Annotated in this window: 55 protein-coding genes (2 of these 55 only partly in view); 35 read left to right on the top strand and 20 right to left on the bottom strand. The window is 71.8% G+C overall.

Annotation, left to right across the window (positions count from 1 at the left end; translation table 11 throughout):
- A protein-coding gene (locus ACZ7LU_RS25220; RefSeq protein ID WP_471918086.1) for a bifunctional 3'-5' exonuclease/DNA polymerase crosses the window boundary here: on the bottom strand, window positions 1-1,704 show its 5' portion. 45 nt of this gene lie to the left of the window's left edge; 1,704 of the gene's 1,749 nt are visible here — the first part of the coding sequence; its start codon is at window positions 1,702-1,704; the stop codon falls past the left edge of the window.
- Window positions 1,705-2,495: 791 nt separating this feature from the next.
- Here ACZ7LU_RS25220 and ACZ7LU_RS25225 point away from each other — a divergent pair.
- Window positions 2,496-3,236 carry an ABC transporter ATP-binding protein gene (locus ACZ7LU_RS25225; RefSeq protein ID WP_471918087.1) on the top strand — a complete coding sequence of 247 codons (741 nt, stop codon included), beginning with the start codon at window positions 2,496-2,498 and terminating at the stop codon, window positions 3,234-3,236.
- Entirely contained in the window at window positions 3,236-5,389 is a 2,154-nt protein-coding gene (locus tag ACZ7LU_RS25230) for an ABC transporter permease (RefSeq protein WP_471918142.1), read from the top strand. Before ACZ7LU_RS25225 ends, ACZ7LU_RS25230 begins: the two co-directional genes overlap by 1 nt.
- Window positions 5,390-5,426: 37 nt before the next feature.
- Here the strand turns inward: ACZ7LU_RS25230 and ACZ7LU_RS25235 are convergent, their stop codons facing one another.
- A complete protein-coding gene (locus tag ACZ7LU_RS25235) occupies window positions 5,427-6,269 on the bottom strand; it encodes a nitrilase-related carbon-nitrogen hydrolase (protein WP_398302413.1) in 843 nt (280 codons plus the stop codon).
- Window positions 6,270-6,731: 462 nt separating this feature from the next.
- Here ACZ7LU_RS25235 and ACZ7LU_RS25240 point away from each other — a divergent pair, with 462 nt between their 5' ends.
- Both ACZ7LU_RS25240 and ACZ7LU_RS25245 read left to right on the top strand, forming a co-directional pair.
- Entirely contained in the window at window positions 6,732-7,949 is a 1,218-nt protein-coding gene (locus ACZ7LU_RS25240) for a DUF2786 domain-containing protein (protein WP_471918088.1), read from the top strand.
- Window positions 7,950-8,042: 93 nt separating this feature from the next.
- Window positions 8,043-8,507, top strand: a complete 465-nt coding sequence (locus tag ACZ7LU_RS25245) for a hypothetical protein (RefSeq protein WP_471918089.1) — start codon at window positions 8,043-8,045, stop codon at window positions 8,505-8,507.
- 51 nt (window positions 8,508-8,558) lie between these two features.
- Here the strand turns inward: ACZ7LU_RS25245 and ACZ7LU_RS25250 are convergent, their stop codons facing one another.
- The 3 genes from ACZ7LU_RS25250 to ACZ7LU_RS25260 all read right to left on the bottom strand — a co-directional run bounded on the left by ACZ7LU_RS25250 (window position 8,559) and on the right by ACZ7LU_RS25260 (window position 11,515).
- Complete coding sequence (locus ACZ7LU_RS25250) at window positions 8,559-9,053, bottom strand: GerMN domain-containing protein (protein ID WP_471918090.1); 495 nt, start codon at window positions 9,051-9,053, stop codon at window positions 8,559-8,561.
- A 74-nt stretch (window positions 9,054-9,127) separates the two neighbouring features.
- Window positions 9,128-10,663 (bottom strand): ATP-binding protein, encoded by a 1,536-nt coding sequence (locus ACZ7LU_RS25255; RefSeq protein ID WP_471918143.1) that lies wholly within the window; start codon window positions 10,661-10,663, stop codon window positions 9,128-9,130.
- Between the two features lie 150 nt (window positions 10,664-10,813).
- Entirely contained in the window at window positions 10,814-11,515 is a 702-nt protein-coding gene (locus ACZ7LU_RS25260; RefSeq protein ID WP_398302420.1) for a response regulator transcription factor, read from the bottom strand.
- Window positions 11,516-11,669: 154 nt separating this feature from the next.
- Here ACZ7LU_RS25260 and ACZ7LU_RS25265 point away from each other — a divergent pair, with 154 nt between their 5' ends.
- From ACZ7LU_RS25265 to ACZ7LU_RS25285, 5 genes are read left to right on the top strand one after another with little or no spacing between them, the layout of a single operon-like run.
- Window positions 11,670-12,374, top strand: a complete 705-nt coding sequence (locus tag ACZ7LU_RS25265) for a hypothetical protein (protein ID WP_471918091.1) — start codon at window positions 11,670-11,672, stop codon at window positions 12,372-12,374.
- A gap of 23 nt (window positions 12,375-12,397) precedes the next feature.
- A complete protein-coding gene (locus tag ACZ7LU_RS25270; protein ID WP_471918144.1) occupies window positions 12,398-13,483 on the top strand; it encodes a peptidoglycan-binding protein in 1,086 nt (361 codons plus the stop codon).
- Window positions 13,480-14,337, top strand: coding sequence for an ABC transporter ATP-binding protein (locus tag ACZ7LU_RS25275; protein WP_471918092.1), 858 nt, complete (start codon window positions 13,480-13,482; stop codon window positions 14,335-14,337). The genes ACZ7LU_RS25270 and ACZ7LU_RS25275 overlap by 4 nt, the downstream gene beginning before the upstream one ends.
- Before the next feature lies 1 nt (window position 14,338).
- Window positions 14,339-15,505, top strand: coding sequence for an ABC transporter permease (locus ACZ7LU_RS25280; RefSeq protein ID WP_470974193.1), 1,167 nt, complete (start codon window positions 14,339-14,341; stop codon window positions 15,503-15,505).
- A 60-nt stretch (window positions 15,506-15,565) separates the two neighbouring features.
- Window positions 15,566-18,421 (top strand): FUSC family protein, encoded by a 2,856-nt coding sequence (locus tag ACZ7LU_RS25285; RefSeq protein WP_471918093.1) that lies wholly within the window; start codon window positions 15,566-15,568, stop codon window positions 18,419-18,421.
- A 51-nt stretch (window positions 18,422-18,472) separates the two neighbouring features.
- Here ACZ7LU_RS25285 and ACZ7LU_RS25290 read toward each other — a convergent pair whose 3' ends face one another.
- From ACZ7LU_RS25290 to rpmB, 3 genes are all read right to left on the bottom strand, one after another.
- Entirely contained in the window at window positions 18,473-19,003 is a 531-nt protein-coding gene (locus ACZ7LU_RS25290) for a hypothetical protein (protein ID WP_471918094.1), read from the bottom strand.
- Between the two features lie 96 nt (window positions 19,004-19,099).
- Entirely contained in the window at window positions 19,100-19,405 is a 306-nt protein-coding gene (gene rpsN / locus ACZ7LU_RS25295; RefSeq protein ID WP_468301083.1) for a 30S ribosomal protein S14, read from the bottom strand.
- Window positions 19,405-19,641, bottom strand: a complete 237-nt coding sequence (gene rpmB, locus ACZ7LU_RS25300; protein ID WP_055568530.1) for a 50S ribosomal protein L28 — start codon at window positions 19,639-19,641, stop codon at window positions 19,405-19,407. The genes rpsN and rpmB overlap by 1 nt, the downstream gene beginning before the upstream one ends.
- Window positions 19,642-19,795: 154 nt before the next feature.
- Here rpmB and rpmG point away from each other — a divergent pair, with 154 nt between their 5' ends.
- The 5 genes from rpmG (at window position 19,796) to ACZ7LU_RS25325 (ending at window position 22,175) form a co-directional block, all read left to right on the top strand.
- Window positions 19,796-19,960 (top strand): 50S ribosomal protein L33, encoded by a 165-nt coding sequence (gene rpmG, locus ACZ7LU_RS25305; protein ID WP_362997281.1) that lies wholly within the window; start codon window positions 19,796-19,798, stop codon window positions 19,958-19,960.
- A gap of 5 nt (window positions 19,961-19,965) precedes the next feature.
- A complete protein-coding gene (locus tag ACZ7LU_RS25310) occupies window positions 19,966-20,211 on the top strand; it encodes a type B 50S ribosomal protein L31 (RefSeq protein ID WP_471918095.1) in 246 nt (81 codons plus the stop codon).
- 47 nt (window positions 20,212-20,258) lie between these two features.
- Window positions 20,259-21,410: a CobW family GTP-binding protein gene (locus tag ACZ7LU_RS25315; protein ID WP_471918096.1), complete on the top strand. Its 1,152-nt coding sequence runs from the start codon at window positions 20,259-20,261 to the stop codon at window positions 21,408-21,410.
- Window positions 21,411-21,413: 3 nt separating this feature from the next.
- Entirely contained in the window at window positions 21,414-21,650 is a 237-nt protein-coding gene (gene rpsR / locus ACZ7LU_RS25320; RefSeq protein ID WP_471918097.1) for a 30S ribosomal protein S18, read from the top strand.
- A 285-nt stretch (window positions 21,651-21,935) separates the two neighbouring features.
- Window positions 21,936-22,175, top strand: a complete 240-nt coding sequence (locus tag ACZ7LU_RS25325; RefSeq protein WP_223775964.1) for a DUF397 domain-containing protein — start codon at window positions 21,936-21,938, stop codon at window positions 22,173-22,175.
- 37 nt (window positions 22,176-22,212) lie between these two features.
- Here ACZ7LU_RS25325 and ACZ7LU_RS25330 read toward each other — a convergent pair whose 3' ends face one another.
- Window positions 22,213-22,701: an ATP-binding protein gene (locus tag ACZ7LU_RS25330; RefSeq protein ID WP_398302443.1), complete on the bottom strand. Its 489-nt coding sequence runs from the start codon at window positions 22,699-22,701 to the stop codon at window positions 22,213-22,215.
- 313 nt (window positions 22,702-23,014) lie between these two features.
- Here ACZ7LU_RS25330 and ACZ7LU_RS25335 point away from each other — a divergent pair, with 313 nt between their 5' ends.
- The 8 genes from ACZ7LU_RS25335 to ACZ7LU_RS25370 all read left to right on the top strand — a co-directional run bounded on the left by ACZ7LU_RS25335 (window position 23,015) and on the right by ACZ7LU_RS25370 (window position 30,305).
- Window positions 23,015-23,878 carry a helix-turn-helix domain-containing protein gene (locus ACZ7LU_RS25335; RefSeq protein ID WP_468090928.1) on the top strand — a complete coding sequence of 288 codons (864 nt, stop codon included), beginning with the start codon at window positions 23,015-23,017 and terminating at the stop codon, window positions 23,876-23,878.
- A 78-nt stretch (window positions 23,879-23,956) separates the two neighbouring features.
- The gene (locus tag ACZ7LU_RS25340) at window positions 23,957-25,414 is read left to right on the top strand and encodes an aldehyde dehydrogenase family protein (protein WP_398302445.1); all 1,458 of its coding nucleotides are present in this window, start codon (window positions 23,957-23,959) and stop codon (window positions 25,412-25,414) included.
- Between the two features lie 149 nt (window positions 25,415-25,563).
- The gene (locus tag ACZ7LU_RS25345) at window positions 25,564-26,115 is read left to right on the top strand and encodes a DinB family protein (protein WP_468090932.1); all 552 of its coding nucleotides are present in this window, start codon (window positions 25,564-25,566) and stop codon (window positions 26,113-26,115) included.
- Between the two features lie 32 nt (window positions 26,116-26,147).
- The gene (locus ACZ7LU_RS25350) at window positions 26,148-26,789 is read left to right on the top strand and encodes a PadR family transcriptional regulator (protein WP_471918098.1); all 642 of its coding nucleotides are present in this window, start codon (window positions 26,148-26,150) and stop codon (window positions 26,787-26,789) included.
- Between the two features lie 80 nt (window positions 26,790-26,869).
- Window positions 26,870-27,805: an ATP-binding cassette domain-containing protein gene (locus tag ACZ7LU_RS25355; RefSeq protein WP_471149207.1), complete on the top strand. Its 936-nt coding sequence runs from the start codon at window positions 26,870-26,872 to the stop codon at window positions 27,803-27,805.
- Between the two features lie 8 nt (window positions 27,806-27,813).
- Entirely contained in the window at window positions 27,814-28,629 is an 816-nt protein-coding gene (locus ACZ7LU_RS25360; RefSeq protein WP_471918145.1) for an ABC transporter permease, read from the top strand.
- Between the two features lie 87 nt (window positions 28,630-28,716).
- The gene (locus ACZ7LU_RS25365; RefSeq protein WP_470974216.1) at window positions 28,717-29,478 is read left to right on the top strand and encodes a MerR family transcriptional regulator; all 762 of its coding nucleotides are present in this window, start codon (window positions 28,717-28,719) and stop codon (window positions 29,476-29,478) included.
- A gap of 143 nt (window positions 29,479-29,621) precedes the next feature.
- A complete protein-coding gene (locus tag ACZ7LU_RS25370; protein ID WP_398302455.1) occupies window positions 29,622-30,305 on the top strand; it encodes a DedA family protein in 684 nt (227 codons plus the stop codon).
- Window positions 30,306-30,345: 40 nt separating this feature from the next.
- Here ACZ7LU_RS25370 and ACZ7LU_RS25375 read toward each other — a convergent pair whose 3' ends face one another.
- Window positions 30,346-32,019 (bottom strand): threonine/serine exporter family protein, encoded by a 1,674-nt coding sequence (locus ACZ7LU_RS25375; RefSeq protein ID WP_468301067.1) that lies wholly within the window; start codon window positions 32,017-32,019, stop codon window positions 30,346-30,348.
- Between the two features lie 117 nt (window positions 32,020-32,136).
- Window positions 32,137-32,628 carry an inorganic diphosphatase gene (locus ACZ7LU_RS25380; protein ID WP_055568469.1) on the bottom strand — a complete coding sequence of 164 codons (492 nt, stop codon included), beginning with the start codon at window positions 32,626-32,628 and terminating at the stop codon, window positions 32,137-32,139.
- 85 nt (window positions 32,629-32,713) lie between these two features.
- On the opposite strand from ACZ7LU_RS25380, the gene dacB reads away from it, so the two are divergent.
- The 7 genes from dacB to ACZ7LU_RS25415 all read left to right on the top strand — a co-directional run bounded on the left by dacB (window position 32,714) and on the right by ACZ7LU_RS25415 (window position 41,760).
- Entirely contained in the window at window positions 32,714-34,252 is a 1,539-nt protein-coding gene (gene dacB, locus ACZ7LU_RS25385; protein ID WP_471918099.1) for a D-alanyl-D-alanine carboxypeptidase/D-alanyl-D-alanine endopeptidase, read from the top strand.
- A 444-nt stretch (window positions 34,253-34,696) separates the two neighbouring features.
- Complete coding sequence (locus ACZ7LU_RS25390) at window positions 34,697-35,824, top strand: zinc-dependent metalloprotease (RefSeq protein ID WP_468090942.1); 1,128 nt, start codon at window positions 34,697-34,699, stop codon at window positions 35,822-35,824.
- Between the two features lie 233 nt (window positions 35,825-36,057).
- Window positions 36,058-37,104, top strand: a complete 1,047-nt coding sequence (gene tilS, locus ACZ7LU_RS25395; RefSeq protein WP_471918100.1) for a tRNA lysidine(34) synthetase TilS — start codon at window positions 36,058-36,060, stop codon at window positions 37,102-37,104.
- Window positions 37,105-37,158: 54 nt separating this feature from the next.
- Window positions 37,159-37,719: a hypoxanthine phosphoribosyltransferase gene (gene hpt / locus ACZ7LU_RS25400; RefSeq protein WP_030785774.1), complete on the top strand. Its 561-nt coding sequence runs from the start codon at window positions 37,159-37,161 to the stop codon at window positions 37,717-37,719.
- Window positions 37,720-37,916: 197 nt separating this feature from the next.
- Window positions 37,917-39,938: an ATP-dependent zinc metalloprotease FtsH gene (gene ftsH, locus ACZ7LU_RS25405; RefSeq protein ID WP_398302465.1), complete on the top strand. Its 2,022-nt coding sequence runs from the start codon at window positions 37,917-37,919 to the stop codon at window positions 39,936-39,938.
- Window positions 39,939-40,048: 110 nt separating this feature from the next.
- Window positions 40,049-40,654, top strand: coding sequence for a GTP cyclohydrolase I FolE (folE, locus tag ACZ7LU_RS25410; protein WP_398302467.1), 606 nt, complete (start codon window positions 40,049-40,051; stop codon window positions 40,652-40,654).
- Between the two features lie 101 nt (window positions 40,655-40,755).
- Window positions 40,756-41,760 carry an aldo/keto reductase gene (locus ACZ7LU_RS25415; RefSeq protein WP_471918101.1) on the top strand — a complete coding sequence of 335 codons (1,005 nt, stop codon included), beginning with the start codon at window positions 40,756-40,758 and terminating at the stop codon, window positions 41,758-41,760.
- A 23-nt stretch (window positions 41,761-41,783) separates the two neighbouring features.
- Here ACZ7LU_RS25415 and ACZ7LU_RS25420 read toward each other — a convergent pair whose 3' ends face one another.
- The 6 genes from ACZ7LU_RS25420 to ACZ7LU_RS25445 form a co-directional block, all read right to left on the bottom strand.
- On the bottom strand, window positions 41,784-42,269 hold the full coding sequence (locus tag ACZ7LU_RS25420) for a DUF3180 domain-containing protein (RefSeq protein ID WP_398302471.1): 486 nt from the start codon (window positions 42,267-42,269) through the stop codon (window positions 41,784-41,786).
- Window positions 42,270-42,331: 62 nt separating this feature from the next.
- Entirely contained in the window at window positions 42,332-42,943 is a 612-nt protein-coding gene (gene folK, locus ACZ7LU_RS25425; protein ID WP_398302473.1) for a 2-amino-4-hydroxy-6-hydroxymethyldihydropteridine diphosphokinase, read from the bottom strand.
- Entirely contained in the window at window positions 42,940-43,299 is a 360-nt protein-coding gene (gene folB, locus ACZ7LU_RS25430) for a dihydroneopterin aldolase (protein ID WP_062771561.1), read from the bottom strand. The genes folK and folB overlap by 4 nt, the downstream gene beginning before the upstream one ends.
- Window positions 43,300-43,454: 155 nt before the next feature.
- A complete protein-coding gene (locus ACZ7LU_RS25435) occupies window positions 43,455-43,985 on the bottom strand; it encodes a nuclear transport factor 2 family protein (RefSeq protein ID WP_471918102.1) in 531 nt (176 codons plus the stop codon).
- On the bottom strand, window positions 43,982-44,854 hold the full coding sequence (gene folP / locus ACZ7LU_RS25440; RefSeq protein ID WP_398302477.1) for a dihydropteroate synthase: 873 nt from the start codon (window positions 44,852-44,854) through the stop codon (window positions 43,982-43,984). Before folP ends, ACZ7LU_RS25435 begins: the two co-directional genes overlap by 4 nt.
- A gap of 30 nt (window positions 44,855-44,884) precedes the next feature.
- Entirely contained in the window at window positions 44,885-46,705 is a 1,821-nt protein-coding gene (locus ACZ7LU_RS25445) for a phosphatidylglycerol lysyltransferase domain-containing protein (RefSeq protein WP_398302479.1), read from the bottom strand.
- A 249-nt stretch (window positions 46,706-46,954) separates the two neighbouring features.
- Here ACZ7LU_RS25445 and ACZ7LU_RS25450 point away from each other — a divergent pair, with 249 nt between their 5' ends.
- Entirely contained in the window at window positions 46,955-48,073 is a 1,119-nt protein-coding gene (locus ACZ7LU_RS25450; RefSeq protein WP_398302481.1) for an alpha/beta hydrolase, read from the top strand.
- 80 nt (window positions 48,074-48,153) lie between these two features.
- Here ACZ7LU_RS25450 and ACZ7LU_RS25455 read toward each other — a convergent pair whose 3' ends face one another.
- Window positions 48,154-49,311, bottom strand: a complete 1,158-nt coding sequence (locus tag ACZ7LU_RS25455; protein WP_398302483.1) for an ABC transporter ATP-binding protein — start codon at window positions 49,309-49,311, stop codon at window positions 48,154-48,156.
- 158 nt (window positions 49,312-49,469) lie between these two features.
- Between ACZ7LU_RS25455 and ACZ7LU_RS25460 the strand changes: the two genes are divergently transcribed.
- The 4 genes from ACZ7LU_RS25460 (at window position 49,470) to ACZ7LU_RS25475 (ending at window position 53,177) form a co-directional block, all read left to right on the top strand.
- Window positions 49,470-50,204 carry an ABC transporter permease gene (locus tag ACZ7LU_RS25460; protein ID WP_468090956.1) on the top strand — a complete coding sequence of 245 codons (735 nt, stop codon included), beginning with the start codon at window positions 49,470-49,472 and terminating at the stop codon, window positions 50,202-50,204.
- On the top strand, window positions 50,201-50,863 hold the full coding sequence (locus ACZ7LU_RS25465) for an ABC transporter permease (RefSeq protein WP_471918103.1): 663 nt from the start codon (window positions 50,201-50,203) through the stop codon (window positions 50,861-50,863). The genes ACZ7LU_RS25460 and ACZ7LU_RS25465 overlap by 4 nt, the downstream gene beginning before the upstream one ends.
- A 100-nt stretch (window positions 50,864-50,963) precedes the next feature.
- Window positions 50,964-51,935, top strand: coding sequence for an ABC transporter substrate-binding protein (locus ACZ7LU_RS25470; protein ID WP_468301048.1), 972 nt, complete (start codon window positions 50,964-50,966; stop codon window positions 51,933-51,935).
- Between the two features lie 108 nt (window positions 51,936-52,043).
- Entirely contained in the window at window positions 52,044-53,177 is a 1,134-nt protein-coding gene (locus ACZ7LU_RS25475) for a hypothetical protein (protein ID WP_471918104.1), read from the top strand.
- 37 nt (window positions 53,178-53,214) lie between these two features.
- Here the strand turns inward: ACZ7LU_RS25475 and ACZ7LU_RS25480 are convergent, their stop codons facing one another.
- Window positions 53,215-54,528, bottom strand: a complete 1,314-nt coding sequence (locus ACZ7LU_RS25480) for a PH domain-containing protein (protein WP_471918146.1) — start codon at window positions 54,526-54,528, stop codon at window positions 53,215-53,217.
- A gap of 68 nt (window positions 54,529-54,596) precedes the next feature.
- Window positions 54,597-55,106 (bottom strand): PH domain-containing protein, encoded by a 510-nt coding sequence (locus tag ACZ7LU_RS25485; RefSeq protein ID WP_398302493.1) that lies wholly within the window; start codon window positions 55,104-55,106, stop codon window positions 54,597-54,599.
- Window positions 55,107-55,192: 86 nt separating this feature from the next.
- Here ACZ7LU_RS25485 and ACZ7LU_RS25490 point away from each other — a divergent pair, with 86 nt between their 5' ends.
- Window positions 55,193-55,437 carry the start of an NADH-quinone oxidoreductase subunit D gene (locus ACZ7LU_RS25490; RefSeq protein ID WP_398302495.1) on the top strand. Its footprint extends 919 nt past the window's final position, so only the first 245 of its 1,164 coding nucleotides appear in the window; its start codon is at window positions 55,193-55,195; its stop codon lies off the right edge, out of view.

A 55,437-nucleotide genomic window follows, 5' to 3' on the forward strand; every position in this document is an offset into this window, starting at 1 on the left:
GAATCGGACCGGCGTCTCCCCGAACGCGATCCGGCCCGCGAGATCCCCCGCCTCGCGCACCGCGCGAACCACCGTTTCCGCCTCCTCGGCAGGGCAGTGCACGATGACCTCGTCGTGCTGGAAGAACACGAGCCGGGCCCGCAGGCCGCCCTCCGCGATCGACCGCCGCAGGGCGGCCAGCATCAGCAGCGCCCAGTCCGCCGCGCTGCCCTGCACCACGAAGTTGCGGGTGAAGCGGCCGCGGGCGCGGGCGTCGGACGAGGCGTAGCCCGGAGTGAACTCGCCCTCGGAGGGCGGGCCCCCGTCACCGCCGGCCGGGACGGCCACGGAGCCCGTCCGGCCCGTTCGGCCCGTCGGGTCCTCTTGGGGGATGCCCGCCTCGTCGTCCTCCCCGGCGCCCGCCGCGGGCGGACTCGTCCGTCCCAGCCACGTCCGTACGAGCCGGCCCTCCTCGCCCGCCTTCGCCGCGTCGTCGACGTACGCGACGGCCAGCGGGAAGCGGCGGCGCAGCGCCGCCAGGTTCTTCAGGCCGTCGCCCGACGTCTGTCCGTACACCGCGCCGAGCAGGGCGATCTTCGCGTGCTCGCGGTCGCCGGAGAACGCGCGGTCCGAGAGGCGGGTGTACAGGTCCTCCTCGCTGCCCGCCACCTCCATCAGGCCCGGGTCGCGCGAGATCGCGGCGAGGACCCTCGGCTCCATCTGGTCGGCGTCGGCGACGACGAGCCGCCAGCCGGGGTCGGCGACGACGGCCCTGCGGATCACCTTCGGGATCTGCAGCGCGCCGCCGCCGTTGGTCGTCCAGCGGCCGCTGACCGAGCCGCCCGGGGTGTACTCCGGACGGAAACGGCCGTCGTGCACCCAGTCCTGGAGCCAGCTCCAGCCGTGGGCGGTCCAGATCCGGTACAGCTTCTTGTACTCGATGAGGGGCTTCACTGCGGGGTGGTCGATCCCCTCGAGCTCCCAGCGCCGCGTCGACTTCACCCTGATGCCCGCCTGCGCGAAGGCCTTGACGACGTCCGCGGCCAGATCCGGGCGGACGCGGCGGCCGAACGCGGTGGACACCTCGTCGGCGAGCTCGGTGAGACGGCGGGGCTCGCCGCGCCCCGCGTACCGCTCGCCGAGCAGTTCGGTCAGGAGCGCGCGGTGGACGTCGGCACGCCAGGGCAGGCCCGCGTCGTTCATCTCGGCGGCCACGAGCATGCCGGCGGACTCGGACGCGGTGAGCAGGCGCATGCGGCCGGGGTGGGCGGTCGCGTCGTGTCTTCGCTGCTGCTCGGCGTGCACCTCCACGAGCTCGGCGAGGGACAGGTCGATGCCGCCGGGGCGGGGCTCGAAGAGGGAGTCCTGGGTGCCGGGCTCGGCGGCGCGGGGCGGGGGGTCGGGGGGCACGGGGGTGTTGCGGATGCGGGCGAGGGCCGCGGCGGCGGAGCGGGGCTCGCCGAGGCGGCCCTCGTGGCCTAGGAGGAGGAGCTCGGCGGCCTCGATGTCGTAGCAGCGGGGGACGCGGAGGCCGGCTGCGAGGAGGCGGGGATAGACGGCGGCGGTGGACCGCCAGACCCAGCGGTCCACGTCGGGGCGCTTGCGGACGGCTTCGGCGAGGTCGGGCTCGCGGATCTCGGCCCCTGCGGGCAGGCCGTCGTCCCCGAGCCGGACGAGCTCCGCGGCTCCTCCCTCGACAACACGAACAACCCACCTCTCACCCACACCCCCACCATCGCACCCGGCACTGACATCGCCCTCTGCTCGCTGCGCGCGGGCTGCGCCTCATGCCCGTCGATGGGGCGTGGGCGGGTTTTGGCGGGGGTGCCTTGTGCGGGTTTGCGCCTTCTGCCCGTCTGTGGGGCGGGCGGGTTGTGGCGTCGTTCGCCTTGTGGGGGGTTCGCCTTTGCTTCGTCTGTGGGGCGGGGCCGCGGGGGTATGTGCGTACTCGCCATCCCTGCGCCGCGCCTCAAGTCCAAAGGCGCCAGAGTGTGCTCGGTGCTCCGTTCGCACATACCCCCACGTCCCCTCGCGAGCGCGTGCGGCTGCGCCCCGGTGGGGGTCCTCGGGCGTACCTCGTCCTCGCCTTTGCTCCCCTGCGCGGCAGCTGCGCCGCGGGGCAATCCCCACCCACCCGCCCTACTCCCACAGAACGCCGTGGGGCGATCCCCCACTCACCCGCCCTTACTCCCGCTGGACGACGCAGGGCAGCCCCCACCCGCCCGCCTCCACACCCCCAGGGCGTCGCGGGAACACCCGCCCACCCGCCCCTACTCCCGCCGGACATCGCGGGGGAACACCCACCCACCCGCCCTACCCCCACAGGACGTCGCGGGGTAAACGGGTGGGTGGGTGGGAGACATCCGCCGCGGAGCGGCGGGCTCGGTGCTCCTACCCCGGCAGGACGTCGCAGGGCAGGCCATACCCCCCGCCCCCCGGAGGGTATGGCCCGCCCTACCCCCGGGACGCCCTCCAGGGGGCGTGTTCCGGGGAGGGCGCGCCGGTTGGGTGGAGGCATGAGTGAAACCGTTGTGCGTCTCGCCGGAGTCCGCCGACTCCACGGCGAAGTAACCGCCCTCGACGGCGTCGACCTCGACGTCCGCACCGGCACCTTCGTCGCCGTGATGGGCCCCTCCGGCTCCGGCAAGTCCACACTGCTGCAGTGCGCCGCCGGACTCGACCGCCCGACGTCCGGGCTTGTCGAGGTGGGCGGGACCGTGCTGACGGGACTGAGCGAGCGCCGGCTGACGCTGCTGCGCCGGCAGCGGATCGGCTTCGTCTTCCAGGCCTACAACCTGCTGCCCGCCCTGAGCGCCGCCCAGAACGTCGCGCTCCCGCAGCGCCTCGCGGGCCGCAGGGTCTCGCGTACGGAGATCCGTGACGCGCTCGGGCGCGTGGGCCTCGCCGACCGTGCCGGGCACCGGCCCGGTGAGCTGTCGGGCGGGCAGCAGCAGCGGGTGGCGCTCGCGCGGGCGCTGGTCACCCGGCCCGCGGTGCTCTTCGGCGACGAGCCGACGGGAGCGCTCGACACGGGGACGAGCCGTCAAGTGCTCGCGCTGTTGCGCGGGTTGGTGGACGAGGAGGGGCAGACCGTCGTGATGGTCACCCACGACCCGGTGGCGGCCTCGTACGCGGACCGGGTGGTGTTCCTCGTCGACGGGCGGGTGGCGAGCGAGCTGCGGGCGCCGGACGCCGGTGAGGTCGCGGCGGCGATGGCGGGCCTCGAAGCGGTCGCAGCGGCGGAGGTGCGCGCGTGATGATCTTCCTCGCCTCGCTCCGGGCCCGGTGGAGCAGCCTCGTGGGAGCCTTCGTGGCCGTCGCCCTGGGCGTCGGGCTCACCGCCGCCATGGCGCTGGGGCTGGCCGCGAGCCTCTCGGCGCCCGAGCGGGCCCCGGAGCGGTTCGCCGGGTGGCCCGTCGTCGTCATGGGGCAGGACACACTGACGGTTCCGGTCCGGCGGGGCCCGGACGTCACCCACGTAACCAAGCCGCTCATTCATCCACAGCCTGTGGATATCGAACTGCTGCGCGAGCTTCGGCGGCTCGGGCCCGTACGGCTCGACGGGGACAAACGGGACGCCGTCGGCGTCGACGCCCCCGCCCCGGCCGTACGCGAGGTCGTCGGCGGACGAGCCCGCGTCCTCACCGGCGACGACCGCCGCCACGCGGACCCCGGCACCGCGCGGGACGCCGAGGCGCTGGTGGCCGTCAACTCCTTCCTCGGCACGGCGGGCGGTGTGGCCGCCTTCGTGTCGGTGTTCGTCACGGCGTCGACGTTCGCCTTCGTGGTCGCGCTGCGGCGGCGGGAGTTCGGGCTGCTGCGGATGGCGGGAGCCACGCCGGGGCAGGTGCGCAGACAACTCCTCGGCGAGGCGCTCGCGGTGGGCGTGCTGGCGTCCTTCGCCGGGTGTGTGCTCGGGGCGTGGGGGGCGCGGCCGCAGGCCGAGGCGCTGGTGCGGGCGGGGATCGCGCCGGACTGGTTCGCGGTGGGAGGCGAGGAGATCGGCTGGTTCTCCTGGCCCCTCCAACTCGCCTTCTGGACCGGCCTGTTCGTCTCCTTCTCCGGGTCCTGGGCCGCGTCGCGGCGGGCCGGGCGCGTCGGCCCGGTCGAGGCGCTGCGCGACGCGTCCGTGGACAGCGGTGTCATGCCGTGGAGCCGGCGCATCGTGGGGGCGCTGCTGCTCGCCTGCGGGCTCGGGCTGCTCGTACGGACCCTGGGCACGGACCCGTCCGCGCTCCTGAAGCGCAAGACGTACACGACCCAGCCGATGATCCTGATCACCGCGGCCGCCGCGCTCGCGCCCCTTCTCGTACGTCCCGTCGTCCGCGCCTTCCGGCTGCCCGGCGCCGTCGGGCTCCTCGTCCGCGAGAACTCCACCGCCGCCGTGCGCCGCACCGCCGCCGTCGCGGCACCGGTCCTGGTCAGCGTCGCCCTCGCGGGCAGCCTGCTCGGCTCGGCGCAGACCGTGAGCGCGGCGAAGGCGACGGAGGCGGAGCGGCGGACGTCGGCCCAACTGGTGGCCACCGGGGATTCGTTGAGGCCGATCCGCCCTCAGGACGTACCAGGCGCCTCCGCCGTCTCCCCCTCCGCCGCCACCGGCGTGTTCGTACGCGAGGAAGGCAGCGCCCTCGTCCGGACCGACGCGCGCGCGGTGGGCGACCCGGTGGCACTGGCGGCGACCTCGCGGCTGCCGGTGGTCGCCGGTGACGTACGCGACCTGGACGACGGCTCGATCGTCGTCAACGAGGAGTGGGAGAAGCACCGGGTCGGCGACCACGTCGCCGTGTGGCTCGGGGACGGACGGCCCGCGCGGCTGCGGATCGTGGCGGTCCTCGCACGCGGGACCGGGGACAACGGCGCGTACGTCACCAGGGCGAACGCACCGTCCGCCCCGGTCGACCGGATCGACGTCCGGCTGGCGGCGGGCGCGGACCGCAGCGCCGCGGCGGCCGCGCTGCGGGCCCGCAGCGGAGGTGAGGTGCGCACGGCCGAGGAGTGGCTGGCCGCGACGCACCCGCGGACCAAGGCACAGACGCGCCTCGGCCTCCTCATGCTCCTCGGCATCTCCCTCGTCTACACGGGCATCTCGCTGGCGAGCACCCTGCTGATGGCGACCTCCGTGCGCCGCGCGGAACTGCGCTCGCTGCGCCTCGCGGGCGCCACGCACGGCCAGGTGCGGCTGGTCGTCGCCGGAGAGGCGCTGGTGGCCGTGGCGGCGGGCACGCTCCTCGGCCTGGCCGTCACCGCGGTCAACCTGACCGGCCTGTCCGCGGGCCTCGCCCTCCTCTCCATGCCGGCGGGAGTGGCGGTGCCGTGGGGCGAGCTCGGGGTGAGCGTGGGGGTGTGCGCGGTGGTGGCGGTGTCGGCGGGGGTGGTGGGTGCGCGGAGAAGACCCGGAGGATCACCCTGAACACATCCCGGAGCAGCCCACGGGCTCCGGCAGCTCCTCAGCTGTCGCCGCCCTCGTCGATGAGGCGCCGCACCTCGCGGTCGACCAGGCCGAGCCGCGCCTCGGCGACGAGCGGCACGGCGCGGCGCTGCCGGCGCGCCTCGTGCACGTCGATGTCGACCGTCACCAGCCCCGGCTCCCACTTCGGCGCCTGCGCGACGACCGTGCCGCGCGGGTCGACGACGCGTGAACCGCCCCAGAACGAGGCGCCGTTCTCATTGCCGACCCGGTTCACGAAGACGACCCAGCACTGCAGCATGCGGGCGGTGTACGACAGCAGCGTGTCCCAGTACAGGCCGGTGTCCATGGCCTCCGGGTCCAGGCTGGCCGCGCTGTTCGTCGGTACGAAGATGACCTCGGCGCCGTCCTGCACGGCGAGCCAGGGGAGCGCGGGCTGCCACGCGTCGTTGCAGATGAGGGTGGCGGCGCGGCCCTGCCCGTGCGGCAGGTCGTACGCGCGCAGGTGCTGGCCCGGACTCACGTGCTTGCGCTCCTCCCACGCCAGGTAGTTCGGGAGGTACAGCTTCCGGTGTACGTGCAGGAGCCGGCCCTCCGAGACGTACGCCGCCGTGTTGTACGCCCGGAGGCTCGTGTGCTCGTGGAGGCCGACCAGGACGTCGGGGCCACCGGGTTCCGTCAGGCCGAGCAGCCCCGGGTCGTCCGTCGTGATCGACGTGTCCCTCTTGAGCCCGCCCAGGTGATAGCCGTGCAGGCTCAGCTCGGGGAAGACGACGAGGTCGGCGCCCTGGGCCGCGGCCTGGGCCGCCTGGTCCCGCGCGGTCTCCAGGTTCTGCTCGACCTCACCCAGCGCGCAGTCCGTCTGTGCCAGCGCGACTCGCATGCGCCGAGCCTTCCAGCCCCGCCCGCCTCCCGCACCCGGGAGCCCCCCGGACGGGCCCCCGGGCCCGCGGCGCCCCCGGTCCACCCGCGCCGCCCCGCCAGCCCACAACCACCAAGCCCGCCGCTCCGCGGCGGATGTTCCCACCCACCCACCCGTTTGCCCCGCAACGACCTGCGGGAGTAGGGGCAAGGCCCCCCACCGGGCCGCAGGCGCGCACGCGCCCGAGGGGACGTGGGGGTATGTGCGAACGGAGCACCGAGCGCACTGTGGCGTCTTTGGACTTGAGGCGCGGCGCAGGGATGGCGAGTACGCACATACCCCCGCGGCCCCGCCCCACAGACGAAGCAAAGGCGAACCCCGCACAAGGCGAACGACGCCAGAACCAGCCCGCCCCACAGACGGGCAGAAGGCGCAAACCTGCACAAGGCGCCCCCGCCAGAACCCGCCCCATACCCTTGCCCCATGGACTCGGTGATCGACAGGGCGTTCGCGGCTGCGCTGTACGGCGACGGTGACGAAGGCCTGGACGCCGGGGCGTCACTCCTCGCGGCCGCCCCCGAGGCGGACGCCGACCTGCGCCGCCGAGGCGAAGAGTACCTGCACCGCGCCTGGCAGCGAGGCTGGCAGCCCGCCGACATCATCCGCCTCGTCCGCCGCGACCTGGACGACCCCCACGTACGCCTGACCGCCACCCTGATCCGCGCCGAGACCAGCCGCTACGCCCACCTGCCGCCCCGCTGGGCAGCCCAGCTGGCGGACCTCGGGCCGGCCGACGCGGACGGGCCCGCCCAGGACCGTTTCACCCGGGCCACCACCCACCTCCAGCTCTACCGCCTCCTCCTCCGCCTCCCCCCACTCGAACCGGCAGGACCGCCACCCGGCGACACCCTCCCCGGCCCGGTCCAGGGCGAGCCCCGCACCCTCACCCGTATCCGCGCCCTGCTCGCCAAGGCGGAGGCGACCGGCTTCCCGGAGGAGGCCGAGGCGCTGACCGCCAAGGCGCAGGAGCTGATGGCCCGGCACTCGCTCGACGAGGCGCTGCTCGCGGCCCGTACGCACGCGAAGGACGTCCCTGGCGCGTGCCGCGTCGGCGTGGACGCCCCGTACGAGACGGCGAAGGCGATCCTGCTCGACGCCGTCGCCGCCGCGAACCACTGCAAGGCGGTGTGGAACGAGGCGTACGGCTTCTCGACCGTGGTCGGCTTCGAGCCCGACCTGGAGTCGGTCGAGCTCCTCTACACCTCCCTGCTGGTGCAGGGCACCACGGCGATGACCAAGGCGGAGGCCGGCCAGCGTGCGGCGGGCCGCAAGCGCACGAAGACGTTCCGGCAGGCCTTCCTGATGGCGTACGCGCACCGCATAGGCGGCCGCCTGGCCGCGGCGGGCGAACACGCGGTGACGGAAGCGGCACGGGAGGCCGCCGGGCCCACCGGCTCGGGCGGGGGCGCGGAAACCGACCCGGCTGCCCTGCTCCCCGTACTGGCCGCACGCGACGTCGCCGTCACCGAACACACCGAGCGGATGTTCCCCGAGACGACCACGACGCGGGTGCGGGGCGTGACGGACGCCGAGGGCTGGAACCACGGAACGGCGGCAGCGGACCGCGCCCATGTCGCGCACCGTGGCCGCAGCCACGGTCAGGGCCAGGGCAGCCAGGGCCGGGGCCCGGCGCTGCCGTGAGCGGACGCCGACCAACACCCCCACACCACACGGCAGTTCGCCCTACCCTGGACACCACTCCGCACTGACTGTTCGGAACCTCGGGGGCACCGGATGGATCCGTATCTGCTCACTCTGGCCGGCACCGCCGGCACATCCGTCGTCACCCTCCTGGTGACGGACGGCTGGCAGCAGGCCAAGGACGGTGTGGTGGCGTTCTGGCGCCGCTTCCAGCCCGAGGCGGCCGACGACGTGGAGCGGGAACTCGAAGCGTCGCGCCGCACGGCGCTGGACGCGACGGAAAGCGCCGCCACCCCCGCCACCGGCCGCCTGGAGGGCCACTGGTGCGCCAGGGTGGTCACGCTGCTGAGCGAACACCCGGAGGCGGCCCCCGAGTTGGAGGCCCTGCTCGACCGCCTCACGCGCGGGGCCGACGGTCAGGAAGTCACCGGCAGCATCCACATGGAGGCCCACGCAGAGGGCAACGGCCGCGTCTACCAAGCGGGACGCGACCAGCACATCACCGAGCACGCCGAACGCACCGGACACACCGAGCACGCCGAGCACACCGAACGCTGACGCCCCGAGGCGAGGGGCGACCCCGCCACCCCCGCCACCCAGCCCCCCCACCTACTTCAAGAAGTCCGAGCAGACATACGGCCCCAACGCGGCCCCCTCCTCCGGACGCACGGACACCCGCACATCGTCAGGTCGTGTCCGCCCCCGCTTGTCGAGGACGGCCCGCGCCCGCGCCAGACTGCACACCAGCTGCCCGGTGAGATTGCGGTCGCCGACGGAGGTCGGGTCGAGAGTGGCGGCGGGCACCCGGACCGAGAGCCGGTCGCCGTCGCCGGTGACCTCGAACGACCCGCTGTCGACCAACGAGGTCAGCCCCGACCGCTGCTCCGCCTCCGTGGGGCCGGACATCAACAGCTTGATGACGGCGGCCGGTTCACGGATGGGCATGGTCCGTGTCACCCCTTCGAGCCGTCCCGTCTCGGAGACGAAGTAGATCCGCAGCCCCTTCGTGAGCCCGCCCGCCGCCTCGCCCGCGTCCACCACACCGGTGGGCCGCACCCCGCACCCCGTGAGGGTGAGCGCGACCACGACCACGGCCACTACCATGACCGCGACCGACGAGGCTCCCGTCACCCCCCTGGCAGCACGTCCACACCCCCACACGACATCGCGTACGAGACTCACCGCGCGCCACCCTCTTCACCCCGCCGCCACGGCAGCCGCAGCGTGAACACCGCCCCGCCGTCCGGCCTGTTGTCCACGTCGATCGTCCCTCCGTGCAGCCGTGCGTTCTCCAGTGCGATGGCCGTGCCGAGCCCGCTGCCTTCCGAGCGCGTCCGCGCGCTGTCGGCCTTGTAGAAGCGGTCGAAGACGTGGGGGAGGACCTCGGGGGCGATGCCCGGCCCGCGGTCGGCGACCTCGACCGTCACCCAGTCGCCCGCGGCGCGCAGGGTGAGGGTCACCGGCTCGGCACCGTGCCGCAGGGCGTTGCCGACGAGGTTGGCGACGACGACATCGAGGCGCCGCGGATCGGCTACGACCCGCACCCCACCCGAGAGCCCGCCCCGCACCCCTTCCCCCACCTCCACCCCCGCGTCCGCCTCCGCCTCCACTTCGACCCGGACCCGCGTCGTCCAGCCCCGCAGCGCCAGCGTGTTCCGCACGGTCTCGGCGAGGTCGAGCTCGCCGAGGTTGAGACGCGCGGCGCCCGAGTCGAAGCGGGACATCTCCATCAGGTCGTCGACGAGCCGCGCGAGGCGCGCCGTCTCCGCGCTGACCGTGCGTGCGGCGCGCGCCGCGTCCGGCGGCAGCTGTCCGGCGTCCTCGTCGAGGACGGTGGCGACCATCGTCATCGCGGCGAGCGGCGTACGCAGCTCGTGCGAGACGTCGGCCACGAACCGCCGCGCCTTCGCCTCCTGCTCGCGCAGCTCGGCGACGGATGTTTCGAGGGCCGCCGCGGTCCGGTTGAAGTCCCGGGCCAGGTCGGCGAGTTCGTCGCGCCCCTTCGGCACCACGACCCGCGACGTGAGGTCACCGGCCGCGTGCCGGCGCGTGGCCCGCCCCAGCTCCCGCACGGGCCGCAGCACCGTACGGGCGGCAAGCAGCGCGAGCACGACGGTGAGCAGCAGGACGGGCACCAAGCCGTCCCGCACGGCGGCGAGTATGGCCTCCGTGTCGTCCTGCTCGGCGCGCAGCGAGCTGACGGCGAAGACGTCGAGCCCGGACGGCGACCCGGAGTCGAAGGTGACGGGCGTGCCCACGACCAGGTAGGGGCTGCCGTCCCGGTCGACACGCTGGAGGCTCATCCGGTTCCGGGTGCGTACGGCGTCGCGCAGGGAGGCGGAGATCAGCGACCGGTCGGCGGACGCCTCGGCGGAGGCGTCGGAGGATGCCGTCAGGGACCGGTACTCGGCGACGACCACGGTGTCCCCGAGCCCGTCGGCGACCCCGGCCGCGAACCGCGTGAGGGACACCTCGTCGGGCGGCATGGCGAGGTCGGCGGACGCCTGGTCGACGCGGTTCTTGAAGTCGGTGCGCACCGCGTCCTGCTTGCGGTCCAGGACGGCGTTGCGGGACTCGCGGTAGGCGAGCCCGGTGGCGGTGACCGCGCTGACGAGCGCGACGAGCACGAAGGCGACGACGAGGCGCGTGCGCAGCCCGCCCCACACCCTCCACCGCGTCCGTTCCCGCGACACATCGCGGCGGTCGCCCCCCATCCCGCGCCGCACTTCCCGCACTTCCCGAACCTTTTGCACTTCCCGAGCCTCTTGCACTTCCCGAGCCTCTTGCGCCTCCAGAACCCCCCGCACGCCCCGCCCCGCCCTCCACCGCGGCTGCCCCGCGCCGGCCCCGTCCTCCCCGGCCCCTCACACCGGCCCGAACCGGTACCCGAACCCCCGCACCGTCTGCACGAACACCGGCTTGGCGGGCACGTCCTCGATCTTGGCCCGCAGCCGCCCGACCGCCGCGTCCACGAGCCGCGAGTCCCCGAGGAAGTCGTGCTCCCACACCGACCGCAGCAGCTGCTCGCGGCTGAACACCTGCCCCGGCGACGCGGAGAGCTCCAGCAGGACCCGCAGCTCGGTCGGCGGCAGGGCGATGGGTGTGCCGCACTTGGTGACGGTGAGCCCGGCGCGGTCGATGACGAGACCGGCGTACGTGTCCTCGCCGGGCCGCCGCCGCACCGGTTCGGCCCGCCGCAGCGCAGCCCGGATGCGGGCCTCGAGGACCGGCGCGGTCACGGGTTTGACCACGTAGTCGTCGGCGCCCGCCTCCAGGCCGCGCACGATGTCGCTGTCGTCGCCGCGCGCGGTGAGCATGACGACGGGGATCGTCGACCCGGTGGCACGGATCCGCCGGCAGACCTCGAAGCCGTCCATGCCGGGCAGCATCAGGTCGAGAACGGCGAGTTCGACGTCGTGCCCGGCGGGCCTCGCGAGGAGGGCGAGGGCGTCCTCACCGGTGGCGGCGGTGTCGACGGCGTACCCGTGGCGGCGCAGCACGAGCTCCATGCCGTCGCGCACGGACGCGTCGTCCTCGATCAGCAGCACGTGGGGTACTCGGGCCATGCGGACGATTATGGGCGAGGGTTTGCGCAGTTCAGGGGCTGTCGGGGCAGTGACCGCGGCTCCGCGGGGCATTGTTACGTGCTCATCATGTGGCGTTACGTGTTCATCATGCGGTCGTGGAACGACCACCATGTGGCGGCGGCAGATTGCCGCCATGAGCATCCACACCACACCCGGAGCGACCGCCCGGCGCCGCCTCGCCGGCCTCCTCGCCCTGCCCGTCCTGGTGATCACGGCGGCCTGCGGGGCCGACGGGGACGGCGACGCCGGGGCGAAGGACGCGGGCGTAGCCTCCGCCCCTGAGGCGGCCGACGGCAACAGCAAGGGGGCAGCCAGGGACACGGGAAAGCAGGGGTCCGAGGGGTCCGACGGGTCCGATGGATCCGATGGATCCAAGGGAACCGGCGCGAACAAGGCCAGAAGCGCCTTCTACGACGCCCAGCTGAAGTACGTCCAGTGCATGCGCGGCAAGGCCGGCGTCAAGGACTTCCCCGATCCGAAGCTGAGCGGCTACCTCGACTGGGCGAAGATCGACGAGGTCGTCGACCCAAAGGGGAACGGCGAGGAGTACAAGGGCGGCAAGGACGGCGTCTGCGTCTCCGAGCTGCGGGCCGCCATGAACCTCGAGCCCGAGCGCGACGCCCAGAAGGACTACGAGTCGATGCTCGCGCACGCCAAATGCATGCGGGAGAACGGCCTGTCGAAGTTCACCAACCCCACGATGTCGGGCGGCAACGTCATGCCCGGCGGCGAGCCGAACCCGACGGACCCGACGATGGACCGCGACTCACCCGCGTACAAGAAAGCCCGCGAGGCCTGCAAGGGAAAGCTGCTCGAGGGCCTGGACGGCATGCAGTGACGAGACGCCGCCGTACGAGACTTCTGACAGCCAGGAGCGGAGCCGTGTCGGCCGCCGCAGTGGTCACGGCCATCACGGCAGGCGTCCTCGTCCTCTCCGGCCCGGGAGACGACACGGGCGCCGCGAGCGGCGAGGGCGAGCTGCCCCCGGCCACCGCCACCGTCACCCGCACCGATCTCGTGAAGTCCGAGACCGTCGACGGGAAGATCGACTTCGCGGGGCGCCGAGCGGTGAAGTCGCCCGTCGACGGCACGGTCACGGTCGCCGCTCGGGAGGGGGCCACCGTGACGCGCGGGCAGGCCCTCTACGAGCGGGACGACAAGCCGGTGACGCTCCTGTACGGCCCGGTGCCCGCCTTCCGCGAGATGAGGGCGGGGAGCCGCGGCAGCGACGTGCTCCAGCTGGAACGCAACCTCGTCGCCCTCGGCTATGGCGCGGACCTCTACGTGGACCCGCGCTTCGACCGGGCGACCGAGGCGGCCGTCGAACGGTGGCAGAAGTCCCTCAACCGCACGCCGACAGGCCGGGTCGGCAAAGGGGACGTGGTCTTCCAGCCCGAGCAGGTCAAGATCGTCTCGGCGGACGCGGCCCTCGCCGATTCCGTCGGACCGGACCAGGCGGTCCTCACCGTCGCCTCGACGAAGCCCGTCGTCCGGGCCGAACTCGACCAGTCCGACGCGTCGCTGACCGCGCGCGGCACGAAGGTCGAGGTCACCCTGCCCAGCGGCAGGACGGAACCGGGCCGGGTCACCGGCACGGTGCGGCCGGAGGACCCGGCGGCGTCCGAAGGCGGCGGCTCCGGACCCTCCGGCGACGGCATCACGGTCGAAGTGACCCTGGACGGCGGCAGGTCGGCGGCGTCGGGCGAGGACACCAGGGCCACGGCGAGCGTGAAGTTCGTCAGCGAGTCCCGCGAGAACGTCCTCACGGTCCCCGTCGAGGCGGTCGTCGCCCTGCGCGGTGAGAACGGCGGCTACGGCCTCCAGACGGTCCGGGGCCGTACGTCGCGCATGGTGCGGGTCAGGACGGGCATGACGGCCGACGGCAGAATCGAGGTGAGCGCCCCCGGACTGGAGGAGGGCACGAAGGTAGGCGTGGCGGCCCCATGAAACCCACACCCACACCCAAACCCAAGCCCACGCCGGCCGCTACCTCCACCCCGTCGCCCGCCTGCACCCCGCCGCCCACCCCCGCCCCCATCCCAACCCCCGCCCCCGACCCCGTCATCGAACTACGCGACGTCACCAAGTCGTACGCCGGCGGCGTGCACGCCCTGCGCGGCGTCTCCCTCACCGTCCGCGCCGGGGAGCTCCTCGCGATCGTCGGTCCTTCGGGCTCCGGCAAGTCGACGATGCTGAACGTCATCGGCACGCTCGACAAGCCCACCTCGGGCACGGTCCGCGTCGCGGGCCACGACGTGAGCGCACTCGGCGACGCCCGCCTGTCGGCCCTCCGCGCCCGCCACATCGGCTTCGTCTTCCAGCACTTCCACCTCGCGGCAGGCCGTGACGCGGTCGACAACGTCGCGGACGGACTGCTGTACGCCGGCGTGCGCAGCAAGGAGCGCCGCGCCCGTGCCCGCACCGCCCTGGAACGCGTCCGCCTCGGCCACCGCCTGGACCACCGGCCGAGCGAGCTCTCCGGCGGCGAGAAGCAGCGCGTGGCGATCGCCCGCGCGCTCGTGGGCGACCCGTCCCTCCTCCTCGCGGATGAGCCGACGGGAGCCCTGGACACGGCGTCGGGTCAGGTCGTCATGGAACTGCTCCGCGAGCTCAACGAGACGGGCACGACGATCTGCGTGATCACCCATGACGACGAGATAGCCGACTCCCTGCCCCGCAGAGTCCGCTTCCGGGACGGCACCATCACGTCCGACTCCGACTCCGACTCCGTATCTGCATCCGTATCCGAGGTATCCGTATCCGAGGTATCCGTATCCGACTCCGTATCCGGGGGGAGTTGAGATGCTCCTGACCGACATCCTCAGAGTCGGCGCCGTCGGCCTGCGCACCCGCCGCGCGCGGGTCGTTCTCTCCGCGCTGGGCATCGCGATCGGCATCGCCACGATGGTCGCGGTCGTCGGCCTCTCCCAGTCCAGCAAGTCGGACCTGATGGCGAAGCTCGACCGGCTCGGTACGAACCTCCTCACCGCGGAGGCGGGCAAGGACGCCATGGGCAACGACGTGCCGCTCCCCAAGTCGGCGGTGGCGATGGTGGAACGCATCGGTCCGGTCCAGCACGCCACGGCGACCGGCGACGTCGATGCCCGGATCCGGCGCAGCGACGTCGTCCCCGAGGAGCGGACGGCGGGCGTGACGGCACAGGCCGCCCGCCCGGACCTTCTGGAGGCCCTCAACGCCCGAGTACGGGAGGGCAGATGGCTGGACGAGGTGAGCGAGAAGCTCCCCGTCACCGTCCTCGGCTCGGTGGCGGCGGACCGGCTCGGCGTCACGTCCCCCGGCGAGAAGATCATGATGGGCGACGAGTACGTGGTCGTCATCGGCGTCCTGGCACCCGTGGAGCTCGTCCCGAACCTGGACCGCGTGGCGATGGTCGGCTTCCCCGCGGCCGAGAAGTACTTCCGCTTCGACGGCCACCCCTCCATGGTCTTCGAGCGTTCGCCCGACCACACGGTCGAGGACGTACGAGAGGTACTCGCCCGCACGGTCAGCCCGGGCGACGAGGGCTCGGTGAAGGTCTCCCGGCCGTCCGACGCCCTGGCCGCGAAGGCGGCGACGGACGAGGGCCTGACGACGCTCATGCTGGGCCTCGGCGCGGTGGCGCTTTTGGTCGGCGGGGTCGGGGTCGCCAACACGATGGTGATCTCGGTCCTGGAACGCCGCGCGGAGATCGGCCTGCGCCGCGCGCTGGGCGCCACGAAGGGTGCGATACGTCTCCAGTTCCTGGCGGAGTCCCTGCTCCTTTCGGCGCTGGGCGGGGCGACGGGGGCGCTCCTGGGCGCGACGGCGACGTACGCCTTCGCCCTGAGCCAGGACTGGACCCCGGTCGTCCCGCCCTGGTCCCTGACGGCGGGCTTCACCGCCACCCTGCTCATCGGCATGGCGGCGGGCCTCTACCCCGCCGTCCGGGCAGCCCGCCTGGACCCGACGGCAGCACTGAACGCGACGTGACCGTGCTGCTCCCGGCCCCCTCACTCCATCTCTGTCCAATATGCCCCGTATCATCACAGAGTGACCTGGCTCCGCGCGCTGAAAGAGACAGCTTGCTCGGGTCTGACCGTCGAGCGCAAACGCCTTGAGCCGCTGGTCGCCCTGCGTGGCGCGGCCGGTCTGGCGATCATCATCGGCGTCAGCCTCACGCTGTTCGGTCCCGCGGTGGCCGCGAGCTCCGCGTTCGGGGCGTTCCAGGCGGCCATCGCCACGTTCCAGCGCAGCTGGCGCCCCCGGCCGGAGCTCGCCCTCGCCTCCGGGACCAGCCTCGCCGTCTCGACCTTCCTCGGCTATCTCACCGGCTCCCACCTGCTCCTCTTCCTCGGGCTCCTCTGCCTGTGGACCTTCCTGGCCGGGCTGAGCTGGGCGGCGGGCCCCACGGTCGGCATCATCGCGTCGTCCAACGTCGCGATCATGCTGGTGACGGTCACGATTCCCACCTCGGTCGCCGCGGCGGCGGGCCACGCGGCGATGATGATCGTCGGCGGCTGTGTGCAGGCGGCGCTGGTGATCCTCTTTCCGGTACGCAGATGGGGCGCCCACAGGGACGCGCTGGCGGACGCGCTGGCCGCCGAGGCGGACTACGCGCGCAGGCTCCGCCACGACCCGGTGGCCGCGTTCGACCCGGAACCCCTGATGGCGGCGCGCGACGCGGCGACGATCACTCCGCGCCAGGCGCGCACCCGTCCCGCGGAGCTGCACGGCGCGCGAGGCGTCGCCGAACGCATCCGCCCGGTCCTGGCCTCCCTCGCGGACCCGGCGGTCGGCGTACCGCCGGAGGGCAAGGAGCGGGACAGGGTCCGCGAACTCCTCGGCGCGGCGGGCGCGGTCCTTGACGCGGCGGCCCGGGCGATCCGCCACGGCGCCCCGGTCCAGATCCCCCCGGCGGCCCTGGCCGCCCTCAAGACCCCCGACACCGGCGCGATCCTCACGGGCCCGGCCTACCGAGCCGCAACCCGCCTGGGCGCGCTCCTAAAAGACGTCCTGGAAACAGCCGGCACCCCCCAACCCCCACCAACCACCCCCACCGGTCCCGCCGACCCTGCCCCTTCCGCGACCCCGACAGGGCCGCCCACGTCCGCCGCTCCGGGCGACGCCCCCACCGCCTCCGCCACCCCGGCTGGGCCGGCCACTCCTACTGCCCCAGGCGCCCCCACTACCGCGGGCGCCCCCACCGAACCGGGCGCCCTCGCCGGTCCCGGCGAGCCCGCCGACCCCGCCACCCGCACCGGGCCGCCCACGTCCGCCGCTCCGGGCGACACCCCCACCGCCCCCACAACCTCCACCACCCCGACTGGGCCGGCCACTCCCACTGCCCCGGGCGCCCCTACCGAACCGGGCGCCCTCGCCGGGCCCGGAGAGCCTGGCAACTCCGCCACCCGCACCGGGCCGGCCACGCCCGCCGCTCCGGGCGGCGCCTCCGCTGCCGCCGCAGCCTCTGCCACACCGACTGCTCCGGACGCGCCCACCGCCCCGGCTGCCCCCACCGGTCCGGCCGAGCCTGCCCCCTCCGCGACCCCGACCGGGTCGCCCACGCCTGCCGCTCCGGACGGCACCCCCACCACCCCCACAACCTCCACCACCCCGGCTTGGCCGGACACTCCGCCTGCCCCAGGCGCTCCCACCACCTCGGGCGCCCCGCCCAGGTCGGACGCGCCCACGGACCCTGGCGCCCCCGCCGACCCCACCCCTCACCCCACCACCGACCCCACCCCCCAAGCCAAGCCCCATCTCCACCTCCACAAATCTCGCCCCAACAACCCCCACCCCGCCCCCCTCCTCCGTCCCAGCCTCCTGGCCCTCGTGCCTGCTGCCATCCGGGCCGTTCGGGCCGACTTCAGGCACGATTCGCCGGTGACGCGGCATGCGGTGCGGGTCACGGCGGTGGCTGCTGCGGGGTATCTGCTCGGGCACTGGCTGCCCCTCGGGCACGGGTACTGGGCCCCCATGGCGTCCGTCATGGTGATGCGACCGGACTTCTCCCAGACGTACTCCCGCGCCGTGGCCCGGTTCGGCGGCACCCTCGTCGGGGTCGCCCTCGCCACGGGCCTCGTCCAGCTGGCCCACCCCGGCACGGGACTGTCCGCCGCGCTCGCCGTGCTCTGCGCCGGGCTGATGTACCTGCTGATGCGCACCGGCCAGGTGGCGGCGCAGGCCTGCGTGGCCGCGTACGTCGTGTTCCTGCTCGGCATGGGCGGCCAGCAGTGGACGCAGACCGTCCCGGAGCGCGTGGTCCTGACGCTGCTCGGCGGCGTCCTCGCGATGATCGCGTACGCGGTCTACCCCGCCTGGGAGACCCCGCGCCTGCGCACCCGCCTCGCCGACTGGCTGATCGCGGACGGCCGGTACGCCGCCGCGGTCGTCGACCACTACGCCCACCCGGCGGGCAAGGCCTGTCCGGACGTGCGTGAGGCCCTGCTCGCGGCCCGCGACGCCCGCGTCGCCTGGCAGGAGGCCGTGAACCGGGCCAAGAACGAGCCCGTACGCCACCGCGGCCTGTCCCGCGCCGCGGCCGCCGACGCGGAGGCGACGCTGGCCCAACTGGGCCGCGTGGCCATGCTGATGGAGGCGCACCTGCCGGAACGCGGCGACACCCCCGTGCCCGCGGCGGCGCGCCTGGCCGACGCGTTGCGCAAGTCGACGGAGCAGGGCGCGAAGGCGGTGCGCGAACGCCGCGTACCGAAGTGGGACGCGGTCCGTACGGCTCTGGAGGAGTGGGACGGCGAGGGCGTCCCCGACCGGGTGGTCCGCAGAGGGGCGGGCCTGCTCCTGGAGACCCTGGACGAGCTCTCCGACGCCCTGGACACGGCGCCCCCGCCGATGCTGGTGGACGGCTCCACCACCCCTGACCCCCCTCCGGGGTCCACGGCTCGTTGAGGGAGCCCCCCCCCCCGCAATCGCCTGCCCCCCCCCGGAGGGGGAGAGGCCTCAGGGCTGGGGTGCGCCCGCCGTGGGCAGGCCCTCCGGCAGCTTGCCGCCCCGCGTCTTCAGGAACTCGTCCCTGCGCGCGCCTTCCCAGACGACCTTCATGGACGTGCCGTCCACGGACTCGATGAGTCCCGTCGTGCGGTCCGCGTTCCCCTTCGGGCACTTGAGGCTGATCACCTGCGCTCCCGCGCGACCACCCGCGGTGCCGTTGCACAGCACGTCCTCGCCGAGCAGCGTCGCCGTCTTCCCGGTGACGGCGAGGGCGAGCGGCGTCCCGCCGGCCGCGGCGACCCACGTGCCTTCCAGGCTGCCGCCGTCCTTGGCCCCCGACCCGCCGTCCGCCCCCGAGCCGCCGCCCGAATCACCCGAGTCCCCGGACTCGCCGGAAGCGCTCGAACCGGACGACGACCCGCGATCCTTCTTCCCACCGGACCCGGACCCGGACCCGTCACCACCCCCGCCGCCGCCCCCGTCCCCGCCGCTCCCGCACCCCGTCAGCACGAGCGCGGCGGCCAGACCGGCACCGGCCAAGACGGCACCTGCACGGACCCTACGGACGTACACGCGCACTTGAAGTCCCCCTGAAGAACCGGTCCGGCCACGACGCGCGTCAAGCTACCAGGGCGCCTACCAGGAGGACTTGCGCACGCCGGGGAGATATCCGGCGTGCGCCTGCTCCCGCAGCTTCACCCTCGAAAGGCCGAACGCCCCCACGTATCCGCGCGGGCGCCCGTCGACGCTGTCCCGGTTGCGTACCCGCGTGGCACTGGCGTCGCGCGGCTGGCGCGCCAACTCACGCTGAGCGGCCAGCCGTTCGGCATCGCTCGTGCCGGGGCGGCGGATGATCTCCTTCAGCTCGGCCCGGCGCGCGGCGTACCGCGCGACGATCTCGCGCCGCTTCTCGTTCTTCGCGATCTTGCTCTTCTTGGCCATCAGATCCTCACTCCCCGCGCACGGATCCTGGCGACGGCCGCCTCGATCCCGATGCTGTCGACGGTCTTGATCCCCTTCGTGCTGAGCCGCAGCCGCACGTACCGCCCCTCGCTCGGCAGCCAGTACCGCTTGCGCTGGACGTTGGGGTCGAAGCGGCGGGACGTCCGCCGGTGGGAGTGGGAGATGTTGTTGCCGAAGCGGGGTTCCGCGCCGGTCAGCTGGCAGTGGGCGGACAAGGTGACGCACCTCTCGGTAGACGGGCTGGGGCTCCTGCCGAGCCCCCGGGGCCCCTGCTGAGCCCCCGGGACTCCACCTGAGCCCCCGGGGCCCCTGTCGAGGCCCCGTCGAACCCCCAGTTGAAAACGGGAGTCATTTTCATATACTACCCACATGGCCCGCACCGAACACCGCCCCGTCATCAAACTCCGCTCCACGGCGGGAACCGGCTACACCTACGTGACCCGCAAGAACCGCCGTAACGACCCCGACCGCCTCACGCTGCGCAAGTACGACCCGATGGCAGGACGCCACGTCGACTTCCGAGAGGAGCGCTGACCGCCATGCGCAAGGACATCCACCCGCCCTACGGCCCCGTCGTCTTCCGCGACAAGGCCGCCGGCTTCGCCTTCCTCACCCGTTCGACCGCGACCAGCGCGAAGACGGTCGAGTGGGAGGACGGCCGTACGTACCCCGTCATCGACGTCGAGGTCTCTTCCGCGAGCCACCCCTTCTACACGGGCAACGCCCGCGTGATGGACACGGCCGGCCGCGTCGAGCGCTTCGAACGCCGCTTCGGCAAGCGCTGATGCCGGGCCCGGACCGGCCCGCGCGAGCCGAGGGAGAGACACCCCGGATGGAACCGGAACCGCCCCGTATGGACGTCGTGATCGTCGCCGGCCTCCACGCGGCCGCCCGCAAGGCGGCCGTCGACGATCTGCTCGCCACCGTCCCCGGCAGCGTCGCCCTGCACCACGACCTGTCGACCGCCGTGACGGGCACCGTCGTCCGCACGGTCCGCGACGCCACCGGTGTGCTCTCCACCGGTGACGCCCCGCTGGTCAACGACTGCGCGTGCTGCGCGCTCCGCGAGGACCTCGTGCCCGAGCTCGACCGCCTCGCGGACGCGGGGCTCACCCGGCTCGCGGTCGTCGAGCTGTGGGACTCGGTCGAGCCCAAGGCGATGGCCGAGGTCGTCGCCGCGCACGGCGGCGAGGGCCTCGCGCTCAGCGGCGTGGTCACGGCGGTCGACCCCGCCCTGCTCCTGCCCTGCCTCGGCAACGGAGACGACCTCATGGAGGCCGGGCTCGCGGCGGCCCCCACCGACCAGCGCACCGTCGCCGACACCTGGGCGCGCCAGCTGGAGTACGCGCCCGTGCTCGCCGTCACCGACTCCCCGGAGGCCGACGACGAGGACCGCGCCCTGCTCGCCCAGCTCCACCCGACCGCCCGCCAGGTGCTCATCGGCGAGGGCGGCCTGGCCCGCGCCGCGCTCGCCGGATTCGACGTCGAGGCCGCCGCCGCGGCGCAGCACCCGGCCTGCGCGCTGTTGCCGACCGAGGCCGACGCGTGCGGGGTCTCCACCCTCGTATGGCATCGGGAGCGGCCGTTCCACCCGGAGCGGCTCTACAACGCGCTGGAGGACCTGACCTGCGCGGCCGCCCGCAGCCGGGGCCGCTTCTGGCTGGCCGACCACCCCGACACGCTGCTCGGGTGGGACGCGGCGGGCGGCGCGCTCTGCGTCGAGAGCGCCGGGCCGTGGCTGGCCTCGCTGCCGGACGCCGCGTGGGAAATGGTGCCGCCGGTGCGCCGCGCGGCCGCCGCGCTCGACTGGCACCCGGAGCACGGCGACTGCTGCAACCACCTGGTGTTCACCTCGCCGGGCCTGGACCGCGACGGGCTCGAAGAGGTCCTGGAGTCCTGCCTCCTGACGGACGAGGAGTACGCCGCAGGACGCGACGCCTGGAAACACCTGCCCCCCGCCTTCGACACCCTCCTGGAGGTCTGACCCATGTCCCCGCGCAAGCCCCCGCGCCCGCTGAAGCCGAGGCCCAACCCCCTGGACCAGGCCGGGATCACGTACGTCGACTACAAGGACACCGACCTGCTCCGGAAGTTCATCTCGGACCGGGGCAAGATCCGCAGCCGCCGGGTGACGCGCGTGACGGCCCAGCAGCAGCGGCAGATCGCCGCAGCGATCAAGAACGCCCGCGAGATGGCGCTGCTGCCGTATGGGGCGCCTCGCTGACCGCACCCCGCTCTCCCTGGCCACCCGCCACCCGCCACCCGTCCCCGGCCCCCTGTCGGCACCCCGAGGTGCCCGCAGGGGGCCGGTCTCGTTTCCGAGGGAACAGGATGGGCGCGGTACGCGTCTCTCCCTAGTACGAGGTGCCCACAGGGCTGTAATCAGGGGAACACCCCGCGTGCACGTGCATCTGCCCATGCATCGGCATGTGAACACAGCTATGATCCGGGACAGTTGACCACTGCATCTAGAGCCACTCACGGCACCGCACCACCCGGGGAGCGACCTGTGCACCACGCGTTTAACGGCATGGCGGCCACGGAGCTTCACGGGGTCGTCTGGCAGAAGAGCAGGCACAGCAATTCGCAGGGCTCGTGCGTCGAGTTCGCGAAGCTGCCGGGCGGCGACGTCGCCGTGCGCAACTCGCGCTTCCCGGACGGCCCGGCGCTCGTCTACACGCGCGCCGAGATAGAGGCGATGCTGCTGGGGATGAAGGACGGGGAGTTCGACCACCTGATAGGTGGCTGACCCACACTCCCCGTGAGCACTCCCCGTAAGTCGGGTCTCAGCCCAGGCGGAACAGCGCCCAGACCACCTTGCCGCGCAGCGCGCCGGCGAGCGGGTGCCAGCCCCAGCTGTCGCTGAACGAGTCCACGAGGAACAGGCCGCGGCCCGACTCCGCCGAGAAGTCGTCGTCGGTGTCGCGCGTGACCGGACTGTCGTCGCTGGGGTCGCGCACCGCGCACACGAGACGGGTCGCCCAGTGCATCAGGTGCAGCCGCACGGGCGGCTCCTGTTGGTCGCGCGGGGTGTCCGCGGGCAGCGCGTGCCGCAGCGCGTTGGTGACGAGTTCGGAGACCACGAGCGCGATGTCGTCGAACCTCTCGTCGAGGTCCCACTGGCCGAGCGTCTTCCGGGTGAACTGCCGTGCGCTGCCCACCGCTTCGTAACGGGCGGGGAGGGCGACGGAGGCCGCGTCGGAGACCGCGGAGGGGTCGATCGGAGGTAGCCCCTGCCTTAACGGCTCGAGCATGGTCGATCCATTCGTCCCCATGCGAGGCACTCCCCGGTTTCGCGGTACGTAGCGATGGAGCGGTGGCGCGGTCGGTCGCCGATGGTGCGGTGGTACGCGGTCGGTACAGCAGTGGCGCGCGGACCATGGTTCCGAATGCGCACAGCAGATGCAAGGGCAGATGCACGTGCACGCGCCGGACTTGGTCGAACCCGTGCCACTTCTTGCCCATTTCTTCCCACGGATTCTTCTGAGGACCTTTCGGACCCTTTCCGTTTCTGTAACCGGACGTGTACGGCCCGGAGCGTTTAATGGCAGACTGCTGGCTTCCAGTCGATCGGGAGGATTGAGCGAAGTGACCGCAGGGGAGTCGAGCGGCTCGGTGGTACGGCGCATCCTGCTGGGCTCGCAGCTGAGGCGGCTCAGAGAGTCCCGCGGCATCACCCGTGAAGCGGCCGGATACTCGATCCGCGCCTCCGAATCGAAGATCAGCCGCATGGAGTTGGGACGGGTGAGCTTCAAGTCCAGGGACGTCGAGGATCTTCTGACGCTCTACGGCGTCACCGACGAGGCCGAGCGCGGCGCGCTCCTCTCGCTCGCCAAGGAGGCCAACCTCACGGGCTGGTGGCACAGTTACTCGGACGTCCTGCCCGGCTGGTTCCAGACATATATCGGCCTGGAGGGCGCGGCCTCGCTCATCCGCGTCTATGAAGTCCAGTTCGTCAACGGCCTGTTGCAGACCGAGGCGTACGCCCACGCGGTCGTCGCCCGCGGCATGAAGGGCGCGAGCAAGGCCGAGATCGAGCGGCGCGTCGCGCTGCGCCTGGAGCGCCAGAAGCTCCTCGCTTCCGAGCACGCGCCCCGCTTCCACTGCGTACTGGACGAGGCCGCGCTCCGACGCCCGTACGGCGACCGGGAAGTGATGAGGGGTCAGATCCAGCACCTCATCGAGATCTCCGAGCGCCCGAACGTCACCCTCCAGGTGATGCCGTTCAGCTTCGGCGGGCACGCGGGCGAGAGCGGCGCCTTCACGATGCTGAGCTTCCCGGAGTCCGACCTCTCCGACGTCGTGTACGTGGAGCAGCTCACCGGTGCGCTCTATCTCGACAAGGCGGAGGAAGTGGCGCAGTACGACAGGGTCGTGGCCCAGCTGCAGAAGGACAGCCCCGATCCGGTGGGCAGCCGGGATCTTCTCCGCGGACTGCTTCAACTCACCTGAAACATAAGTACTATGACGTGAGATCAGGTGTCTGCTTCCGTTTGCGGCCGTCAGCTGCCGCGGCAAGGGGTCCGTCTCATGTCCTTCTTCACCGACCTGGCTCATCAGTACATCGACGGGGAGTGGAAGGCCGGGTCGGGCTCCTGGGACATCATCGACTTCAATCCGTACGACGGGGAGAAGCTGGCGTCCATCACGGTCGCCACGGCCGACGAGGTCGACCAGGCCTACCGCGCCGCCGAGCGCGCCCAGCGGGAGTGGGCCGAGACCAACCCCTACACCAGGCGTGCCGTGTTCGAGCGCGCCCTGCGCATCGTCGAGGACCGCGAGGAAGAGATCACCGAGGCGATCATCGCCGAGCTGGGCGGCACCCGGCTCAAGGCGGCCTTCGAGATCCATCTCACCAAGGAGTTCCTGCGCGAGTCGGTCCACCTCGCGCTGCGCGCCGAGGGCCGCGTCCTGCCCTCCCCGGACGACGGCAAGGAGAACCGCCTCTACCGCGTCCCTGTCGGCGTGGTCGGGGTGATCAGCCCCTTCAACTTCCCGTTCCTGCTGTCGATCAAGTCCGTCGCCCCGGCCCTCGCCCTCGGCAACGCGGTCGTCCTCAAGCCGCACCAGAACGCACCGGTGCTCGGCGGCGCCCTCGTGGCCAAGGTGTTCGAGGACGCCGGACTGCCGGCCGGCCTGCTCAATGTGGTCATCACGGACATAGCCGAGATAGGCGACGCCCTGATCGAGCACCCGGTGCCGAGCATCATCTCCTTCACCGGCTCGGACCGCGTGGGGCGGCACGTCGCCACGGTCTGCGCCGCGAACTTCAAGCGCTCGATCCTGGAGCTCGGCGGCAACAGCGCGCTGATCGTCCTGGACGACGCCGACATCGACTACGCCGTGGACGCGGCGGTCTTCAGCCGCTTCGTGCACCAGGGCCAGGTCTGCATGGCCGCCAACCGCATCCTCGTCGACCGGTCCGTGGCGGACGAGTTCACCGAGAAGTTCGTCGCCAAGGTCGCGAGCCTGAAGGTGGGCGACCCGGCCGACCCGGGCACCCACATCGGCCCGCTCATCAACTCCTCGCAGGCGGACGCCGTCACGGCCGTCGTCGACCAGGCCGTCGCCGCCGGTGCGAAGGCCCTGCTGCACGGGCGGACCGAGGGCAACCTCGTCGCCCCCTCGGTCCTCACGGACCTGCCGGCCGGCTCCCCGGTCCTGAGCCAGGAGATCTTCGGCCCGGTCGCCCTGCTGCTGCCCTTCGACGGCGAGGACGAGGCCGTCCGCATCGCCAACGACACGCCGTACGGCCTGAGCGGCGCGGTGCACACCGCCGACATCGAGCGCGGCGTGCGCGTCGCGAAGCGCGTGAGGACCGGCATGATCCACGTGAACGACGGCACGGTGCACGACGAGCCGATCGTGCCCTTCGGCGGCGAGAAGAACTCCGGCGTCGGGCGGTTGAACGGTGAGTCGACGGTCGACGCCTTCACCACACAGAAGTGGATCTCGGTACAGCACGGCAGGTCACGCTTCCCGTTCTGACATCTCCTCTTCTGGTATTTCCTCGCCCTCGGAGCCTTGCGGACAGCACCTGACCGCAAGGCTCCGTAGCGTCTGTGGTGTCGGAAAGCCCGGCGGAACAGCCCAGCGGAACACCTGCGCAGAGCAGGCCCGGAGAAGAGGCGGACACCATGGTCACTCACGTCAGCGCGGAAGCCAGGGGCGACGAGCGCGGCGCCCTCATCGCCTTCGTGGAGGCCCAGCGCGGCGGCGTCCGCCGCTCGGTGCTCGGCCTGACCGACGAGCAGGCTAAGGCCCGCCCGAGCGCCAGCGAACTCACCCTCGGCGGCCTCGTGAAGCACGTCGCGGAGACGGAGCTGAACTGGCTGCGCATGGCCCAGCAGAAGCCCAACGAGAAGGCGCGCACGGAAGCCACCTGGGGCGACAGCTTCCGCCTCGTGGAGGGCGAGACGCTCGCCGAGACGCTGGCCTTCTGGGACGAGGTCGCCCGCGAGACCGAGGAGTTCATCCGCGCGGTGCCGAGCCTCGACGACACGTTCCCGCTGCCCGAGGCGCCGTGGTTCCCGAAGGACGGCGCCGTGTCGATGCGCTGGCTCATGCTGCACCTGGTCGAGGAGATCGGCCGGCACGCGGGCCACGCCGACATCGTCCGCGAGTCCCTCGACGGAAAGACGGCCTTCGAACTGGTGGCACTGGAGCAGGGATACCCTAGTCAAAATTGATGACCGGGGGGCTGAGCGGAAGGGCGCGGTACATGTCAGCGATCCGGCTACTGGTTCTTGGAGCCGTCCGGCAGCACGGCCGCGCCCACGGCTATCAGGTCCGCAACGACCTGGAGTTCTGGGGCGCCCACGAGTGGTCCAACGCCAAGCCCGGCTCGATCTACCACGCCCTGAAGCAGCTGGCGAAGCAGGGCTTCCTGATCGCGCACGAGGTCGCGCCCTCCACGGCCGGCGGCCCGCCGCGCACCGAGTACGAAGTCACGGAGAAGGGTACGGAGGAGTACTACTCCCTGCTCCGTGACTCCCTGACCACGTACGACCAGCGGCCCGACGTCCTCACGACGGGCATCGGTTTCATCGTGGACCTGCCGCGCGAGGAGGCCGTGGCCCTGCTCAAGGAGCGGGTGCGCCGCATCGAGGAGTGGCGCGCCTCCGTCACTGAGTACTACACGCCGCAGGACGGCCCCGAACAGCTCGGCCACATCGGCGAGATCATGAACTACTGGGTGCACTCGGCCGACACGGGCGCGGAGTGGACCAAGGGCTTGATCGCCCGCATCGAGGCCGGCGCCTACACCTTCTCGGGCGAGGGCGATCCCTTCGTGGGAGTGCTCGCCGAGGACCAGGAGAACCCGTACGCGGCGGGGAACGGGTCCGCGAAGGGCGACCGCTAATCAAGTTTGACGAATGACGGGACTCGGGCTAGCTTCCCCTCGTAGTCAACTTTGACTAGATGATCAGCGAGGGGAGCCGGATGACGGACGCGATCGTCGTTGAGGGCGCACACAAGGCGTACGGGACGAAGAAGGCGCTGAACGGCCTCGACCTGCGGGTCGAGCGCGGCACCGTGCACGGGGTGCTCGGGCCGAACGGCGCGGGCAAGACCACGGCGGTGCGAATGCTCGCCACCCTCCTGCGGCCCGACGAGGGGCGCGTGGAGGTCGCCGGGCACGACGTGCGGCGCAGGCCCGACGAGGTGCGCAGGCGCATCGGGCTGCTCGGCCAGCACGCCGCGGTGGACGAGGAGCTGAGCGGCCGGCAGAACCTGGACATGTTCGGGCGGCTCCACCACCTGGGCGCCCGCCACGCGCGCGTGCGGGCCGACGAGCTCCTGGAGCGGTTCGGCCTCGGGGACACCGGCCGCAAGGCGGTCAAGCAGTACAGCGGCGGCATGCGGCGCCGCCTGGACCTCGCGGCCTCCCTCATCACGGACCCCGAGGTGCTCTTCCTGGACGAGCCCACCACGGGCCTGGATCCGCGCGGCCGCGCCGAGGTGTGGAACTCGGTGCGCTCGCTGGTCGGCGGCGGCACCACCGTGCTCCTGACCACGCAGTACCTCGAAGAGGCGGACCAGCTGGCCGACCGCATGTCGGTGATCGACGAGGGCCGTGTCATCGCGGACGGCACGGCGGACGACCTGAAGGCGAAGCTGGGCGGCGACCGGATCGACGTGGTGGTGCGGGACGCGGCCCAACTGGCTCGTACGGCCGCCCTGCTGCCGCCGGGCGCCACGGTGGACGCGGACCGCCGCCTGGCGTCCGCACCCGTCACGGACCGCATGGAGGCCCTCACGGGCGTCGTGCGGGCCCTGCGGGACGCCGGCATCGACGCGGAGGACGTGGCGCTGCGCAGGCCCACCCTGGACGAGGTCTTCCTGAGCCTGACGGAGCGTACGAAGGAGGGCGTGTGAGTACGTCGATGAGTACGCCGACGACGACGCCTCGGGGCACGTCGGCCAGCTGGGTCCTGGCCGACTCCTGGACCATGACGCGGCGCGAACTCGCCCACTGGGCACGGCAGCCGGTGCAGGTCCTGGTCGGCCTCGTCTTCCCGGTGATGATGCTGCTGATGTTCACCTATCTGATCGGCGGCGGGAAGGGCATCGCGGGGGAGTACGCCGAGTTCCTCGTGCCCGGCATGTTCGCGCTGACGATGGTCTTCGGCCTGGACGCGACGATGGTCGCGGTCACCCAGGACCTCAACAAGGGTGTGATCGACCGGTTCCGCTCCATGCCGATGGCGAGCGGCGCGGTCCTGGTGGGGCGGTCCGTCGCCGACATGCTGCAGTCCTTCGTGTCGCTCCTGGTCATGATGGGGGTGGGGCTCGCGATCGGCTGGCGCTCGCACGGGTCGTTCGGGGCGGTGGTCGGGGCCGTCGGGCTGCTGATGATGCTGCGGTTCGCGATGCTGTGGCTCGGCATCCATCTGGCGATGGTCGCGGGCAGGCCGGAGCTGGTGATGACCGTGCAGATCCTGGTCTGGCCGGTCGGCTTCCTCTCCAACGCCTTCACGGTGCCGCAGAACATGCCGGACTGGCTGGGCGCCGCGGTCGAGTGGAACCCGATGTCGGCGACGGCCACCGCCGTCCGTGACCTCTTCGGCAACGACCCGGGGGTGACCGGCACCTCCTGGGCGGCCGAGAACGCGGGGCTCCTGGCGGTGCTGTGGCCGATGGTGCTCGTGGGGGTGTTCCTGCCGTTGGCGGTACGGAGGTTCGGGGCGCTCAGCAAATAGGGGCGCTCGGCAGGCAGCCGGACTTGCACCTCACGTGGCGTGAGGACGCAGGCTGATCCGCGTACCGAGAGAAGGAGGGCGGAAGCCATGACGTACTCCGTGGGACAGGTCGCCGGTTTCACCGGAGTGACGGTGCGCACGCTGCACCACTACGACGAGATCGGCCTGCTCGTGCCCGGCGGGCGCAGCCACGCGGGACACCGGCGCTACAGCGACGCGGACCTCGACCGGCTGCAGCAGATCCTGTTCTACCGAGAGCTCGGCTTCCCCCTCGACGAGGTGGCGGCCCTCCTGGACGACCCGGACACGGACCCGTGGGTCCACCTGCGCCGCCAGCACGAGCTGCTGACCGCGCGGATCCACAAGCTCCAGGAGATGGCCGCCGCCGTCGAGACCGCCATGGAGGCGAAGAAGATGGGCATCAACCTCACGCCCGAGGAGAAGTTCGAGGTCTTCGGAGACCACGATCCCGAGCAGTACGCGGAGGAGGTCGAGCAGCGCTGGGGCGACACGGAGGCCTACCGGGAATCGCAGCGCAGGTCCGCGTCGTACACGAAGGACGACTGGAAGCGGATCAACGACGAGCTGAACGCGGTCCACGCGCGCGTGGGCGACCTGCTCGCCCGGGGCGTCCCCGCGGACTCCCCGGAGGCCATGGACGCCGCGGAGGCGCACCGCCGCTTCATCACGGCGAACCACTACGCGTGCTCGCACGAGATGCACACCTGTCTCGGTGAGATGTACGTCGCCGACGAGCGGTTCACGGCCTTCTACGAGGCGATCCGGCCCGGCCTCGCCGTCTACCTGCGGGACGCGATCCTGGCGAACGCGGCACGCGACGGCAGGTGACGGGCGCGCGCGGCGTGGTTGCAGTTTCCGCACAGTGCGGGCCGAGAAGGGGAGTGGAACCCGGCCGGGGCGCCTGGCGTTGATAACTTTGGGCGGCTGCACCCGCCGCCGCACCGCCCCCTCACCCTCAGGAGCCCGGAACCGTGACGACGCTTGCGCTCGGACCAAGCTGGTTGGATCCGGATTACCTGCTCAACCAGTTCGGCCTCTGGGGCCTGCTGGTGATCGTCTTCGCCGAGTCGGGCCTGCTGATCGGCTTCTTCCTGCCCGGTGACTCCCTGCTGTTCACCACGGGCCTGCTGATCACCACGCACAAGCTGGACACCCCGCTGTGGCTGGCCTGCCTGCTGATCTGCCTCGCCGCGATCCTCGGCGACCAGGCGGGCTACCTCTTCGGCAAGAAGGTCGGCCCCGCGCTCTTCAACCGCCCGGACTCCAAGCTCTTCAAGCAGGAGAACGTGGTCAAGGCCCACGACTTCTTCGAGAAGTACGGCCCGAAGTCCCTGGTCCTGGCCCGCTTCGTGCCGATCGTGCGGACGTTCACGCCGATCATCGCCGGCGTCTCCGGCATGCGGTACCGCTCGTTCATCACGTTCAACATCATCGGCGGCGTGCTGTGGGGCGCGGGCGTCACCCTGCTCGGCGCCTGGCTCGGCAACATCGAGTTCGTGCACAAGAACATCGAGGCGATCCTCATCCTGATCGTCCTCATCTCGGTGGTGCCGATCGCCATCGAGTTCCTGCGGGCCCGCAGCAAGTCCAAGAAGACCGCGGCGGCCGAGGGCACGACGCCGCCGTCCCAGCGCGGCCGCCACGCAAAGCGGTAACAGCGGGGCAAGACAGCCCCGGCCCCGCTGACCCGCAGGGTCAGAACCCCCTGGTCCGCTTCGCCGCACGGCGATTCGCCGCCGACGCGGCCCCCGGCACCTTCAGGATGAGCCGGGAGACCTCGCTCCCCAGGTTCACGCCGATCGCGATGGCCAGGGCCGTCGCGACGGCCCTGGTGAGCGAGTTCATGCCCGTGTTGAGGTCGTTCTGCGCCAGGGCGAGCAGCCCGAAGTACGTCGCGCTACCGGGCAGCAGCGGGCCGATCGCGGCCGTCACGTACGGCAGTGACGACGCGAACCGATAGCGCGAGAAGAGCTGCCCGAAGAGCCCGACCAGACCGGCCGCGATCGCTGTCGCCGCGACGGGCGAGAGCTCCAGCGGGGTCTGCGCCAGAGCGCCGAACATCACCCAGGCGACGCCGCCGTTCAGGGTCACCATCAGCACGGTGTTACGTTCCTGCTGGAGCAGTATCGCGAAGGCGAGACTCAGCGCCATCGACGCCAGGATCTGGATGACCGGCCGCGACGACGTCACGCCGAACTTCGTCTCCGGAGTCAGGTTCGTCGCGTCGAGCATCACGCCGAGCGACAGCACGAGCAGCACGCCGCAGACGATGCCCACGATCAGGTACATGACCTCCAGAAGGCGCGCGGCAGCGGTGATGTAGTAACCGGTCAGACCGTCCTGCACACCCGCCACCAAGGCCCGCCCCGGGATCAGCGCGAAGAGCCCACCGGTGATCACCGCCGAGGCCATCGACGCCTCGGTGTGCACGAAGCTGAGCGCCACACCCATCCCGGCGGGTGGCATCGCGGCGCCCACGAACTGGTAGAACTCCGGCAGCCCGCGCCCCGCGCACAGCCACGCCAGCCGGTCGCCGAGCATCGCGCCGACAGCGGCCACCACGAAGACGAGCGCGCCACCGCCGACCAGCACGGACGCGGAGCCCGCGAGCAGGCCGCTGGCCGCCGTGAGCGCCCACCCGGGGTAGGGGTGACGGTTACGCCGAATGCCCGCGAGACGGCGGTAGGCCTCCTCCAGGGAGACCTCGATCTCGGGGTCGCTGATGTCGTCCACCAGGTGGAAGACCGCCGCCAGACGCGTGTAGTCCGTGCCCCGGCGGCGCACCGTCCTGGAGGCCGTGACCGGGTCGTCCACCAGCGACGGCTGGTGCGAGATCGACAGGAGCGTGAACGTCACGTTCGGTTCGCAGCGGTCCAGGCCGTACGAGCGGCAGACGGCGAACATCGCCGCCTCCACGTCCTCGGCGCCCTCACCGCCGGCCAGCAGCAGCTCGCCGATACGGAGCGTCAGGTCGAGCACGCGCGGCACGGCGGGCCCGGCCTCGTCCTCCTGCTTCTGCGCGGCCTCCGTGGCGGGCCGCTCGGTGACCGGCATGCGCAGCATCGTGCGCATCTGGTCCTGCCAGGGGACGTCCTTGGTGAGCTTCACCAGGGGTATGCCCTGCGCGGGCGTGAAGGCCTGCGGGGCGTTCCGCGCGCTGTAGGTGTGCGGCGGCGTGAACGCCGACTTGTCGGTCTCCTGGGTCGTCGTGGACGGCGTCGCGAGGCCCGTGGGGATGGCGAACTCGGATGTCGTCTGGGACTCGTCCTCAAGGGCCTGTGGTTGCGGCATCACCCCGCTGGGCTGCGCGAACGCGCTGCGGGCCTCGTCCGACTGAGGCTTACGGTCCTCGGCCTCCTGTTCGGCCACTGATGCCCTCACTTCTCATACGACTCGTACGCACCCTCCGTATGGCCAGTATGGGCACAGATACACGAACGGGCCGCGTGACCCCTTGGGTCCCGCGGCCCGCCCGGAACGACTGGCTCAGTGGCCGCCCTCGTCCTTGAAGCGCTTGTAGGAACGCTCGATCTCGGCCTCGGCGTCCGTACGGCCGACCCAGTCGGCGCCCTCGACGGACTTGCCGGGCTCCAGGTCCTTGTAGACCTCGAAGAAGTGCTGGATCTCCAGGCGGTCGAACTCGGAGACGTGGTGGATGTCCCGCAGGTGCTCCACGCGCGGGTCCGAGGCCGGGACGCAGAGCAGCTTGTCGTCGCCGCCCGCCTCGTCGGTCATCCGGAACATGCCGATCGCGCGGCACTTGATGAGGCAGCCGGGGAAGGTCGGCTCGTCCAGGATGACCAGGGCGTCCAGCGGGTCACCGTCCTCGCCGAGGGTGTTCTCGACGAAGCCGTAGTCCGCGGGGTAGCTGGTCGACGTGAAGAGGCGACGGTCCAGACGGATCCGGCCGGTCTCGTGGTCCACCTCGTACTTGTTCCGCGAACCCTTCGGAATCTCGATGGTGACGTCGAACTCCACGGGTGGCTCCTCCATGATCAGCACATACTTCGGGTGATTAAGTGTCCCTCACGCAGATGTGTGATCGCGAAAGGGGCTGGTCGTCGTGCCGGAGCTCAAGCCTTGGCAGCGGCCTCGACAGCTTTTGAGACAGCTGTCCAAGCCTTCCGCCGACAAGCCCGCCGGGTTCTCCGGCAAGCTCACGACCTTGCAGCTCACGGCTGGTGCCGCCACCTTCGGCCTGGTCATCGCGGCCGGGGCGGTGGCCGCGGCCGGCCCTTGGGACTCCTCCGGTCAGCGTACGGCGGAGCGGGACCGGGCTGCTTCCCAGGACGCCTGGGGTGGCGCAGATCACGCCGGTGGGGCGCCGGGACGCGCGCCGGAAGCCGCACCGAGCGCCCCTTCCGTGCTCGCCGGTCTCGGCGCGCCCGCGGGCACGGCACCCAGACCGACGGACCGCGCCCTCGCCGAGGTGCTCGACCCGCTCCTGAAGGACCCGGCGCTCGGCCCGAAGCGGTCGGCCGTCGTCCTCGACGCGGCCTCCGGCAAGCGGGTGTACGGCAAGAACGCGGGCGACGGCCTGACACCCGCGTCGACAATCAAGATCGCGACGGCGGTGGCGGCGCTGGACGCGGTGGGCCCGGACCACCGGATCGCCACGAGAACGGTGCTGGAGCCCGACTCCTCCGACGTGGTCCTCGTCGGCGGCGGCGACCCCACGCTGACGGCCCGCAAGGACGGCCGCTACACCGACACGGCGGCGAGCCTGCGCAGGCTCGCCGAGGACACGGCACGCTCCCTCAAGAGCCGCGACATCGACGAGATCAAACTCTCGTACGACACGTCGCTGTACTCCGGCCCTCCGCAGCACGTCATCGGCCCCAACGAGAACATCACGCCCGTCAGCGCGCTGATGGCCGACGAGGGCCGCCTGGACGACTCCTCCAGCGGTCCCGCCCCGCGCGCGGGCGACCCGGCGGCGGAGGCGACGAAGAAGTTCGCCGGCTTCCTGAAGGACCACGGCATCACGACCGAGCCCGCCCCCGACGCCGCTCCCACACCCTCCAAGGCATCGGACCGGGCCGAGTCCCTCGCGAAGGTCGAGTCGCCGCCGCTGTCCTCGCTGGTCGAGCGGATGCTGACGCACAGCGACAACGACATCGCGGAGGCGCTGGCCCGCCAGACGGCCGTCGCGGCGAAGGAGCCGGCGAGCTTCGACGGCGCGGGCAGGGCCGTGCGGGCCCGCCTGGAGAAGCTGGACCTCCCCCTGTCCGGGGCGACGTTCGCCGACGGCAGCGGACTGGACCGCGCCGACCGCGTCTCCGCCGAACTCCTGGCGGCCCTCCTGGACCACGCCGCCGACCCGGGCCGCCCCGAACTGCGCTCCGTGGTGACGGGCCTGCCGGTGGCCGGCTTCACCGGCACGCTGGTCGACCGCTACCCGAAGGACTCCCCCGGCACGGGCCTGGTCCGCGCCAAGACCGGCACCCTGACCGGCGTGAACAGCCTCGCGGGCACAGTCGTCGACGCCGACGGCCGCCTCCTCCTCTTCGCCTTCATGACCACAGGCACAACAGACCCCCAAGCAGCCCAATCGGCCCTGGACCACATGGCCTCCACAGTGGCGAACTGCGGCTGCCGCTGAGGCCACGAGACCGCCGACACCGGAAGGCGTACAACGGGACACAGGCGCAGCTCAGGGGCGCGGACAACGGCGCGAAGGCACCGCTCAAGGGTGCGGGCAACGGGACACAGGCGCCGCTCAGGGGCGCGGGTACGGGGCGAAGGCGCCGCCCAGGAACGCGTGCAACGGGACACAGGCGCCGCCCAGGGGCGCGGGGAACTGCGCGCCCAGCCACATCCGACCGACAGACGCCCGAAGAGCAGCACCCCGCAGCACCCCACGGCGCCCCGCGCCGACCACCCGGGCCCCCGGCCCCCCCGGGCACCCCGGCCGCCCCGGGCCCCCGGGCCACCCCGGGAACAGCGAGCCCACCCCGCACCACGGGGACCCTAGGGGCGAGCTCCGGGTCAATGTCAGGGGTGCAAGCCCCTCCACCAGAGGGAGCCAGCACGTACCGTTGAGCCCATGACGAGCATCCGTGGTGCGGAGATGGTCGACTGGAACCTCGCGGTGGCGACCGCGACCCGCCTCGTGAGGCCGGGCCCAGAAGTGAGCCGGGACGAGGCGCGAGCCGTCGTCGCCGAGCTCCGCCGGCACGCCAAGTCCTCGGAGGAGCACGTCCGTTCCTTCACGAGGATGGGCTCGGAGGACACCCACGACACCCCGGTCCTCGTGGTGGACAGAGCGGGCTGGGTCCGGGCCAATGTGGCGGGCTTCCGGGAGATCCTCAAGCCCCTCCTCGACAAGATGCAGGACAAGCGCGGCAGCAGCCCGGGCGGCGCCGTGCTCGGCGCGGTGGGCGGCAAGGTGACGGGCGTGGAGCTGGGCATGCTCCTGTCCTTCCTCGCCTCCCGCGTCCTCGGCCAGTACGAGACCTTCGCCCCGCCCACCCGAGACCTCCCCGCGGGCGCGGACGGCGGCGGCCGCCTCCTCCTCGTCGCACCGAACATCGTGCATGTCGAGCGCGAGCTTGACGTGGACCCGCACGACTTCCGCCTCTGGGTCTGCCTGCACGAGGAGACGCACCGCACGCAGTTCACCGCCGTGCCCTGGCTGCGCGACCACCTCGAAGGCGAGATCCAGTCGTTCCTGGGGGAGACCGAGGTCGACCCGATGACGGTCCTGGAGCGCGTCAGGGAGGCCGCCCAGTCGCTCGCGGGCGGCCGCACCGACGCGGAGGGCGAGGAGGACGAGGGAGGCCGTTCCCTCGTCGAGCTGGTGCAGACCCCCGCCCAGCGCGAGATCCTCGCCCGCCTGACGGCGGTGATGTCCCTCCTGGAGGGCCACGCGGACTTCGTGATGGACGGCGTCGGCCCGGACGTCGTGCCGTCCGTGGCCGAGATCCGCGAGAAGTTCCAGCAGCGGCGGGCGCGCGGCGCGAGCCGCCTCGACCAGGCCCTGCGCAAGCTCCTCGGCCTCGACGCGAAACTGCGCCAGTACCGGGACGGCGAGCGGTTCGTCCGCGCGGTCGTGGAGCAGGTCGGCATGGACGGCTTCAACCGCGTCTGGACCTCGCCGAACACACTTCCCACCAAGGCGGAGATCGCCAAACCGGCGGACTGGGTCGCGAGGGTGCACCGTAAGGGAGACTGAGGAACCGGTTGCGGCCGATGGCAGGAGAACGCCCCCGCAATCACCCGTCCGAGGGACCGTGGGCGATGGGTAGGCGTGCAATGCTCGGGTAACGGCTCGGCTCTGTCACCATCGACACACTCTGAGTGACCGAACGCAAGAGAGAGAAGGCCCCGTGAGGGGCCGGATCTCCCTGGTGGGTCCTGAGTGACTGGTCCGAGCTCACCCCCCGAACTTCACGAAGGGAACCGGACATGGGTCCCCATCCTGCGGTCGCGGCGATACGCCTGGCGGTCCGCCGCGTACTCCACGACGTACTGACCGATGTGCAGCGCAGCACCGAAACCGACCCCCCGCACCCCCTGCACTCCCCGCACGAGCAGGCCCCGCCACCGACCGTGCTCGTCGCCTGCTCCGGCGGCGCCGACTCCATGGCGCTCGCCTCCGCGCTCGCCTTCGAAGCCCCCAAGCTCGGCATCCGCGCGGGCGGCGTCACCGTCGACCACGGCCTGCAGCCCGGGTCCGACCTGCGCGCCGCAGAGGTCGTCGTGCGCCTCACCGCCCTCGGCCTGACCCCGGTCGAGTCCGTCGCCGTGGACGTCGGGCGCGAAGGCGGCCCGGAAGCCGCCGCCCGCGACGCGCGGTACGCGGCCCTGGACGCCGCCGCCGAGCGGCACGCGGCAGCCGCCGTCCTGCTCGGACACACCCGCGACGACCAGGCGGAGACCGTGCTGCTCGGCCTCGCCCGCGGCTCCGGGATCCGCTCCCTGTCCGGAATGGCCGCGACCTCGGGGGTCGCGGGCCGTTACCGCCGCCCCTTCCTGCACATCGACCGGCAGACCGCCCGCAAGGCCTGCATGGTGCAGTCGCTCCCCGTCTGGGACGACCCGCACAACGCCGACCCGGCGTACACCCGCTCCCGGCTGCGCCACGAGGGCCTGCCCGCCCTGGAGAAGGCCCTCGGCAAGGGCGTCGTCGAGGCCCTCGCCCGGACGGCCCAACTGTCCCGTGACGACGCCGACGCGCTCGACGCGTGGGCCGCCCAGGCCGAGGCGACCGTCCGTGACGCCGCCGGCCGCCTGGAGTGCGCGAAGCTCTACGCCCTGCCGCCCGCCGTGCGCCGCCGCATCGTGCGCCGGGCCGCCATCGAGGCGGGGGCACCCGCGGGTTCCCTGTTCGCCCGGCACATCGAAGAGGTCGACCGGCTGATCACCGGCTGGCGAGGCCAGGGAGTCATCAATCTCCCGGGCAAAGTCGTGGCTCAGCGCCAGGGTGGCAGACTGGTGATCCGGCAAGGCTGACGAGAGCCCCGTGTTCGTTGGGGGCCGAGTCGGCCGGTGGGACGACCGAAAGTGATGCGGGTGGACGCGAAAGACATGGGCACCGACCTCAAGTCGGTGCTCATCACCAAGGAAGAGATCGACGCGAAGCTGGCCGAGCTGGCCGCGAAGATCGACGCGGAGTACGCGGGCAAGGACCTGCTGATCGTCGGAGTCCTCAAGGGCGCGGTGATGGTCATGGCGGACCTGGCGCGCGCGCTGTCCACCCCCGTCACGATGGACTGGATGGCCGTGTCGTCGTACGGCGCGGGGACCCAGTCGTCCGGCGTCGTGCGGATCCTCAAGGACCTGGACACCGACATCAAGGGCAAGCACGTCCTGATCGTCGAGGACATCATCGACTCCGGTCTGACGCTGTCCTGGCTCCTGTCGAACCTCGGCTCGCGCGAGCCCGCCTCCCTGGAGGTGTGCACGCTCCTGCGCAAGCCCGAGGCGGCGAAGGTCGCGATCGACGTGAAGTGGATCGGCTTCGACATCCCGAACGAGTTCGTCGTGGGCTATGGCCTCGACTTCGCGGAGAAGTACCGCAACCTCCCGTTCGTCGGCACGCTCGCCCCGCACGTCTACGGCGGCTGACGTCCCGCGGAACCACTCCGCGGGCTTGCGTACGACGTCGGGGAACCCTCACCCGTTTCCCGGCGTTGAAGCATGCGAAGGCGGGATTGCCAGCCGTCCCCGGCGGCTTCGGGTCACAATGCTGGGGTACCGTCCGAAGAACAGTCTTTATCAAACTCACTATGGCAGGAGGGACGGGGCGTCATCGCTCCGTATGGATGGACGTGAAGCGATACTTCCGTGGGCCAGTCATGTGGATCGTGCTGGCCGTCCTTGCCGTGGTCGTGTTGATGCAGGTCGTCGGCTCGTCCGGTGGCTACAAGACGGTGGACACCGGCGAGGTCGTCCAGGCGATCGAGAAGAACCGGGTCGAATCCGCGAAGCTCACCACCGGTGACGAGCAGATCATCAAGGTCGAGCTCAAGGACGGCCAGAAGGTCAAGGACAGCAGCAAGATCCAGGCGAGCTACATCGGCGACCAGGGCGTCGACCTCGCCAAGACCCTGCAGGCCAAGTACCAGAGCAAGGACATCCCGGACGGTTACACCGTCTCTCCGTCGAAGCAGAATCCCTTCGTCGGCATCCTGCTCTCCCTGCTCCCCTTCGTCCTCATCGTCGTCGTCTTCCTGTTCCTGATGAACCAGATGCAGGGCGGCGGCTCCCGAGTCATGAACTTCGGGAAGTCCAAGGCCAAGCTCATCACCAAGGACACCCCGAAGACGACCTTCTCCGACGTGGCGGGGTCCGACGAGGCGGTCGAGGAGCTCCACGAGATCAAGGAGTTCCTCCAGGAGCCGGCGAAGTTCCAGGCCGTCGGCGCCAAGATCCCCAAGGGCGTGCTCCTCTACGGCCCGCCCGGCACCGGCAAGACGCTGCTCGCGCGTGCCGTCGCCGGTGAGGCCGGGGTTCCGTTCTACTCGATCTCCGGTTCCGACTTCGTCGAGATGTTCGTCGGTGTCGGTGCCTCCCGTGTCCGTGACCTCTTCGAGCAGGCCAAGGCGAACGCCCCGGCGATCGTCTTCGTCGACGAGATCGACGCGGTCGGCCGGCACCGCGGCGCCGGCCTCGGCGGCGGCCACGACGAGCGCGAGCAGACGCTGAACCAGCTGCTCGTCGAGATGGACGGCTTCGACGTGAAGGGCGGCGTCATCCTGATCGCCGCGACGAACCGGCCCGACATCCTCGACCCGGCGCTCCTGCGCCCCGGCCGTTTCGACCGGCAGATCGCCGTCGACCGCCCGGACATGCAGGGCCGTCTGGAGATCCTCAAGGTTCACCAGAAGGGCAAGCCGGTCGCCCCGGACGTCGACCTGTCGGCGGTCGCGCGCCGCACGCCGGGCTTCACCGGCGCAGACCTGAGCAACGTCCTCAACGAGGCCGCGCTGCTCACCGCCCGCAGCGACAAGAAGCTGATCGACAACCACTCGCTGGACGAGGCGATCGACCGCGTCGTGGCGGGCCCGCAGAAGCGGACCCGGATCATGTCCGACAAGGAAAAGAAGATCACCGCGTACCACGAGGGCGGACACGCCCTGGTCGCGGCGGCCTCCCCGAACTCGGACCCGGTCCACAAGATCACGATCCTGTCCCGCGGCCGGGCCCTGGGTTACACCATGGTCCTGCCCGAAGAGGACAAGTACTCGACCACGCGCAACGAAATGCTCGACCAGCTCGCGTACATGCTGGGCGGGCGCGCGGCCGAGGAGCTCGTCTTCCACGACCCGACGACGGGCGCGGCGAACGACATCGAGAAAGCCACGGCCACCGCACGCGCGATGGTCACGCAGTACGGCATGACCGAGCGGCTCGGCGCGATCAAGTTCGGCGGGGACAACACCGAGCCGTTCCTCGGGCGCGAGATGGCGCACCAGCGGGACTACTCGGAAGAGGTCGCCGCGCTGGTCGACGAAGAGGTCAAGAAGCTCATCGAGACCGCGCACAACGAGGCCTGGGAGATCCTCGTCGAGAACCGCGACATCCTCGACAACCTGGTCCTCCAGCTCCTCGAGAAGGAGACGCTCAACAAGGAGCAGATCGCCGAGATCTTCGCCGGCATCGTGAAGCGCCCGGCCCGCCCGGCGTGGACCGGTTCCTCGCGGCGCACGCCCTCGACCCGCCCGCCGGTGCTCTCCCCCCGGGAGCTGTCCCTGACGAACGGTGCGAACGGCGCGACCCCCGCGGTGACCTCGGGCACGGAGAAGTCCCTCGAGGTGGCCCCGGAGGACCGCCCCGAGAGCTGACCCGCGCGCCTCAGCAGGCCCGGAATGGATGCCGCGCCCCCCTGGTTCTAGCCTGGGGGGCGCGGCTGATTTCGTACGCCCGCGCGAGACGCACAGGAACGAGGCACAACATGACCGACCCGGTGACGCTTGACGGCGAGGGCTCGATCGGCGAGTTCGACGAGAAGCGGGCCGAGAACGCCGTGCGTGAGCTGCTGATCGCCGTGGGCGAGGACCCCGACCGCGAGGGCCTCCGGGAGACGCCGGGCCGCGTGGCGCGGGCGTACCGGGAGATATTCGCCGGGCTGTGGCAGAAGCCGGAGGACGTCCTGACGACGACGTTCGACCTGGGCCACGACGAGATGGTCCTGGTGAAGGACATCGAGGTCACTTCGTGCTGTGAGCACCATCTGGTCCCGTTCAGGGGGGTGGCGCACGTGGGCTACATTCCGGCCACCAGCGGCAAGATCACCGGCCTGTCGAAGCTCGCCCGCCTCGTGGACGTCTATGCCCGCCGCCCGCAGGTGCAGGAGCGTATGACGACGCAGATAGCGGACTCGCTGATGGAGATCCTGGAGCCGCGTGGCGTCATCGTCGTCGTGGAGTGCGAACACATGTGCATGTCCATGCGCGGTATCCGCAAGCCCGGAGCGAAGACGATCACGTCCGCGGTGCGCGGCCAGCTGCGGGATCCGGCCACGCGCAATGAGGCGATGAGCCTGATCATGGCGCGCTGACCCGGTCCGGATTCGGCCGATCCTCCCAACCCGCCCCGGGTGGGCGGGTGTTGTGGATCAAAGTGATGGCGGGCGCGGGCAGCGGCCGAAAGACTGGGCGCATGACTGAGACAAGCAACCGGTCCCTGCCCGTCCGCAAGCTCGGTGGCCTGGAGGTCTCCGCCCTCGGCTATGGCGCGATGGTGCTCTCCCCGGGCGTGTACGGCGAGATCGACGACGAGCGCGCCGAGCGGGCGCTCCTCGCGGCGGTCGACGCGGGCGCCACGATCATCGACACCTCCGACGGGTACGGGGCCGACGGACACAATGAGCGGCTCATCGGCAGGGCCCTGAGAGGGCGCCGCGATCAGGTCGCGATAGCCACCAAGTTCGGCTTCCGGCTGCCGGACGGCGTGGAGCCGCACCCCTTCCCCATCGGGTACGCCTTCGGGGAGCTGGCGGTCAACGCCGACCCCAAGCACGTACGCGGCTATGCCGAGGCGAGCCTGCGGGGGCTGGAGACGGACTACATCGACCTCTACTACCCGCACTTCCCGGACCCGCAGGTGCCCCTGGAGGACACCGTCGGGGCGGTCGCCGAGCTGGTCCGTGAGGGGCTCGTGCGGCACCTTGGGCTCTCGAACGTGACGGCCGGCCAGCTGCGGGCGGCGCACGCCGTGTACCCCGTGGCGGCGGTGCAGATCGAGTGGTCGATGTGGAAGCCCGCCGAGCCGGAACTGCTCGCGACGGCACGTGAGCTGGGCGTCGGGCTCGTGCCGTGGTCGCCGCTGGGCGCCGGGTTCCTGACCGGCACGGTCGGCCGGGTCGCGGAGGGCGACTTCCGGCAGAACGCGCCGCGTTTCGACGCGGCGAACCTGAAGGCGAACAACGACCGCTTCGCGCCCGTGCGGGGCGTCGCGGAGGAGCTCGGCATCACTCCGGCGCAGCTGGCGCTGGCCTGGCTGCTGCACCAGGACCCGAACGTGGTGCCGATCCCCGGCAGCCGCACGCCGAAGCACATCGAGGAGAACCTCGCGGCGGCGCACGTGCGGCTGGACGCCGACGTCCTCGCGCGTCTGGGCCGCATCCTGGAGGAGACGGAGGTCGAGGGCGGCACGCTGCTGTAGCGGCCGTCCTATGGGGCCGGGGCCTACGCCGCCGGGGCCGCCTCTCCGTTCTCGTCGTCGTCATCGGGGAGCTTGCAGACGCGCTCCATGAAGAAGGCGGCCGCTATCACCGCGATGCCCATGAGGACGGAGAGCCCGGCGTACACCGCCTGGTCGCGGCGGGGCGGGATGTCGAGGAACTCCAGCAGGAACACGCCCGTTCCGCCGTACATCCCGGCGACGAGGGCCGCGACCAGGGCGCTGGCCTGGCCGAAGACCACGGCACGGGCCGCCATCATCGGATCGACGCCCTTCGCGCCGGGACGGCGCTCGCGCTGGGCACGCAGGCGTGAACGCAGCGAGAGCGCCGTCGCCAGCAGGACGACGGCGATGACCGCGAGCACGATGGGCGCGGCCAGCGGGACGCGCGGCAGCGTGCCGACGGAGTCCCACAGGCGGGCGCCCGACCAGGACAGCACTCCGGCCGCGAGAAAGAGGCCGGCCAGCGTCCTGATGCGCAGTTGCTTCACGGATGACCCTTCATCGGCTTGATTGCCTCGACCGCTTGATTGCCTCGCCCGCCTTCCAACGTCTACTCGGGCAGTCGGAGTTCCAGGTCGGCGCGGGGCGCGACGCCCTCGCGGGTGACCGCGGCCAGCAGCTGCGCCACCGGGCCGCGGCCCGTGAGCTGGGCCTCGGGCTCCACGTCGTGCCAGGGGGCGAGGACGAAGGCACGCTCGTGCGCGCGCGGGTGGGGCAGCGTGAGCGCCGGGTCGTCGGAGACCACGTCGGCGTACGCCACGATGTCCACGTCGATCGTGCGCGGGCCCCAGCGCTCGTCGCGGACGCGGTGGAAGGCTTCCTCGACGGCCTGCGCGCGCTCCAGGAGCGAGGCGGGCGGCAGGGTCGTCTTCACCACGACGACCGCGTTGAAGTACGAGGGCTGGCTGCCGGGGTCGACGCCCCAGGGCTCGGTCTCGTACACCGGGGAGACCGCCTTGACCCGCAGGCCGGGGGTGTCCTCCAGGGCGTCGACGGCGCCCTGGAGCGTCTCCAGGCGGTTGCCGAGGTTGCTGCCGAGGGAGATCACGGCGCGCTTGGGGTTGGACAGGGTGGTGTCCGCCGCATCGACCTGTTCGACCACGGAGGTGGGCACCGGCTGGACGGTGGGGTCGCTCTGACCCGCTTTGAAGGGCGCAGTCATACTCGGCTCCGGGTGATGGTGACGGTCACGTCGTCGAACGGGACGGTGATCGGGGCGTCCGGCTTGTGCACGCACACCTCGACCTCCAGAACTCCGTCGTGCTTCAGACACGCCTGGGCGATGCGCTCGGCGAGCGTCTCGATGAGGTCGACGGGGTCGCCCTCGACGACGGCCACGACCTCCTCGGCCACGATTCCGTAGTGCACGGTCTTCGCCAGGTCGTCGTCGGCCGCGGCCGCTCGCGTGTCCAGGCCGAGCACCAGGTCCACGATGAAGGTCTGGCCCTCTTCGCGCTCCCGCGGGTAGACACCGTGGTGCCCGCGGGCCTTGAGGCCGCGCAGCGCGACACGATCCACGCGAATCACTCCTGCAATCGTCGGTATCGGCAGGCCTGCACCGAGTGCGGTCGGCACACCAGCCTCGTTCGAATCTACCTGCGAGCACTGACAGTGTTCGCCCGAGGGGCCCGTGGGCCGCCGCGTCGCACGTCTGTCGAACCGCGCCTACCCACTCAGGACGGGGTCTCGTCGTCCTCTTCGTCGTCGGTTTCGGCCAGTACCGGGGACGCGTGGTGCGACCACAGCTTCCAGCCGTCGGGTGTGCGGCGGAACACGTTCGTGGCGACCACGAGCTGGCCGACGAGCGGGCCCAGCTCGCCGCCGCCCTCCGGGGGCGGGCCACCGCTGAGGATGTTCTCGGTGCACGTCACCAGGGCGGTGTCGCCCGCCACGCCGACCTTCAGGTCGGTGAGGAAGAACTGGATGTACTCGGTGTTCGCCATGATCAGGGCGTACGACCTGAGGACCTCGCCGCGGCCCGTGAGGACCGGCCAGCCGGGGTGGACGCAGGACACGGCGTCGCCCGCCGCGTCCTCTCCGTCGTCCGGGCCGTCGGTGCCGTCGGTGCCGTCCGCGTGGCCTGTGGTGTCCTCGGAGTCCAGCCACAGGTCGGACACCTCGTCGAAGTCGCCGCGTTCCAGCGCTTCGTAGAAGGCGGTGTTGGCGCGCTCGACCTGCTCGATGTCGGTGCCGGCCGCGGTCACCGGTGGCCGCCCGCGGCGCCTGTGACGGCGCGGGCGACACGGACCGCGTCGGCCGTCGCCCGCACCTCGTGCACGCGGACCGCCCAGGCGCCCTGGTGGGCGGCGATGGCGGAGACCGCGGCGGTGGCGGCGTCGCGCTCGCGGGCGGGCGGCGGGGCGCCCTCCGGGCCCGCGAGGACCCGGCCGAGGAAACGCTTGCGGGAGGCGGCGACCAGGATCGGGTGGCCGAGCTCGCGCAGCCGGTCGAGGCGGGCCAGGAGCGCCAGGTCGTGCTCGGCCTCCTTGGAGAAGCCGAGGCCCGGGTCGACGACGATGCGCTCGGGGGCGATGCCGCCCTCGATGGCGGCCGCCACGCGTGCGTGGAGCTCGTCGACGACTTCGGAGACCACGTTCTCGTAGACCGGCTTGGCGTGGATGTCGGTGAGGAAGCCGCGCCAGTGCATGACCACGAAGGGCGCTCCGGCGGCGGCGACGGCGGGGACCATGCGCGGGTCGGCGAGGCCGCCGCTGACGTCGTTGACGAGGACGGCGCCCGCGGCGAGTGCCTGCTCGGCGACGGTGGCCCGCATGGTGTCCACGGAGACCGTGACGCCCTCGGCGGCCAGGCCCCGCACGACGGGGACGACGCGCTTGAGCTCCTCGTCCTCGTCGACGCGGGTGGCGCCGGGCCGGGTGGACTCGCCGCCGACGTCGACGAGGTCGGCGCCCTGCTCGACCAGGTCGATGCCGTGCTTGACGGCGGCCGTCGTGTCGAACCAGCGGCCGCCGTCGGAGAAGGAGTCCGGCGTCACGTTCACCACGCCCATGACCGCACAGCGGTCCCACTCCGGCAGCCCCTGGACCGATCCCCGCCCGCGCAACGTACTCATACCTCCAGCCTAGGCCCGGACGGGGACGTGTTACGCCGCCTGCATCTCACGTTCAGCGCTCTGGTGCGGGCAGGGGCGGCGCTGCGGGGTGCCCCGGCGCAGGAAGCGGGGGAGCGCCAGCGTGACGAAGCCCTCGGCCTGCATGGCGGCGAAGCCGATGCGGGGGAGGTCCTTGCTGGAGCGGTAGACGACGAAGCGGGGCTCCCAGCGGGGGCGGAACTTCGCGTTGAACTTGTACAGGGACTCGATCTGGAACCAGCGGGAGAGGAAGACCAGCAGGCCGCGCCAGGCGCGCAGGACCGGGCCCGCGCCGATCTTCTCGCCGCGGGCGAGGGCCGCGCGGAACATCGCGAAGTTGAGGGACACGCGCGCGATGCCGAGCTTCGGGGCGGCCTGCAGGGCGGCGACGATGAGCAGCTCGTTCATGCCGGGGTCGGCGGCGCGGTCGCGGCGCATGAGGTCGAGGGAGACGCCGTCCTTGCCCCACGGGACGAAGTGGAGGACAGCCTTCAGGTCGCCGTAGGGGCCCGGCTCCTCGTCGGCCTTGTGGGCGGTGGCGATCAGACAGTCGCCGTCGTCCGGGTCTCCGATGCGGCCGAGCGCCATGGAGAAGCCGCGCTCGGTGTCGGTGCCGCGCCAGTCGTCGGAGGCGCGCTGGATCTTGGCGAGTTCCTGTTCGCCCAGGTCACGGATGCGCCGTACGCGCGTCTCGTAGCCATTGCGCTCGATCCGCTTGACCATCTGGCGTACGTTGCGCATCGCACGCCCGGACAGGGAGAAATCCGCGACGTCCACCACCGCCTCGTCACCCAGTTCGAGGGCGTCGAGGCCGGTCTCGCGGGTCCAGACCTCGCCGCCGGTCTCGGAGCAGCCCATGACGGCGGGCGTCCAGGAGTGGGCCTTCGCCTCGTCCATGAAGCGCTCGATCGCGCCGGGCCAGGCCTCGACGTCGCCGATCGGGTCGCCGCTGGCGAGCATCACTCCGGAGACGACGCGGTAGGTGACGGCGGCCTTGCCGCTGGGGGAGAAGACGACGCCCTTGTCGCGGCGGAGCGCGAAGTGGCCGAGGGAGTCGCGGCCGCCGTGCTTGTCGAGCAGCGCGCGCAGCTTCGTCTCGTCGTCCTCGGTGAGCCGGGCGGCCGGGTGCTCGGGGCGGAAGGCCAGGTAGATGGTGGTGAGGGCGGTGAGCATGCCGAGGGCGCCGAGGGAGAAACCGACCGTCCAGGACGTGCGTCCGTAGTAGTCGACGGGTCCTTCGAAGCCGAAGAGTCCGTAGAGGACGTGCTCCAGGCGCTCCGTGATGCTCGGGTCCCCGATGACCTTCCCGGGATGCACGCTGACGATCACGAGACCGAGCAGAATCGATCCGGCACCGAGGAGGACGAAGTTGGCCAGGGCCCGCCAGCGGCTGCGGGGGTCGGGGAGGGCGGTGAACTCACTCCGATGGCGCAACAGAAGCGCGAGCAGCGCGAGCGAGATCACGACGCCGACGACCGAGTGCCGGTACCCGAACTGCGCCACGGCACCCGCGGGCAGCAGCACCACGGCGGCCCGCCAGGCCCGCCGCTTGTGGCGCCGCAGGCCGTGCGCGAGCAGGAGCAGCAGGATGCCGGAGCTCAGCGCGAGGGCGGCGGCGAAGGGGCCGAGAGCGCCGGGCAGCACCTCGGCGATGGCGTGCATGCGGCTGTACCGGAAGCGGGGGAAGACACCTGCCGCGACGTTCAGCAGGCCGACGAGGGCGCAGGCTCTCGCGACGAGGGCCGGCACGGCCTCGGGGCGCGGACCCCGCAGTATCCGGCGGAGCCGGCTGTCACGGTGGCGCACCTCACTGCTCGGAACCCCGCCCGACATTTCCCCATCTATCCTGACAGACATCGCATCCCGTAGTTCTGCGAGAGAGCTTTAACCCGGTGCCAAAGAGGCATCCGGCAACATTGCCCCCTCTAGGACGGTCCTTCGGGTAGACGGGTTCATTCCCGACCGGAAACCGCTGGAAAAGCTCTGGCAAGGCCCCCGGCACGCGTCGGCAGGCCCGGTCCCGGGTCCGGTCAAGCCGAGGCATGTGCCCGGCAAAGGTAGAAAGCGCAGGCAGAACACCCCATGGGTCTCACGAGCAACACGGTACTCGCCCTTGCGGTCTTGCTGGCCGTACTGCTCTTCATCGGCACGATCTGGCTCTGGCCGCGGCTCGCCCGCCGCAGCTGGAAGGCGGTCACCGGCCGCGTCGGGCTGCTCCTCGCCACCCAGGTCGCGGTCTTCGCGTCGGTGGGCCTCGCGGCCAACCAGGCCTTCGGCTTCTACGCCACGTGGGCCGACCTCTTCGGCCAGGAGACGGCGCCCGGACTGGTGGTCGACCACGATCCGGCCAAAGGAGCAGGGCCCGTCAAGGTCGTCGACACCCAGACCGTGAACGTGCCGGGCGGCAGCAGGACCGTGACCGGCGGCCAGATCCAGAAGATCGAGGTCAGCGGCCAGCAGTCGAAGATAGCCAGCCCCGCCTACGTCTACCTGCCGCCGGAGTACTTCCAGCCCCAGTACAAGGACCGGAAGTTCCCCGCGGCCGTGGCGCTCACCGGCTACCCGGGCACCGCGGAGGCGCTCATCAAAGGGCTCCACTACCCGCAGACCGCCCACAGGCTGTCCGCCGAGGGCAAGATGCAGCCGATGATCCTGGTCATGATGCGGCCGACGGTGGCGCCGCCGCGTGACACGGAGTGCGTGGACGTCCCCGGCGGGCCGCAGACCGAGACGTTCTTCGCCAAGGACCTGCCCGCGGCGATATCGGACCACTACAGGGTGGGCGCCAAAGGGCAGAACTGGGGCGTCATCGGTGACTCGACGGGCGGCTACTGCGCCCTGAAGCTCGCCATGCACCACCCCGACGCGTACGGCGCGGGGGCGGGCCTGTCCGCGTACTACAAGGCGCCCATCGACGTCACCACCGGCGACCTCTTCCACGGCGACAAGGAGCTGGAGCGGCGCGCCGACCTGATGTGGTACCTCGACCACATGCCGGCGCCCAAGACGTCCCTCCTGGTGACCAGCAGCAAGAAGGGCGAGGACAACTACCGCGACACCCTGAAGTTCATCGACAAGGTGAAGGCGCCCACGCGCGTCTCGTCGATCACCCTCGAAAGCGGTGGGCACAACTTCAACACGTGGCGCAGGGAGATCCCCGCGACGCTGCAGTGGATGAGCGGGCGCCTGAGCGGCGGCTGAGTACCGCTCGAGCATCGGCTGAGCGCCGCTTGAGCGCCGGCCGGCACCGCTCGACCGTCGGCCGAGCGGCACTTGAGGGGTCAGTCCGTGCCGATGGCCGCCACCGTCTCCAGTTCGACCTCCGCGCGCGCGATGTCGCGCGCGTCCGCCGCCGTCGAGCGGCGCAGCGCCTCGTGCAGCCGGGCCGGGGTGAGCACGCCCAGGAAGCGCCCCTCGCTGTCCTTGTCGATGACGGCGATCCAGCCCGCGTCGTGCTGCAGCATCGTCGCGAACGCCTGCTTCAGGCTCGCGCCGACCGGGAGCCACGCCTCCATGCGGCGGGCGTGCTCGCGGACCGTGCCGCTCCCCACGCGCGCGTGCTCCGCCGACAGCCAGCCGTGCAGGTTGTTCTCGCCGTCCAGGACGACGGCCCAGCGGGCGTCGAGCTCCTTGGGCAGCGGGTCGTCGAGGTGCACCACGGGGGGCTGTTCCAGGTCGCCCTCCTCGATCGGCGTCACGGAGAGCCGCTTCAGGCCGCGGTCCGCGCCGACGAAGTCCGCCACGTAGTCGTTCGCGGGGGCGCCGAGCACCGTGGAGGGCGTGTCGAACTGCTCGATGCTGCCCTGTCCGTAGACGGCGATGCGATCGCCGAGCCGGACCGCCTCCTCGATGTCGTGCGTGACGAAGAGCACGGTCTTGCGCACGGCCTGCTGGAGGCGGAGGAATTCGTTCTGCAGGTGCTCGCGGACGACGGGGTCGACGGCGCCGAAGGGCTCGTCCATCAGGAGGACCGGCGGGTCGGCTGCCAGGGCGCGTGCCACGCCGACGCGTTGGCGCTGCCCGCCGGAGAGCTGTTCGGGATAGCGGTCGCCGAAGACGGCGGGGTCGAGGCCGACCAGGTCGAGGAGTTCGGCGGCGCGCTCGCGGGCCTTGCCGCGCTTCACGCCCAGGAGGTGCGGGACCGTCGCCGTGTTGTCCAGCACGGTCTTGTGCGGGAAGAGACCCACCTGCTGGATCACATAGCCGATGCGGCGCCGGAGTTGGACGGGGTCGATGCCGGATATGTCGTCGCCGTCGACGAATATCCGGCCCTCGCTCGGCTCGATGAGCCGGTTCACCATCTTCATCGTCGTCGTCTTGCCGCAGCCCGACGGGCCGACGAGCGTGACCAGTTCACCCTCCGCGACCTCGAAGGACAGATCGTCGACGGCCGTGGTGCCGTCCGCGTAGCGCTTGGTGACGTGTTCGAACCGGATCATGGTTCCCCATTGTGGACGGCGGTGGCGGGCTCTGCGTGACGGCCGTGTTGCGGCAGTACGACGAGTCTCTGCGATTGTCGGTGCCGCGCGTTAGGGTCGCCAGACACGGGGGGACGTGTGTGCGGCATACGTCCGGGGATTCGGGGGAGGTGGGGCGCGTGGCCGAGCAGAACTGTCTGGTGAGGAACGACTGGATCTGCGGGGAGTATCTCCGTACCCGCAGCCAGGAGTTGATCGACGCGACCCTTCAGCACGTGGGGATCACCGCCGCCGCCGTGGCGATCGGCGTCGCCGTGGCCCTGCCGCTCGCGCTCCTCGCGCGACGCTGGCGGTTCCTGTCGGGACCGATCCTCGGCGTGACGACCGTGCTGTACTCGATCCCCTCGCTTGCGATGTTCTCGCTGCTCCTGCCCTTCTTCGGGCTCTCCGTCTCCCTGGTCGTCACGGGCCTCGTGCTGTACAGCCTCACGGTCCTCGTGCGGAACATCCTGGCCGGTCTCCAGGCCGTCCCCGACGAGGCGCGGGACGCCGCGAAGGGCATGGGGTACGGCCCGTTGAGGCTGCTGTGGGAGGTCGAGCTGCCGCTCGCGCTGCCCGCCCTGCTGGCCGGCGTCCGCATCACCACGGTCTCGACGGTCGCCCTGACCACCGTCGGCGCCATCGTGGATTACGGAGGCCTCGGCACCCTCATCCTCGACGGCCTCGACACGACCTTCAAGGCCCAGGTGCTCACGGCATCGGTGCTCTGCGTCCTCCTCGCCGTCACCGCCGACCTGCTGCTGCTCGGGCTCCAGAGGTGGCTGACCCCGTGGACGAGACCCCGTCGACATCGAATACGGACGAGCAGGACGGCGCGCGAGGCCGCCGTGGCCAAGGTGGCTGAGCCGGTATGAACGCGATCTCCGGTGCGTACGACTGGCTGACCACGGGCGCCAACTGGCAGGGCGAGAAAGGCGTGTGGCACCGCCTCGCCGAGCACCTCTACTTCAGCGGGGTCTGCCTCGCCGTCGCCTGCCTCATCGCGCTGCCCCTCGCGCTGTACCTCGGCCACATCGGCAAGGGCGGCGCCCTCGCGGTCAACATCTCGAACGTGGGCCGCGCGGTGCCCACGCTCGCCCTGCTGATCCTGCTCACGCTGACCCCGCTCGGCGAGCACGGCGACGCGCCGACGCTGATCGCGCTGGTGCTCTTCGCCGTGCCGCCGCTGCTGACCAACGCCTATCTCGGGATGCGCGAGGTGGACCGGTCCGTGGTGGAGGCCGCGCGCGGCATGGGCATGAGTGGGGGTCAGCTGTTCACGCGGGTCGAGCTGCCGCTCGCGTATCCGCTGATCATGACCGGCATCCGCTCCGCCGGCGTGCAGGTCGTCGCGACGGCCACGCTCGCCGCGATGGCGGGCGAGGGGGGCCTCGGCCGGATCATCACGGCCGGGTTCAACCTGCAGAACACTCCGCAAGTGGTCGCGGGCGCCTTCCTCGTGGCGCTGCTCGCGCTCCTCGTGGAAGGGGTCCTGGTGATCGCCGGGCGCCTCTTCGACCCGATGCGGCGGTAGCGCGGCGGGGCCCGCGGTGGAGCGGGCGCCGATGCCTGCCGTCCTCACCTTTCTTCCTTCCTTCCTTCCTTCCTTTCGCTTTCGAAATGGTGGTTCACCGATGAACAGCACAACGCGTCGCGCGCGACGGATGGCAGGGACGGCCGCGGCCGTCGTGGCGCTGACCGCGGGGCTCGCCGCGTGCGGCGGGGACAGCCTGGAGGACGACGGCAAGGGGGCGGACAAGGCGGGCGGTGACAAGAAGGGCTCGCTCGTGGTGGGTTCGGCGCGGTTCACCGAGCAGAAGGTGCTCGCCGAGCTCTATGTGGGCGTGCTGGCGGACGCCGGTTATGACGCGCAGGTCAAGACCGTGCAGAACCGCGAGATCTACAAGCCCGAACTGAAGAAGGGCACGATCGACATCGCGCCCGAATACGCGGCGACCCTCGCGGAATTCCTCAACCTGGAGAAGAACGGCCCGAAGGCGAAGAGCGTCGCCTCCAGTGATCTCGACGCCACGGTGAGCGCTCTGGAGAAGCTCGCGCAGCCGCAGGGGCTGAAGGTGCTCCCGGCCGGTGAGGCGGTCGACCAGAACGCGTTCGCGGTCTCCAAGGAATACGCGAAGAAGCACAAGCTCAAGACCCTCTCGGATCTCGGCAGGTCGGGCGAGAAGGTCAGGATCGCGGCGGGTGACGAATGCGAGTCCCGCCCGTTCTGCGCGCCGGGGCTGAAGAAGAAGTACGGCATCGACGTCGCCGGAATCGACCCCAAGGGCGTCGGCACCACGCAGTCCAAGCAGGCCGTGAAGAACGGCACGGACCAGTTGGTGCTCACCACGACGACCGACGCGACGCTGAAGAACTACGACCTCGTCATCCTCGAGGACGACAAGAAGCTCCAGAACGCGGACAACATCCTTCCCGTAGTGAACGCCAAGGAGGCCGGCGACAAGGACATAGCCGCCGCGCTCGGGAAGCTGACCAAGACGCTCACGACGGAAGACCTCATCGAACTCAACCGGAAGGTCGACGAGGAGCGTCAGAAGGAAGCGGATGTCGCCAAGGAGTATCTGGAGTCGAAGGGCCTGATCTGAAGTTGATCAAGAAGAGGAGTGGGGAACCGGGGGCGAGTTATGGATACGATGCCTGCTTTTTGCCGGGCGCGGCGGCATACTTCGCCTACGCGCGGTAAGTTTCTGGCCATGCCACGTGGACGTCACCGCCATTCCCCACCCCTGCACAGGCTGCTTCCTCCCTCGGCGGTCGCAGGCGTATCGATTCTCAGCGCCGGCGGCGCCTGGATGTTCGCGGAACCGGTCGTGCTCCGCGGGCTCGTCGCGGCAGCGGCCGCGGCCGCCGTCGTCGGCTCGGTCGTCATGCGCCGCTGGGACCAGGCGGCCGGCAAGCGCGTCGCCGAGCTCGGCCGCGCCCGCGCGAGCGACGAGTGGCGTTACGAGGAACGGATAGCCGAGGCCGAGGCCGACCTCGAGGAGTCCCGCGAACTGCGCGGCAAGCTGGAGACGAAGCTGCGCGCCAAGCGCGCCGAACTGGCCGCCCTGCGCAACGAACACGCCGCGCTCCTGCGGCGGTACGCCACCGCGGAGACGGAGCGGGCCAGCGCCCTGGAGGGCAGGCGGCTGCTCGCCATAGAGGCGACGTCCCCGACATCCCCGACGCCCGCGCTGCCGGCGGCCGGGGCGGCTGCCGGTTCGGCGGCCGGTGTGGACAACGGCTCGGCTTCAGGCGCCGGTTCCAGCGCCGAGGACCTCGTGCCCGCGGTGCGGGCGGGGGCGCCGGTGCCGGCCGCGCGTACGGAGACTCCTGCTCCGCGTACGGAGGCTTCTGCCCCGCGTACGGAGGCTCCTGCCGCGACCCCCACCCCCTCGCTGTTCCAGCTGGCCAACGCGGCGCTCGACCGCATGACCCCGCGCGCGGCGACCCGGGCGGAACCGGAAGCGACGCCAGGGGCCGCGCCGGAGGCGGAGGAAGAGTCGCGGGGGAAGCCCGGGGCGGCCGATGGATACGCCGGGCACGAGCGCGCGGTCGCCGTCGCGCCGCCCGTGCAGGCCCGACGCCAGGTGCCGCAGGGCGACTTCGACTTCTTCGGTACGAAGAGCGTGGCGCCGGCGGCGCTGGAGTCCGTGCAGAATGAGGACCTCGCCGACGTGGTGGGCGAGGAGGCCCTCGCGGTCCACAAGGCGGAGTCCGAGGGCGAGTTCAAGGACGCACCCGAAGGGGACGCCGCGCGGGGCGTCGGCCAGGTCATCGACCTGACGGCCCACGACGAGACGGAACAGATCGACGTGGCGGAGCTGCGGACGGCCCTGAGGGCCTGACGCTCCCCTGGGGTCGACCGGTCAGCCCCCTGCGGGCTCACGCCATCCAGCGGTCCGGGACGGCCTCCCTGCGGCCCGTGCGGGAGCGGTCCGCCTGGGACTGGAGGAGAGCCGACGCCTCATCGGTGGGGCGCAGACGCGCCGTCACCGTCTTGTCGGCGCCGGTGTCCACCCGTACGTCCGCCACGTCCTTGTAGCGCTCCCAGGGCCCCTGGGAGAGCCGCACGCTCTGCACCTTGGCGTGCGGCACGAGCGAGAGACGGCGCTTGAGCAGGCCGTGGCGGGCCGCGAAGACCTCGTCGGTGACCGACAGGCCGTAACCCTTCCACCAGAACGGCACGCACCACGCCGCGCGCGCGGGAGGCCGCACGAGGTCCGCCGCGTCCGGCACGCGCACGCCCGGCAGGACCCGCCCGATCACCGCCTCGGCGTGCTCCCGCGGCGCGACTGGCACCAGGACGCTGTTCGACGAGCCCGCCACGTCCAGCTCGACGCGCACCCAGCCCATCCGCCGCCACAGCAGCGGCTGCACGACGTGGACGGTCTGCACCCGGCCGGGCGGCACGGTCTCGTGGGCCTTGTCGAGCAGCCCGTGGTCGATGCGGATGCCGTCAGGGGACTCGCCCACCGTCCAGTCGTACTCCTTGATGAAGCGGCCGCCGCTGCTCGCGAAGGCGCCGCCCAGCATGGGGAGCGCGGTCGCGAGGACCGTCCATACGTTGTGCGTGGCGAACCAGAGGAAGGCGGGCACCACGGTCGCGGCAAGGAGCATCGCCCAGGGGGCGCCGGTCAGCAGCAGGGAGAGGGCGAGCACGCGCGGCTGGACGTGCAGCAGGCCCCGCACGGGCGCCTCGCCGACCTCGCGGGCCTCCTCGGGGGCGAAACCGGCGGCCCGCGCGAGGAGTTCGGCCCGCAGCTCGGTGGCGTCCCGCTCGCCGAGATAGGCCAGCTCGTCCTTCTTCTCCGCCCCGACGACGTCCAGCTTGAGCTTGGCGACTCCCGCGATGCGGGCGAGCAGCGGCCTGGTCACGTCGACCGCCTGGAGCCGGTCGAGGCGGATGTGGGCGGTGCGCCGGAAGAACAGGCCGGTGCGGATGCGCAACTCGGTGTCGGTGACCGCGAAGTGGGTGAACCACCAGCTCAGGAAGCCGTAGAGGGCACCGCCTACGACCACCGCGAGGCTGCCGAGGAGCAGGGTGGTGGCGGTCAGTTCGGAGAGGCGCTGCTGTGTGCCGTTCGGGTCGTGGACCGCCCAGCCCACGAGGATCGCGAAGGGCGCCCACGCGCGGCGCAGTGGCGTGACGGGGTGCAGCCGCCGCTCGGAGACCTCCTGTGGGCTGCGGTCCGGCACCTCCTGCGGGACGGTGCTGCCCGGCGCCTCCTGCGGTGCGGTGCTGTCCGGCACCTCCTGCGGCCCGCTCACAGCCCCGCCGATCGGGCCTCGCCGAGCTCGGTCAGGCGGTCCCGCAGCCGCTCGGCCTCCTCGGGGAGCAGCCCGGGGATGCGCGCGTCGGTGGCGGCCGCGGCGGTGTGCAGCTGGACGCTCGCGAGCCCGAAGCGCCGCTCCACGGGGCCCGAGGTCACCTCGACGAGCTGCATCCTGCCGTACGGCACGACGGTCTCCTCGCGCCAGAGCACGCCCCGGCTGATGAGCAGGTCGTCGGCGCGCTCCGCGTACCGCCACGAGCGCCAGTTCCGGCCGAGCACCGGCCAGCCCCAGGCCAGCACGGCGAGCGGCAGCAGCGCGAACGCGGCCCAGGCCGGGCCCGCGACCAGGCCGAGCAGCACGCCGACGGCCGCCGCGAGCGGCACCAGCCAGACCACCAGCAGGAGCCGCCGCAGCTTCAGCAGCCCTCGCGGCAGCCCGGTCCACACCGGCTCCGTCCCCTGTCCCGCCGGTCCTGCGGGCCCCGCCGTCCCCGTTTCCATGCCCCAAGCGTACGTACGTCCGGTGACAGCGGCGTGGGCCGGGAACAGGCGGCCTCGGACGGCGGCGGGTGCGAGAGACTGTGGCCATGAGTCCCACGACGGAGACCACCACGGAGACCACGCTCGGCATCGGCGGCGCGGCGGAGAGCACCGACATGGTGCTCAACATCGGCCCTCAGCACCCGTCCACGCACGGTGTGCTCCGCCTCCGCCTGGTCCTGGACGGCGAGCGCATCCAGCACGCGGAGCCGGTCATCGGCTACATGCACCGCGGTGCGGAGAAGCTCTTCGAGGCGCGGGACTACCGGCAGATCGTGATGCTGGCCAACCG

The organism is Streptomyces sp. NPDC039462, assembly GCF_055639375.1.

Excerpts from the sequence above, each read along its gene's own strand:
- ACZ7LU_RS25340 (WP_398302445.1), top strand. The coding sequence starts at position 23,957 with ATGTCCTTCTTCACCGACCTGGCTCATCAGTACATCGACGGGGAGTGG.
- ACZ7LU_RS25310 (WP_471918095.1), top strand. The coding sequence starts at position 19,966 with ATGCGCAAGGACATCCACCCGCCCTACGGCCCCGTCGTCTTCCGCGAC.
- hpt (WP_030785774.1), top strand. The coding sequence starts at position 37,159 with ATGCGGGTGGACGCGAAAGACATGGGCACCGACCTCAAGTCGGTGCTC.
- ACZ7LU_RS25355 (WP_471149207.1), top strand. The coding sequence starts at position 26,870 with ATGACGGACGCGATCGTCGTTGAGGGCGCACACAAGGCGTACGGGACG.
- ACZ7LU_RS25365 (WP_470974216.1), top strand. The coding sequence starts at position 28,717 with ATGACGTACTCCGTGGGACAGGTCGCCGGTTTCACCGGAGTGACGGTG.
- ACZ7LU_RS25260 (WP_398302420.1), bottom strand. The coding sequence starts at position 11,515 with ATGGCCCGAGTACCCCACGTGCTGCTGATCGAGGACGACGCGTCCGTG.
- ACZ7LU_RS25360 (WP_471918145.1), top strand. The coding sequence starts at position 27,814 with ATGAGTACGCCGACGACGACGCCTCGGGGCACGTCGGCCAGCTGGGTC.
- rpsR (WP_471918097.1), top strand. The coding sequence starts at position 21,414 with ATGTCCCCGCGCAAGCCCCCGCGCCCGCTGAAGCCGAGGCCCAACCCC.
- ACZ7LU_RS25465 (WP_471918103.1), top strand. The coding sequence starts at position 50,201 with ATGAACGCGATCTCCGGTGCGTACGACTGGCTGACCACGGGCGCCAAC.
- ACZ7LU_RS25475 (WP_471918104.1), top strand. The coding sequence starts at position 52,044 with ATGCCACGTGGACGTCACCGCCATTCCCCACCCCTGCACAGGCTGCTT.
- ftsH (WP_398302465.1), top strand. The coding sequence starts at position 37,917 with ATGGACGTGAAGCGATACTTCCGTGGGCCAGTCATGTGGATCGTGCTG.
- ACZ7LU_RS25275 (WP_471918092.1), top strand. The coding sequence starts at position 13,480 with ATGAAACCCACACCCACACCCAAACCCAAGCCCACGCCGGCCGCTACC.
- ACZ7LU_RS25250 (WP_471918090.1), bottom strand. The coding sequence starts at position 9,053 with ATGGTAGTGGCCGTGGTCGTGGTCGCGCTCACCCTCACGGGGTGCGGG.
- rpsN (WP_468301083.1), bottom strand. The coding sequence starts at position 19,405 with ATGGCCAAGAAGAGCAAGATCGCGAAGAACGAGAAGCGGCGCGAGATC.
- ACZ7LU_RS25485 (WP_398302493.1), bottom strand. The coding sequence starts at position 55,106 with ATGGAAACGGGGACGGCGGGGCCCGCAGGACCGGCGGGACAGGGGACG.
- ACZ7LU_RS25240 (WP_471918088.1), top strand. The coding sequence starts at position 6,732 with ATGGACTCGGTGATCGACAGGGCGTTCGCGGCTGCGCTGTACGGCGAC.
- ACZ7LU_RS25390 (WP_468090942.1), top strand. The coding sequence starts at position 34,697 with ATGACGAGCATCCGTGGTGCGGAGATGGTCGACTGGAACCTCGCGGTG.
- folP (WP_398302477.1), bottom strand. The coding sequence starts at position 44,854 with ATGAGTACGTTGCGCGGGCGGGGATCGGTCCAGGGGCTGCCGGAGTGG.
- ACZ7LU_RS25455 (WP_398302483.1), bottom strand. The coding sequence starts at position 49,311 with ATGATCCGGTTCGAACACGTCACCAAGCGCTACGCGGACGGCACCACG.
- ACZ7LU_RS25245 (WP_471918089.1), top strand. The coding sequence starts at position 8,043 with ATGGATCCGTATCTGCTCACTCTGGCCGGCACCGCCGGCACATCCGTC.
- ACZ7LU_RS25450 (WP_398302481.1), top strand. The coding sequence starts at position 46,955 with ATGGGTCTCACGAGCAACACGGTACTCGCCCTTGCGGTCTTGCTGGCC.
- folK (WP_398302473.1), bottom strand. The coding sequence starts at position 42,943 with ATGACTGCGCCCTTCAAAGCGGGTCAGAGCGACCCCACCGTCCAGCCG.
- ACZ7LU_RS25280 (WP_470974193.1), top strand. The coding sequence starts at position 14,339 with ATGCTCCTGACCGACATCCTCAGAGTCGGCGCCGTCGGCCTGCGCACC.
- ACZ7LU_RS25415 (WP_471918101.1), top strand. The coding sequence starts at position 40,756 with ATGACTGAGACAAGCAACCGGTCCCTGCCCGTCCGCAAGCTCGGTGGC.
- tilS (WP_471918100.1), top strand. The coding sequence starts at position 36,058 with ATGGGTCCCCATCCTGCGGTCGCGGCGATACGCCTGGCGGTCCGCCGC.
- ACZ7LU_RS25225 (WP_471918087.1), top strand. The coding sequence starts at position 2,496 with ATGAGTGAAACCGTTGTGCGTCTCGCCGGAGTCCGCCGACTCCACGGC.
- ACZ7LU_RS25470 (WP_468301048.1), top strand. The coding sequence starts at position 50,964 with ATGAACAGCACAACGCGTCGCGCGCGACGGATGGCAGGGACGGCCGCG.
- ACZ7LU_RS25330 (WP_398302443.1), bottom strand. The coding sequence starts at position 22,701 with ATGGGGACGAATGGATCGACCATGCTCGAGCCGTTAAGGCAGGGGCTA.
- ACZ7LU_RS25315 (WP_471918096.1), top strand. The coding sequence starts at position 20,259 with ATGGAACCGGAACCGCCCCGTATGGACGTCGTGATCGTCGCCGGCCTC.
- ACZ7LU_RS25445 (WP_398302479.1), bottom strand. The coding sequence starts at position 46,705 with ATGTCGGGCGGGGTTCCGAGCAGTGAGGTGCGCCACCGTGACAGCCGG.
- folE (WP_398302467.1), top strand. The coding sequence starts at position 40,049 with ATGACCGACCCGGTGACGCTTGACGGCGAGGGCTCGATCGGCGAGTTC.
- ACZ7LU_RS25255 (WP_471918143.1), bottom strand. The coding sequence starts at position 10,663 with ATGGGGGGCGACCGCCGCGATGTGTCGCGGGAACGGACGCGGTGGAGG.
- ACZ7LU_RS25265 (WP_471918091.1), top strand. The coding sequence starts at position 11,670 with ATGAGCATCCACACCACACCCGGAGCGACCGCCCGGCGCCGCCTCGCC.
- ACZ7LU_RS25235 (WP_398302413.1), bottom strand. The coding sequence starts at position 6,269 with ATGCGAGTCGCGCTGGCACAGACGGACTGCGCGCTGGGTGAGGTCGAG.
- ACZ7LU_RS25350 (WP_471918098.1), top strand. The coding sequence starts at position 26,148 with ATGTCAGCGATCCGGCTACTGGTTCTTGGAGCCGTCCGGCAGCACGGC.
- ACZ7LU_RS25230 (WP_471918142.1), top strand. The coding sequence starts at position 3,236 with ATGATCTTCCTCGCCTCGCTCCGGGCCCGGTGGAGCAGCCTCGTGGGA.
- rpmG (WP_362997281.1), top strand. The coding sequence starts at position 19,796 with ATGGCCCGCACCGAACACCGCCCCGTCATCAAACTCCGCTCCACGGCG.
- ACZ7LU_RS25345 (WP_468090932.1), top strand. The coding sequence starts at position 25,564 with ATGGTCACTCACGTCAGCGCGGAAGCCAGGGGCGACGAGCGCGGCGCC.